Source organism: Anabaena sp. 90 (genome assembly GCF_000312705.1).
Lineage (GTDB): Bacteria > Cyanobacteriota > Cyanobacteriia > Cyanobacteriales > Nostocaceae > Dolichospermum > Dolichospermum lemmermannii.
Map to the genome: position 1 here is coordinate 922744 of NC_019427.1, position 55842 is coordinate 978585.

General features: G+C 38.7%; 61 protein-coding genes, 2 tRNA genes, 3 rRNA genes and 1 pseudogene (2 of these 67 cut by a window edge). 29 read left to right on the forward strand and 38 right to left on the reverse strand.

The window, feature by feature from the left end:
• Positions 1-278, reverse strand: partial view of a hypothetical protein gene (locus ANA_RS04160; RefSeq protein ID WP_041458236.1) — the 5' end (the start) only. It extends 499 nt beyond the left edge of the window; 278 of the gene's 777 nt are visible here — the first part of the coding sequence; it begins with the start codon at positions 276-278; the stop codon falls past the left edge of the window.
• A gap of 209 nt (positions 279-487) precedes the next feature.
• Here ANA_RS04160 and ANA_RS04165 point away from each other — a divergent pair, with 209 nt between their 5' ends.
• The 6 genes from ANA_RS04165 to ANA_RS04190 all read left to right on the forward strand — a co-directional run bounded on the left by ANA_RS04165 (position 488) and on the right by ANA_RS04190 (position 3770).
• Positions 488-712: a hypothetical protein gene (locus ANA_RS04165; protein ID WP_015078808.1), complete on the forward strand. Its 225-nt coding sequence runs from the start codon at positions 488-490 to the stop codon at positions 710-712.
• Positions 709-1044: a cytochrome c6 PetJ gene (petJ, locus tag ANA_RS04170; protein WP_015078809.1), complete on the forward strand. Its 336-nt coding sequence runs from the start codon at positions 709-711 to the stop codon at positions 1042-1044. Before ANA_RS04165 ends, petJ begins: the two co-directional genes overlap by 4 nt.
• 13 nt (positions 1045-1057) lie before the next feature.
• Complete coding sequence (locus ANA_RS04175) at positions 1058-2077, forward strand: aldo/keto reductase (RefSeq protein WP_015078810.1); 1020 nt, start codon at positions 1058-1060, stop codon at positions 2075-2077.
• Between the two features lie 312 nt (positions 2078-2389).
• Positions 2390-2983, forward strand: coding sequence for a Uma2 family endonuclease (locus ANA_RS04180; RefSeq protein WP_015078811.1), 594 nt, complete (start codon positions 2390-2392; stop codon positions 2981-2983).
• Between the two features lie 53 nt (positions 2984-3036).
• Positions 3037-3483: a VOC family protein gene (locus ANA_RS04185; protein WP_015078812.1), complete on the forward strand. Its 447-nt coding sequence runs from the start codon at positions 3037-3039 to the stop codon at positions 3481-3483.
• A gap of 8 nt (positions 3484-3491) precedes the next feature.
• Positions 3492-3770 (forward strand): hypothetical protein, encoded by a 279-nt coding sequence (locus tag ANA_RS04190; protein WP_015078813.1) that lies wholly within the window; start codon positions 3492-3494, stop codon positions 3768-3770.
• A gap of 73 nt (positions 3771-3843) precedes the next feature.
• Here ANA_RS04190 and ANA_RS04195 read toward each other — a convergent pair whose 3' ends face one another.
• Both ANA_RS04195 and ANA_RS04200 read right to left on the reverse strand, forming a co-directional pair.
• Positions 3844-5412 (reverse strand): metallophosphoesterase family protein, encoded by a 1569-nt coding sequence (locus ANA_RS04195; protein ID WP_015078814.1) that lies wholly within the window; start codon positions 5410-5412, stop codon positions 3844-3846.
• A 244-nt stretch (positions 5413-5656) separates the two neighbouring features.
• On the reverse strand, positions 5657-6151 hold the full coding sequence (locus ANA_RS04200) for a hypothetical protein (RefSeq protein WP_015078815.1): 495 nt from the start codon (positions 6149-6151) through the stop codon (positions 5657-5659).
• A gap of 166 nt (positions 6152-6317) precedes the next feature.
• Here ANA_RS04200 and ANA_RS04205 point away from each other — a divergent pair, with 166 nt between their 5' ends.
• The gene (locus ANA_RS04205; RefSeq protein WP_015078816.1) at positions 6318-8156 is read left to right on the forward strand and encodes a protein kinase domain-containing protein; all 1839 of its coding nucleotides are present in this window, start codon (positions 6318-6320) and stop codon (positions 8154-8156) included.
• Positions 8157-8318: 162 nt separating this feature from the next.
• Here the strand turns inward: ANA_RS04205 and ANA_RS04210 are convergent, their stop codons facing one another.
• Both ANA_RS04210 and ANA_RS04215 read right to left on the reverse strand, forming a co-directional pair.
• Positions 8319-8921, reverse strand: a complete 603-nt coding sequence (locus tag ANA_RS04210; protein ID WP_015078817.1) for a Uma2 family endonuclease — start codon at positions 8919-8921, stop codon at positions 8319-8321.
• Positions 8922-8954: 33 nt separating this feature from the next.
• A complete protein-coding gene (locus ANA_RS04215; protein ID WP_015078818.1) occupies positions 8955-9443 on the reverse strand; it encodes a hypothetical protein in 489 nt (162 codons plus the stop codon).
• A 90-nt stretch (positions 9444-9533) separates the two neighbouring features.
• On the opposite strand from ANA_RS04215, the gene ANA_RS23425 reads away from it, so the two are divergent.
• A complete protein-coding gene (locus ANA_RS23425) occupies positions 9534-11825 on the forward strand; it encodes a HEAT repeat domain-containing protein (RefSeq protein WP_015078819.1) in 2292 nt (763 codons plus the stop codon).
• Positions 11826-11920: 95 nt separating this feature from the next.
• Here the strand turns inward: ANA_RS23425 and ANA_RS04225 are convergent, their stop codons facing one another.
• The 4 genes from ANA_RS04225 to ANA_RS04240 are packed head-to-tail and all read right to left on the reverse strand — an operon-like array spanning position 11921 to position 13116.
• Positions 11921-12124, reverse strand: coding sequence for an element excision factor XisI family protein (locus tag ANA_RS04225; RefSeq protein WP_015078820.1), 204 nt, complete (start codon positions 12122-12124; stop codon positions 11921-11923).
• Between the two features lie 54 nt (positions 12125-12178).
• Positions 12179-12373 (reverse strand): hypothetical protein, encoded by a 195-nt coding sequence (locus ANA_RS04230; protein ID WP_015078821.1) that lies wholly within the window; start codon positions 12371-12373, stop codon positions 12179-12181.
• Positions 12360-12845 (reverse strand): type II toxin-antitoxin system VapC family toxin, encoded by a 486-nt coding sequence (locus tag ANA_RS04235; protein WP_041458240.1) that lies wholly within the window; start codon positions 12843-12845, stop codon positions 12360-12362. Before ANA_RS04235 ends, ANA_RS04230 begins: the two co-directional genes overlap by 14 nt.
• Positions 12846-12903: 58 nt before the next feature.
• On the reverse strand, positions 12904-13116 hold the full coding sequence (locus ANA_RS04240; RefSeq protein ID WP_015078823.1) for a hypothetical protein: 213 nt from the start codon (positions 13114-13116) through the stop codon (positions 12904-12906).
• Positions 13117-13212: 96 nt separating this feature from the next.
• On the opposite strand from ANA_RS04240, the gene ANA_RS04245 reads away from it, so the two are divergent.
• The 8 genes from ANA_RS04245 (at position 13213) to ANA_RS04270 (ending at position 16407) form a co-directional block, all read left to right on the forward strand.
• On the forward strand, positions 13213-14181 hold the full coding sequence (locus ANA_RS04245; protein WP_015078824.1) for a lipase family protein: 969 nt from the start codon (positions 13213-13215) through the stop codon (positions 14179-14181).
• 64 nt (positions 14182-14245) lie between these two features.
• Positions 14246-14437, forward strand: coding sequence for a type II toxin-antitoxin system HicA family toxin (locus tag ANA_RS04250; protein ID WP_041458241.1), 192 nt, complete (start codon positions 14246-14248; stop codon positions 14435-14437).
• Positions 14437-14649 carry a type II toxin-antitoxin system HicB family antitoxin gene (locus tag ANA_RS04255; protein ID WP_015078826.1) on the forward strand — a complete coding sequence of 71 codons (213 nt, stop codon included), beginning with the start codon at positions 14437-14439 and terminating at the stop codon, positions 14647-14649. Before ANA_RS04250 ends, ANA_RS04255 begins: the two co-directional genes overlap by 1 nt.
• Positions 14650-14713: 64 nt before the next feature.
• Positions 14714-14887: a hypothetical protein gene (locus ANA_RS26420; RefSeq protein ID WP_015078827.1), complete on the forward strand. Its 174-nt coding sequence runs from the start codon at positions 14714-14716 to the stop codon at positions 14885-14887.
• A 373-nt stretch (positions 14888-15260) separates the two neighbouring features.
• Positions 15261-15428 carry a hypothetical protein gene (locus tag ANA_RS26425; RefSeq protein ID WP_015078829.1) on the forward strand — a complete coding sequence of 56 codons (168 nt, stop codon included), beginning with the start codon at positions 15261-15263 and terminating at the stop codon, positions 15426-15428.
• A 98-nt stretch (positions 15429-15526) separates the two neighbouring features.
• Positions 15527-15874, forward strand: coding sequence for a type II toxin-antitoxin system RelE/ParE family toxin (locus ANA_RS04260; protein ID WP_015078830.1), 348 nt, complete (start codon positions 15527-15529; stop codon positions 15872-15874).
• Positions 15843-16166, forward strand: a complete 324-nt coding sequence (locus ANA_RS04265; protein ID WP_015078831.1) for a helix-turn-helix domain-containing transcriptional regulator — start codon at positions 15843-15845, stop codon at positions 16164-16166. The genes ANA_RS04260 and ANA_RS04265 overlap by 32 nt, the downstream gene beginning before the upstream one ends.
• A 37-nt stretch (positions 16167-16203) precedes the next feature.
• A complete protein-coding gene (locus ANA_RS04270) occupies positions 16204-16407 on the forward strand; it encodes a hypothetical protein (RefSeq protein ID WP_015078832.1) in 204 nt (67 codons plus the stop codon).
• Between the two features lie 119 nt (positions 16408-16526).
• Here ANA_RS04270 and ANA_RS04275 read toward each other — a convergent pair whose 3' ends face one another.
• From ANA_RS04275 to ndhL, 4 genes and pseudogenes are all read right to left on the reverse strand, one after another.
• Positions 16527-17195 carry a hypothetical protein gene (locus ANA_RS04275; RefSeq protein ID WP_015078833.1) on the reverse strand — a complete coding sequence of 223 codons (669 nt, stop codon included), beginning with the start codon at positions 17193-17195 and terminating at the stop codon, positions 16527-16529.
• 239 nt (positions 17196-17434) lie between these two features.
• Positions 17435-18238: a tryptophan synthase subunit alpha gene (gene trpA / locus ANA_RS04280; RefSeq protein ID WP_015078834.1), complete on the reverse strand. Its 804-nt coding sequence runs from the start codon at positions 18236-18238 to the stop codon at positions 17435-17437.
• Between the two features lie 64 nt (positions 18239-18302).
• Complete coding sequence (locus tag ANA_RS04285) at positions 18303-18614, reverse strand: DUF3007 family protein (RefSeq protein ID WP_015078835.1); 312 nt, start codon at positions 18612-18614, stop codon at positions 18303-18305.
• A gap of 26 nt (positions 18615-18640) precedes the next feature.
• Positions 18641-18851, reverse strand: a pseudogene (gene ndhL, locus ANA_RS24090) (NAD(P)H-quinone oxidoreductase subunit L).
• 317 nt (positions 18852-19168) lie between these two features.
• Here ndhL and ANA_RS04295 point away from each other — a divergent pair.
• A tRNA-Leu gene (locus tag ANA_RS04295) sits at positions 19169-19253 on the forward strand.
• A 217-nt stretch (positions 19254-19470) separates the two neighbouring features.
• On the opposite strand, the gene ANA_RS04300 is transcribed toward ANA_RS04295, so the two are convergent.
• Positions 19471-20238 carry a ChaB family protein gene (locus tag ANA_RS04300; protein ID WP_015078837.1) on the reverse strand — a complete coding sequence of 256 codons (768 nt, stop codon included), beginning with the start codon at positions 20236-20238 and terminating at the stop codon, positions 19471-19473.
• 277 nt (positions 20239-20515) lie between these two features.
• On the opposite strand from ANA_RS04300, the gene ANA_RS04305 reads away from it, so the two are divergent.
• The gene (locus ANA_RS04305) at positions 20516-21367 is read left to right on the forward strand and encodes a polysaccharide deacetylase family protein (protein WP_015078838.1); all 852 of its coding nucleotides are present in this window, start codon (positions 20516-20518) and stop codon (positions 21365-21367) included.
• Between the two features lie 6 nt (positions 21368-21373).
• On the opposite strand, the gene ANA_RS04310 is transcribed toward ANA_RS04305, so the two are convergent.
• The 3 genes from ANA_RS04310 to ANA_RS04320 all read right to left on the reverse strand — a co-directional run bounded on the left by ANA_RS04310 (position 21374) and on the right by ANA_RS04320 (position 22625).
• Positions 21374-21763 (reverse strand): alr0857 family protein, encoded by a 390-nt coding sequence (locus ANA_RS04310; RefSeq protein WP_015078839.1) that lies wholly within the window; start codon positions 21761-21763, stop codon positions 21374-21376.
• Between the two features lie 16 nt (positions 21764-21779).
• Entirely contained in the window at positions 21780-22298 is a 519-nt protein-coding gene (locus ANA_RS04315) for an HNH endonuclease (RefSeq protein ID WP_015078840.1), read from the reverse strand.
• A gap of 99 nt (positions 22299-22397) precedes the next feature.
• Entirely contained in the window at positions 22398-22625 is a 228-nt protein-coding gene (locus tag ANA_RS04320; RefSeq protein WP_041457674.1) for a hypothetical protein, read from the reverse strand.
• A 71-nt stretch (positions 22626-22696) separates the two neighbouring features.
• Between ANA_RS04320 and ANA_RS04325 the strand changes: the two genes are divergently transcribed.
• Complete coding sequence (locus ANA_RS04325; RefSeq protein WP_015078842.1) at positions 22697-23032, forward strand: ribbon-helix-helix domain-containing protein; 336 nt, start codon at positions 22697-22699, stop codon at positions 23030-23032.
• Positions 23033-23221: 189 nt separating this feature from the next.
• Here the strand turns inward: ANA_RS04325 and ANA_RS04330 are convergent, their stop codons facing one another.
• Positions 23222-24895 carry an ABC1 kinase family protein gene (locus tag ANA_RS04330; protein ID WP_015078843.1) on the reverse strand — a complete coding sequence of 558 codons (1674 nt, stop codon included), beginning with the start codon at positions 24893-24895 and terminating at the stop codon, positions 23222-23224.
• A gap of 377 nt (positions 24896-25272) precedes the next feature.
• A tRNA-Glu gene (locus tag ANA_RS04335) sits at positions 25273-25345 on the reverse strand.
• Between the two features lie 346 nt (positions 25346-25691).
• Between ANA_RS04335 and ANA_RS04340 the strand changes: the two genes are divergently transcribed.
• Positions 25692-27572, forward strand: a complete 1881-nt coding sequence (locus ANA_RS04340) for a cation:proton antiporter (protein ID WP_015078844.1) — start codon at positions 25692-25694, stop codon at positions 27570-27572.
• Positions 27573-27594: 22 nt separating this feature from the next.
• On the opposite strand, the gene ANA_RS04345 is transcribed toward ANA_RS04340, so the two are convergent.
• From ANA_RS04345 to ANA_RS04365, 5 genes are all read right to left on the reverse strand, one after another.
• The gene (locus ANA_RS04345) at positions 27595-28725 is read right to left on the reverse strand and encodes an aldo/keto reductase (protein WP_015078845.1); all 1131 of its coding nucleotides are present in this window, start codon (positions 28723-28725) and stop codon (positions 27595-27597) included.
• Between the two features lie 140 nt (positions 28726-28865).
• On the reverse strand, positions 28866-29513 hold the full coding sequence (locus tag ANA_RS04350) for a hypothetical protein (protein WP_015078846.1): 648 nt from the start codon (positions 29511-29513) through the stop codon (positions 28866-28868).
• Positions 29514-29682: 169 nt separating this feature from the next.
• Positions 29683-29800 (reverse strand): 5S ribosomal RNA (gene rrf / locus ANA_RS04355).
• A gap of 164 nt (positions 29801-29964) precedes the next feature.
• Positions 29965-32796: ribosomal RNA gene (locus tag ANA_RS04360) — 23S ribosomal RNA — on the reverse strand.
• 276 nt (positions 32797-33072) lie between these two features.
• Positions 33073-34561 (reverse strand): 16S ribosomal RNA (locus ANA_RS04365).
• Together the 16S, 23S and 5S rRNA genes form the textbook arrangement of a ribosomal RNA operon.
• A gap of 423 nt (positions 34562-34984) precedes the next feature.
• On the opposite strand from ANA_RS04365, the gene ANA_RS28095 reads away from it, so the two are divergent.
• Positions 34985-35119, forward strand: coding sequence for a hypothetical protein (locus ANA_RS28095; protein ID WP_256369476.1), 135 nt, complete (start codon positions 34985-34987; stop codon positions 35117-35119).
• An 85-nt stretch (positions 35120-35204) separates the two neighbouring features.
• On the opposite strand, the gene ANA_RS04370 is transcribed toward ANA_RS28095, so the two are convergent.
• A complete protein-coding gene (locus ANA_RS04370) occupies positions 35205-37013 on the reverse strand; it encodes a proline--tRNA ligase (RefSeq protein WP_015078847.1) in 1809 nt (602 codons plus the stop codon).
• 204 nt (positions 37014-37217) lie between these two features.
• Between ANA_RS04370 and ANA_RS04375 the strand changes: the two genes are divergently transcribed.
• From ANA_RS04375 to ANA_RS04385, 3 genes are all read left to right on the forward strand, one after another.
• Positions 37218-38600 carry a 1-acyl-sn-glycerol-3-phosphate acyltransferase gene (locus ANA_RS04375; protein WP_174782874.1) on the forward strand — a complete coding sequence of 461 codons (1383 nt, stop codon included), beginning with the start codon at positions 37218-37220 and terminating at the stop codon, positions 38598-38600.
• Between the two features lie 332 nt (positions 38601-38932).
• Positions 38933-39175 carry a hypothetical protein gene (locus tag ANA_RS04380; RefSeq protein WP_015078849.1) on the forward strand — a complete coding sequence of 81 codons (243 nt, stop codon included), beginning with the start codon at positions 38933-38935 and terminating at the stop codon, positions 39173-39175.
• On the forward strand, positions 39172-39618 hold the full coding sequence (locus tag ANA_RS04385; protein WP_015078850.1) for a type II toxin-antitoxin system VapC family toxin: 447 nt from the start codon (positions 39172-39174) through the stop codon (positions 39616-39618). Before ANA_RS04380 ends, ANA_RS04385 begins: the two co-directional genes overlap by 4 nt.
• A 170-nt stretch (positions 39619-39788) precedes the next feature.
• Here ANA_RS04385 and ANA_RS04390 read toward each other — a convergent pair whose 3' ends face one another.
• The 7 genes from ANA_RS04390 to cysE all read right to left on the reverse strand — a co-directional run bounded on the left by ANA_RS04390 (position 39789) and on the right by cysE (position 43997).
• Positions 39789-40334: a (2Fe-2S) ferredoxin domain-containing protein gene (locus tag ANA_RS04390; RefSeq protein WP_015078851.1), complete on the reverse strand. Its 546-nt coding sequence runs from the start codon at positions 40332-40334 to the stop codon at positions 39789-39791.
• A gap of 139 nt (positions 40335-40473) precedes the next feature.
• Positions 40474-40677: a putative nitrogen fixation protein NifT gene (nifT, locus tag ANA_RS04395; RefSeq protein WP_015078852.1), complete on the reverse strand. Its 204-nt coding sequence runs from the start codon at positions 40675-40677 to the stop codon at positions 40474-40476.
• Complete coding sequence (locus ANA_RS04400; RefSeq protein WP_015078853.1) at positions 40652-40939, reverse strand: nitrogen fixation protein NifZ; 288 nt, start codon at positions 40937-40939, stop codon at positions 40652-40654. Before ANA_RS04400 ends, nifT begins: the two co-directional genes overlap by 26 nt.
• The gene (gene nifV / locus ANA_RS04405) at positions 40929-42059 is read right to left on the reverse strand and encodes a homocitrate synthase (RefSeq protein WP_015078854.1); all 1131 of its coding nucleotides are present in this window, start codon (positions 42057-42059) and stop codon (positions 40929-40931) included. Before nifV ends, ANA_RS04400 begins: the two co-directional genes overlap by 11 nt.
• Positions 42060-42505: 446 nt before the next feature.
• On the reverse strand, positions 42506-42712 hold the full coding sequence (locus ANA_RS04410) for a DUF2949 domain-containing protein (protein WP_015078855.1): 207 nt from the start codon (positions 42710-42712) through the stop codon (positions 42506-42508).
• A gap of 270 nt (positions 42713-42982) precedes the next feature.
• Positions 42983-43237 carry an Asr1405/Asl0597 family protein gene (locus ANA_RS04415; RefSeq protein ID WP_041458242.1) on the reverse strand — a complete coding sequence of 85 codons (255 nt, stop codon included), beginning with the start codon at positions 43235-43237 and terminating at the stop codon, positions 42983-42985.
• A 28-nt stretch (positions 43238-43265) separates the two neighbouring features.
• Positions 43266-43997 (reverse strand): serine O-acetyltransferase, encoded by a 732-nt coding sequence (cysE, locus tag ANA_RS04420; protein ID WP_015078857.1) that lies wholly within the window; start codon positions 43995-43997, stop codon positions 43266-43268.
• Between the two features lie 632 nt (positions 43998-44629).
• Here cysE and ANA_RS04425 point away from each other — a divergent pair.
• Entirely contained in the window at positions 44630-44842 is a 213-nt protein-coding gene (locus ANA_RS04425) for a curli production assembly/transport component CsgG (protein WP_015078858.1), read from the forward strand.
• 109 nt (positions 44843-44951) lie between these two features.
• On the opposite strand, the gene ANA_RS04430 is transcribed toward ANA_RS04425, so the two are convergent.
• Positions 44952-45443: a DUF2141 domain-containing protein gene (locus ANA_RS04430; RefSeq protein ID WP_015078859.1), complete on the reverse strand. Its 492-nt coding sequence runs from the start codon at positions 45441-45443 to the stop codon at positions 44952-44954.
• Between the two features lie 205 nt (positions 45444-45648).
• Between ANA_RS04430 and ilvA the strand changes: the two genes are divergently transcribed.
• Positions 45649-47160 (forward strand): threonine ammonia-lyase, biosynthetic, encoded by a 1512-nt coding sequence (gene ilvA / locus ANA_RS04435; protein ID WP_015078860.1) that lies wholly within the window; start codon positions 45649-45651, stop codon positions 47158-47160.
• A gap of 164 nt (positions 47161-47324) precedes the next feature.
• On the opposite strand, the gene ANA_RS04440 is transcribed toward ilvA, so the two are convergent.
• Both ANA_RS04440 and ANA_RS04445 read right to left on the reverse strand, forming a co-directional pair.
• Positions 47325-47786 (reverse strand): pyridoxamine 5'-phosphate oxidase family protein, encoded by a 462-nt coding sequence (locus ANA_RS04440; RefSeq protein WP_015078861.1) that lies wholly within the window; start codon positions 47784-47786, stop codon positions 47325-47327.
• A gap of 207 nt (positions 47787-47993) precedes the next feature.
• A complete protein-coding gene (locus ANA_RS04445) occupies positions 47994-48896 on the reverse strand; it encodes an alpha/beta fold hydrolase (protein ID WP_015078862.1) in 903 nt (300 codons plus the stop codon).
• A 106-nt stretch (positions 48897-49002) separates the two neighbouring features.
• Between ANA_RS04445 and ANA_RS04450 the strand changes: the two genes are divergently transcribed.
• The gene (locus ANA_RS04450; protein WP_015078863.1) at positions 49003-49869 is read left to right on the forward strand and encodes a shikimate dehydrogenase; all 867 of its coding nucleotides are present in this window, start codon (positions 49003-49005) and stop codon (positions 49867-49869) included.
• A 143-nt stretch (positions 49870-50012) separates the two neighbouring features.
• Here the strand turns inward: ANA_RS04450 and ANA_RS04455 are convergent, their stop codons facing one another.
• A complete protein-coding gene (locus ANA_RS04455) occupies positions 50013-51887 on the reverse strand; it encodes a hypothetical protein (protein WP_015078864.1) in 1875 nt (624 codons plus the stop codon).
• Positions 51888-52343: 456 nt separating this feature from the next.
• Here ANA_RS04455 and ANA_RS04460 point away from each other — a divergent pair, with 456 nt between their 5' ends.
• The gene (locus ANA_RS04460) at positions 52344-53582 is read left to right on the forward strand and encodes an ATP-grasp domain-containing protein (RefSeq protein ID WP_015078865.1); all 1239 of its coding nucleotides are present in this window, start codon (positions 52344-52346) and stop codon (positions 53580-53582) included.
• Here ANA_RS04460 and ANA_RS26820 read toward each other — a convergent pair.
• Positions 53489-53695: a hypothetical protein gene (locus ANA_RS26820; protein ID WP_162471190.1), complete on the reverse strand. Its 207-nt coding sequence runs from the start codon at positions 53693-53695 to the stop codon at positions 53489-53491. The genes ANA_RS04460 and ANA_RS26820 overlap by 94 nt on opposite strands.
• Positions 53696-53726: 31 nt before the next feature.
• On the opposite strand from ANA_RS26820, the gene ANA_RS04465 reads away from it, so the two are divergent.
• On the forward strand, positions 53727-54629 hold the full coding sequence (locus ANA_RS04465; protein WP_015078866.1) for a succinate--CoA ligase subunit alpha: 903 nt from the start codon (positions 53727-53729) through the stop codon (positions 54627-54629).
• A 133-nt stretch (positions 54630-54762) separates the two neighbouring features.
• Here the strand turns inward: ANA_RS04465 and ANA_RS04470 are convergent, their stop codons facing one another.
• On the reverse strand, positions 54763-55842 hold the 3' portion of the coding sequence (locus tag ANA_RS04470; RefSeq protein WP_015078867.1) for an aromatic ring-hydroxylating oxygenase subunit alpha. 24 nt of this gene lie beyond the right edge of the window; 1080 of the gene's 1104 nt are visible here — the last part of the coding sequence; its start codon lies beyond the right edge, outside the window; its stop codon occupies positions 54763-54765.

Below are 55842 nucleotides of genomic sequence, written 5' to 3' on the forward strand. Positions count from 1 at the left end.
TCTGAGTGTTTTTTCAGACTTATAGCTTCCATAGCGCCTTCAATTGAAGCTACAACTCCTTCTCTAAATTCACTACCTTTTTCTTGCAAATTATCAACGACGGTAGAAACAGCATCATTAACTAAATTACGCAATTCATGAGAACCTTCTTGAAATTCAGAACCTACTTGAGAAACAGCAGATTTCACAATTTCCCGAATCCGTTCAGATTTTAATTGTCCTGTTTCTTGAGCTTGGCGTAAATCTAATTGAATTTGTTCTTTAACGTTTTTATTCATGGTCATATTAAATGCAAATCTCATACAACACTTACATTCAGTATGGTGAAATATTTTTACTATTAACACCCTCTAAAGATATAAAATCATATCTATCTCCAGGTAGTTTAAAGTACATTAATCACAATATCCCTGAATTTTTGATTTTTTTAGTTAAATGTTGCCAATTTATGAAATAATCAATATTGATCAATAACTAGATTCTAATTATGTGGCGGGTAAATATCACTTGTGATGGTGAAGCTTGGAAAGTGTACGGTGTTGAATTTAAGAAAATGGTAGTAAATTACCAAGCTGAATTGATTGGTTCTAAAAAAATGCCAGATGGAAAACGCATCATGTCTTATAAAATTGAAGATGTTAGCGAAGCAGAATCTTTTCAAGAAGAATGTACAAAATTTGTCGGCTTCATCTCTGATTTTGAAGCTTTATGAAAAAAGTAATAATATTGATATTATGCACATTTTGTTTGTGGACTATCAATTTTACCTTACCTGCTAATGCTTTAGATACAGGAAATGGTGCGGAAATTTTTAGTTTCCACTGTGCTGGTTGTCATATTCATGGAGAAAATATCATTAGACGCGGTAAAAACTTAAAAAAGAATGCACTTAAAAAATATGGTATGGATTCTTTAGAAGCGATTACAGCCATTGTCACTAATGGTAAGAATAATATGTCAGCTTATAAAAAAAGATTGACGACTGAGGAAATTCAACAAGTTGCAGCTTATGTTTTGGAACAAGCAGAAAAAGACTGGAAATAACAAGATAAAAAATATGATGTTACCTCAAGAAAGCTATTTACAATTTACCCCCGACTTGAAAATTTGCCGAATTTTAAATGGAATGTGGCAAGTTTCGGGAGGACATGGACGCATTAACCCCATAACTGCTATTGAGTCCATGTTTCAATATGTAGATGCTGGTTTTACAACCTGGGATTTAGCAGATCATTATGGACCAGCAGAAGATTTTATTGGTGAATTTCGTCGTCAATTAATTGCGACTCGTGGAGAAGAAGCTGTAAATAATATTCAAGCTTTTACAAAATGGGTTCCTCGTGCGGGGAAGATGACAAAAAAACTGGTCGAGGACAATATTGATATTTCTTTGAGAAGAATGGATGTTAAATCATTAGATTTAATGCAGTTCCATTGGTGGGAATATGGAGACTCTAATTATTTAGATGCTCTCAAATATATGGCAGAATTGCAAGATGAGGGTAAGATCAAACATTTAGCTTTAACTAATTTTGATACGGAACATTTGCAAATTATCACCGAAGCAGGAATCAGGATTGTTTCTAATCAAGTCCAGTTTTCCTTAGTTGACAGAAGACCACAAGTAAATATGGTTAAATTCTGTCAAGATCATAATATCAAAATATTTGCCTATGGTAGTGTTTGCGGTGGTTTATTATCAGAAAAATATTTGAGTAACCCAGAACCAAAAAGCTCAGAAATCAACACCACTAGCTTGAGAAAATACAAACAAATGATTGCTAATTGGGGTGGTTGGAGATTATTTCAAGAGTTACTATATACTCTGAAACAAATCGCTGATAAACATCAAGTTAGTATTGCTAATGTGGCTGTAAATTACATTTTAAATCAGCCAGCAGTCGGGGGTGTAATTGTCGGTGCTAGATTAGGAATTGTGGAACATTTGTCAGATAATGCTAAGGTGTTTGGTTTTAATTTAGATGCTGAGGATATAGGGAAAATAGATGCAGTTTCTCAACAGTCACGGGATTTGTATCAGTTAATTGGTGATTGTGGGGATGAATATAGGAGGTAGTTTTAGGGTGGGTTAATTACAGCTTAACCCACCATTTTTACAATGATTTTTATTGAAGTTTCGCGCAAAGACGCAAAGAAGCAAAGACGCAAAGGAAGAAATAGTTAAGGAAATGTAGGTTGGGTTGAGCGACAGCGAAACCCAACATTACCAAGGATTTCGTTGGGTTTCGTTTCGAGGCCTAACCGAGCAGTATTGGATCGGTATTGTACTATATCATTGGGGTCAATTTTAGCGATCGCCTAACCTAAATTTTTCTGAATTTTCATGAATTTTATCTGATAATAAAACTAGCCTCTTTAAGCAAAATCTATGGAAACCCTCACCTTAAACATACCTCCCGCAGTAAATTTAACAGATGAGCAGTTTTATCAACTTTGCATTGCTAACGAACCTTGGCAATTAGAACTTACCCAAACCGGAGAATTAATTATTATGCCCCCCACAGGTGGAGAAAGCGGAATTAGGAACTCAGATATAACTACAGATTTAAGTATTTGGAATCGTCAAACTAAATTAGGTAAAGTATTTGATTCTTCTACAGAGTTTAAATTACCTAGTGGTGCTTATCGCTGTCCTGATGCAGCTTGGGTAAAACTAGCACGTTGGGAGGCTTTAAGTAAAGAAGAAAAAAGACGGTTTCCCCCCCTTTGTCCTGATTTTGTGATTGAATTGCGCTCGGAAACTGATAGTTTAGAAAAATTACGCACTAAAATGCGAGAATATCAAAATAATGGGGCGCTTTTAGGTTGGTTAATTGATCCGCAAACACCCTCAGTAGAAATTTATTGTTACGGAAAAGATGTAGAAGTTTTAAACTTTGATTTTGACAACCCACCAAAACTTTCTGGTGAAGATATTTTACCTGGCTTTATACTCGATTTACAGATAATTTTAAATCCATAGACTTGTTCTTATCTCTGTGTTCTCTGTGTCTGAAGTGGTTCGTTATAAAAAATATGATTTCTCAAACAAGTATTCCCACTGGCTACCTTCGCAAAGTTCATCATATCGCCTTTAACGTCCAAAATATGGCAGCCTCTCGCCATTTTTACGGTCAGATTTTAGGCTTACACGAACTCACAGGAGAAGAAATACCCGCCACATTAATAGAACTTGTCAATGCTGGTAAAGTCGCTAATTTCATCACTCCCGACGGCACAATTATCGACTTATTTGGAGAACCAGAATTATTACCACCAAATCCAGATCCCAGTAAGTCCTTTACCAGAGCATATCATTTAGCCTTTGATATTGATCCAGAATTATTTGATCAAGCATTAGCAGTAATTACAGAAAATAATTTAGTTATTGCTTATGGACCCGTTACCCGTCCTACTGGTAGAGGAGTGTACTTTTATGACCCCGATGGGTTTATGATAGAAATTCGTTGTGATCCTGATTAAATCCAAAAATGGAAAAAATTTTAAAAGTCATTGCAGACGTAATTGCTAATCCACCAATTCCCCACGAACCCCAGAAACAATCTTTAAAAAATTGGGCAATGTATTGCTTACGGGATAGGGGTTTTATAGTTGTTTTTGCCCAAAATGCTGATTTTGCTGTGCAGTTTAAAAATGGCGACAAGTTCTATTTTAAAGTTACCAATCAAGCTGATAATTTAGCCAATGATATCAATTGGATAGTTTGGGATAATGTGAATAAAACCACCAATTTGATTCCTCAAGCCTAGAGTTTTCGTTAATAACCGCAGGAATGAATTAATCTGCGGTTTTTTACATAGGATATCACTACAAATACAAAGATTAAATTATCAAAGGTTTTAATTGACGTTCGCACCATTTACCCTCAACTAACTCTGTAACTAAAGGTGTGATCATAAACTTAGCCGGAAAACCCTCCAACACATCCACCCGCACACAAGAATAAGGTTTTTTACTCTCAAAACCGCTACCACTCCGTCCCACATACAACAGCGAATCTGCAACCTTGCGAATGGAAAGATCATTATTGCTGGTAAAGGTTTCCATTAATTCTCCTCCTTCTTGGCGTTGACGACGAGGACCGCGACCACTACCACCAGAAATAATATAATTAGTATGAGAGTCTGCGTGTCCTGTATTAACTGTCCGTAAATGTTCTAAACAATGGGCGTGTCCGCTAAATACTATATCTACTACCGGGTGTTCCTGCGTGAGATTACCTAAATTTTTCGCCACCTCATCGAAAACCTCCCGTAAACGATGACGGACAGCTAAAGTCTGTCCTTGATTCCATTTACTTCCTTCTGTAACATAAGGTGGATGGTGTAAAAATATTACCCGTCCCCTGACTGCGGAATTATGCCAAGATGCAATTAATCTATCTCTTAACCACGCCAATTGTTCAAAATCAACATTAGTATTGGTGTGAGATGCCAATTGCTTTTCAATATCAATTTTCACTTCATTTATTTGGTCTAATTTAGCACCAAGTTCCGCCAATAATTCCGCTTGATCAGGTTTTTCGGGATTCAGCTTGTCAAACTCCGTCAACATCCGTAATTCTTCTTGATCAATTTCCTGACGACGGGTTTCTAGTTCCCGACGAAAATTATCCCCAGCTTGGTTATGAGGTAAAGGATCTGGAGTATTGAAAGTATTAGAATCTAAGGCAAAAAAGTCAATCCCACCGTAACAAAAATTATAATAGCGATTAGGTAAACGCGTAAAACTTCCCGGTTGATAACGCAAACACCGACCCATACCAGTTTTAGCGGTGTAATGCTGTTTTAAATGCTGTTCTAACTCCGCTGGAGAAACTTCCGCCAAATAATCTAAAAATGCTCTAGCATAAGCATCACCTTGATTTGATCCATGCCAACCAATTTCAATATTTTTATAACGAAACATTCGCCGCAAAGGCAAAGTTGGACCAGTCAGCAACCGATACAATAAAGGCACATCATAGTAATCATGATTACCCAATACTGGTAAAATTGGCAACTGAAATACCATTTGATCATAAGTGATATCTTGGGGTTGATTACCGCCCACCAAAAATTCCCGATAAGGTTCAATAAAATTGGCTGGGTAATATTCACGAGAACCCACCATATAAATCACATCACCAGTGTGCAGCACAAACCGGCAATCATCACCATGATTTAACATCATTTTGGCAACTTCTCGTTGGGGATGGTGTCCAGAATGGGATTTAGTCCCAGTATCACCCATCACCATAAACGAAAACTCTGGACTGTCTGAGTTGCCATCATCTATCACTATACAGGTTTGGTCAATGCCCTGCTGTAGAATACTCGAATGCTGCCACCGCACCCGTTGTTTCATCTTTTGAATTTTGACCGCAATTGGTGGTTCAGAAATCAATCTCATAGGAAATATTAATCAGTATTTTGTCAGAAATGGCTATAGCTTGCGTGACGACGTAGGAGTCATACGCCACGCTACGCTATCAAGATGTCCAGGATTTAAGGTTAAATTAGTTAGGACTTATTTACGGTACAAGAATAACGAACCACAGAGGCACAGAGGTCACGGAGAAATGAGGGTTTGAGAGATATTTTGCGTGAGTCCTGTTAGTCCGCGTAGGCGGACTTTGTTTGTGTAGCTGCGATTTTTAATCGCCTAATATTGGTAAACTAGCGAAAACCTGTTCCACCAATATCTGAGTTTTATTTTCTAAATATTGCCAATCCACATCGCCATATTCATCAATTAAGCTAGTATCAATATCAACCGCTGTATTCTCTGGACTATAATTCAGAAAACATACTTGATAACACAAATCCCATAAATCTATATTGACTTGTTCCCCGTGACGTTGTAAAAGCAAGTTATATCCCGGATGGGGCATAGGCAAACTAGCCAGAGTTTTTCTAATTTCTTCTACTTGTATTGGTGTTGCGGTTTCCATTTCTTGCACCAACTGAGTTACCAAGGCTTTAGTTTCATCAGTAGTGTTAGCAGGCCAAGTCAACACATCCTGGTAAGTCCCTTTCCAGTCAGATATATCCAACTGCTTGCGAAGATTATCAATCACGCGAATAAAAGCAGGTTGCATCAAGATTTCAGCTTGTTGCCATGAGGTAGAATTAGTTATCTTAGGTGGCATAGCTAGTAAATATGGATACTGATAGTAAAATTAACAATTTGGTTCGATGAAAAAACTATACTTTTAATTTAAATCTTTTCTCAAGATACCTGATTTCAGAAAGAGAAATTTGGAGATATTTACTACTAGCGGGAAAATTTAAGCTGTAAAGCTGGGGAGGGAAATTATGATAGGCAAATTACTAGATCATCGCTACCAAGTCATTCGCGTCTTGGCGACAGGGGGATTTGGTCAAACCTATATTGCCCAAGATACCAGACGGCCAGGCAACCCCATCTGCGTGGTTAAACACCTGAAACCAGCTAATTCTGACCCTAACATCTTTGTTACTGCTAAACGCCTGTTTAATAGCGAAGCAGAAACTTTAGAGAAACTGAGCAACAATGACCAAATACCCAGGCTTTTAGCTTATTTTGACGAAAATCAAGAATTCTTTTTAGTCCAAGAATTTATTGACGGCCACACTCTGAGTGAAGAACTCATTCCCGGACAGCCTTGGAGTGAAGTCCAAGTTATGCAAATGCTGTTGGAAATTTTGAGTATTTTAGAGTTTGTTCACCAAGAAGGTGTGATTCACCGCGATATTAAGCCAGATAATATTATTCGCCGTGAGGCTGATTATAAATTAGTTTTAGTAGACTTTGGCGCAGTTAAACAACTACGCTCCCCTTTGGTTGTGGTGGGCGGACAACAAACGGCTACGGTAGCTATTGGCACGCCTGGCTATATGCCTACAGAACAGGGACAAGGTAAGCCTAGACCTAATAGCGATATTTACGCTTTGGGGATTATTGCTATTCAAGCATTAACGGGAGTCCCAGTTAGTCAATTACAAGAAGATCCAGATACAGGGGAAATTAACTGGCAGCATTTAATTCCTGTTAATCCTGAGTTAGTCGCAATTTTAACGAAGATGGTGCGTTATCATTTCAAAGAACGCTATCAAACAGCAACGGAAGCCTTACAAGCTTGTCGAGACTTGGTGAATATCACCCCAGAATTATCCCAACCGTCCCTATCTCCTCAAATTATTTATCAATCTCCACCACCCCTAGCTTCCAGATTTATACAGAAAACAATGGCGGTTTCTCCCGCTAATCGTGTTCCTTCTCAACCTGCCCCTCAACAACAATATATTCCTCAAGAATCTAATAAACCTGATCCTTTACCTTTATTAATTGGCATATTATTAGTAGGTGGTGTAGCGGCTTTATTTACAAATATATATCCCAATTTACAGAATTTAACTGGTAATTGGACAGGAGAAAAGACCAAATTAATAAATAATTGTCTGGCTGTAGTTGCGGCTAATTCTAATATTCGTTCTGAACCTAGTGCGATTAATTCTGATAATATTTTGAAGACCTTGGGTGCAGCTAGTAAATTTGAGGTGACTGGTAAGCGCACAAATCGCGGCTGGGTAGAAATTAAACTTTCATCTGGACGCTTGGCTTGGGCGCATTCTGATATTATTTCTAATAATGAAACATGGATTTCTTGCCGACGTGACAAAGGTTTAGCTATTCAAATTGTAGATGATAGTTCTTTAATTGCATCCCTTCCTGTTCCTCAAGTTTCACAAAAACCTGCTGTGGAAACTTCTGCACCCAAACCAACTCCGACCGCTACTGAAGATAAATCTAAAACGGTGGCAAAAGCTAGAGAAAAATTTGAATCAGGAGATTTACAAGGAGCAATTTCTTTGCTAAAATCAACTTCAGGAAATGCTATTTCTGGAATTAAAGACACAGTTGATACTGTTAATCAATGGCAGAATGATTGGGCAAAAGCTGAGGCTTTAGCGAAGGATATTAATAAGGCTATTGATAATGGTAAATGGGATGAAGTTTTAGCTTATCGAGATCATCCTGAAAAGCTACCGAATATTAAATATTGGCGTGATAAGTTAGAACCAATGTTTAAACAAGCTGCTGAAAATGCCGCTAAACAAGTATTACCCCAGGAAAAACCAACTCCCACAGCAACACCAAAAAGTGGGGTTTAAATATGCCGTTTTCCATAGTGGTCTTTATTATTATGTAGGTTGGGTTGAGGAACGAAACCCAACATTTTATTTTCATTTTTGTATTGGGGTTTGTTGGGTTATGGCTTCGCCACGCTCCGCGAACACTTTCTTCTACCCAACCTACAAATACAAGCTACAATTTTATGGCATGATGTCATCTAATTTAAGTTTTAAATCTGGAAATAGAGGAGAAATTATCCTATCTCCTAAACGATATTTTTCTTGTTGATAGACTCCATTAATTAATTGACAAATTGTTAATGTCGGTTGTTTAGGATTACCAATAAATTGGATTCCACCTAATGCCCGAAAGTCTACAATCCAATATTCTGGTATTTCTAAAAAAGCATATTCTTCTATTTTTCTGGCATAATCATCTTGCCAATTTGTACTGACAACTTCAGCAACTAATTTAATGGTATTACCATTACAAATTATTGGTTCTTTTTGCCAAAGTGGTTCTTGATTAAGTTTTGCTTTATCTAAGACAATTACATCTGGACGGAGTGCTGTAGCTGACCCAGCGAAGGGTTTAATTAAGCAATTTTTGGGAATCAACCAGTTTAATTTATTATGAATAATCTCTGTATAAATTCTCCCGGCAATATTTCCAGCAACTTCTTCATGGGGTCCTGTTGGTTCCATATCTCTGAGTTCTCCGTCAATTAGTTCATAGCGGGTATTGTCCCCATATTCAATTAAAAATTGCTCAAAGGTGAGTGGTTTTACTGGGGTATAGGTCATAATTTTAGATTGTCTTGTGATGTTGGGTTTATTCTAACTAACTTTTGACTCTTCTTCTTGTGATTCATCTCTAATATTAAAGTAGTGAAAAAGATTTGCAACAGTTAAATCTGATGCTAGTTGTAAATTAGATGTAACTAATGTTCTATATCCAGAATTTGCTGCTTGTTGACTCACATAATTTTCATATTCCCGGCGTAATTCAGGCGCAAACATAAATAATAATTGATCACGTAATGAATAAAAGTGAGATTTTTCGGCTATATTTTCATAGCTGATTTGTTCTGGTGGTATTTCTGGATTAGTTATAGTTTGGGGAGTTTCTGAATTATGAAAATCAGCACTATTTAAAAGTTTTAATTCTGCTGGAGGTAGAGATTTTACCCAATCTACATGATTTTGCCATGATTCGATGATTACTAAATCATGATTATGAATGCGGGTAAGTTCAGGAAAGAGAAAATCTAGTTCGTCGTGAGATTCACATTGATTAATCTCAAATTTGCCAGCAATTTTACTCAAATTCTATGTTACACTGTATAAATTCCCATGTAAAGCGGGTAGGCTACAAAAAAGCATCTAACTGAAAAATTACTACAGTGAGGCAAACTAATGAGCAAGAGAAAGTTGAAAAGATTATTAGCTGTAAGTGCAGTTTCTTTCTCTTGCTTATGGTTGTCTGTAGTACCGACGAATAAAGCATTGGCGCAAACCAGCAGAGAAGCAGAAATATCTACCTATATCCAACAGTTAAGGTTCAATGATGGAAATATTCGTTACTATGCTGCTGGTGAACTTAAAAAAATAGGAGCAGAAGCTATACCTGCACTGATTGTAGCTTTAAAAGACAACAATTCAACCCTTCGTATTGGTGCTGCTTATGCTTTAGGGAATATAGGAGCAGAAGCAAAAACGGCTGTTCCTGCTTTAATTGAAGCTTTAAAGGATAATGATAGCACGGTTCGCTCCGGTGCTGCTAAAGCTTTAGGGAATATAGGAGTGGAAGCGAAAACTGCTATCCCTGCTTTAATCACAGCTTTGAGAGACAATGATGCCTGGGTTCGCAGAGGTGCTGCTAAAGCATTGGGAAGCATAGGACCAGAAGCAAAAACTGCTGTTCCTACTTTGATAGGAGCTTTGAAGGATAATTATAGCACGGTTCGCTCCGGCGCTGCTGAAGCTTTGGGAAGGATGGGAGTAGAAGCGAAAACGGCTGTTCCTGCATTAATAGGAGCTTTGAAAGATAATGATAAAGACGTTCGCTCAACTGCTGCTGCTGCCTTGCTGGCGATAGGAGGGGAAGCCAAAGTTGTTGTTCCTACATTAATAGAAGCTTTGAAAGATAACGATGTCTGGATTCGCTTTCAAGCTGCTGATGCCTTGGGGAAGATAGGAGCAGAAGCGAAAACGGCTGTTCCTACATTAATAGAAGCTTTGAAAGACAACAATGCAGGATTTCGCATCAAAGTTCTTGATGCTCTAAGGAACATAAAAGGGGAAATTCAAGTTAATGTTGTTCCTGCTTTGATAGAAGCTTTGAAGAACAATGATAAATACGTTCGTATCTACGCTCTTGCTGCTCTGGGTGATATCAAAGGGGACGTTAAACCTATTGTTCCTGTCTTAATTAAAGCTTTGAAGGATAATGATAAAGACGTTCGTCGTGTTGCTGCTGATGTTCTGGGTACAATAAAAAAGGAAGCCAAAGTTGTTGTTCCTGCCTTAATTGAAGCATTGAAAGATAATGATAAAGACGTTCGCTCAACTGCTGCTGCGGCATTAGGGAAAATGAGAGGAGAAGGCAAAGCTGCCTTCCCCGCCTTAATAGAAGCGTTGAAAGATAATGATCCATCTGTTAGCTCCAACACTATTTATGCCCTAGTGAGTATCAAAAAGGAAGTTAATGCTGTTCCTGCCTTAATTGAAGCTTTGAATAACAAGAATAAAGAGGTTCGTCGTAATGCTGTTCATGTCCTGACGATTATTGGAATTGAAGGAGAATCCAAAGTCATTGTTCCCGCCTTGATAGAAGCGTTGAAAGATAATGATAAAGACGTTCGCTCAACTGCTGCTGCTGCATTAGGGCAAATGAGAGGGAAAGCGAAAGCGGCTGTTCCTAGCTTGATAGAAGCATTGCAGGACAACGATGCAGAAGTTCGCAAATGGGCTGCTATTGCCCTATCGGCAATAGGAGAGAAAGCAAAAGCGGCTGTTCCTATCTTAATAGAAGCATTAAAGGACAAATATGAAAATATTCGCTCCGACGCTGCTGGTGCTTTGGGAAGTATAGGAGAGGAAGCAAAAGCGGCCGTTCCTGCATTAATAGGAGCTTTGAAAGATAACCATGCCTGGGTTCGCTCCGACGCTGCTGAAGCCTTGGGAAAGATAGGAGCAGAAGCGAAAACGGCTGTTCCTGCATTAATAGGAGCTTTGAAAGATAATGATAGCAAGGTTCGCTTCAATGCTGCCGCTGCCCTGGTGAATATGGGAGGGGAAATAAAAGGGCTTATTCCTCCTTTGATAGAACCATTCAAGGATCAGGATAAATACACTGAATACGCTCGTAAAGAGGCTGCTGCTGCTCTGAAGGTAATAGGTGAAAACTATGAAAACAAATCTGCCACCATGCCTATTGCAGATTTAGATCAAGTCATATCAGATTTAGAAAAAGCTCTCCCAGCTTTAAAAGGTACTCAGGATAAAAAATTAAAATTAGATTCTCAAATAGCCTCTATAAATCGCTCTCTTAATAATCTGAAAAAAACCAGAGAATCACGCTTACTAGATAAAATATTAGCATGGCTGGCAAAAAATCCTTTAGCAACAGGAGGATTAATTTGCATTATCTTCTTCCCATTTCTCTGGGTTAAATTATCGCAAGTTCGGCGAAAACCAACTGCTTAATTATCAATTATAGGAGTTACGCATTGACAGGAAACTTTAAATATGTATAGTCCTAAAACCCATATTTCTCGTAGGGGTTTAGCATTGCTAAACCCCTACAATATCGTTCTTTTTAGGATCAATACCAATTTCCGTACTCCATAGGTTCTAATTTGTTGTTTCCAACCAATATTTAATACTTGATAATGATGACGTTGCGTATCAAAAAGCAATTGAATTTCTGTACCATTTGCAATATCATTGGTAGAATGATTGCTTAAAATATCTTGAATAATTTGCGAGTAATTTATTCTTTCCATAAAACATCTCCTGGGTTAAAGAATCAAAAATTAAAACCTATTGATCTCTTTTCCCTAGATAGTTTCTTGATGTTTCTTAATATTGGCTAGTATTTCATCCATTGTTACATTATCCAACCATTGATGACGTTCTTCTGTATAGTCTCCACTACCATTATCAAATTGACGAATAAATCTGATAGCGTCAACATATCCTAAAGCATCTACAAGAGCTTTAAATCCTTTTCTATATAGTTCAATTGGGGTCATTTTCTCCTCCTTGTACAATATTATTAGTAGCTTCTGCCAACCAGATCATTGGATTAGCAACTATTATATTTATATTATCCTTATAGCTTAATGATTTTGACAATAGACGACTATCAGTGGTCAAGAAAATATCAGCGTTATTTTCAGCACAAGCCAGATGAAAAGCATCAAAATTTTTAATATTAAAGGTTGTTAATTCTATCGCTCGTCGAGTAATTTCTTCTGTGACTAAAATCTTATCATGAGCTATTGTTAAGACTTTTTGTACTTGTTCTCTTCTGCTTATATCTGGAGTTCTGGCGATTTCTAATTCTAAAGCTGTGCTACTGACTAATTGCCATTTTCCAGATAGACAATGATTGATAATTTCTAAAATTGCTTCAGTTTCTAGCCTAATTCGCCATTGAGTTTGGTCGTCAAAAGGACGATTAAGACAACAAACATCTAAATATATTCTATATTGTTTATTCATATTTTTAGAACATTGTTTTACAAAAATTATCATTAATTATTAGTATCTATAACTAGCTTCATGAAATTAGCTCAAAAATTTCCTCATCTGTGTAAACTGTTTCATTCTTTTGCATCAAGTCAGAACGCAATGCGCGGAATTTGTGGGTAAAGATGTAGTCCTCAATAGCTTTACCGACTAAACTATCAGCAGATATACCTTCAGTTTGGGTAATTTCTAAAAGTGCTGCTTTAAGTTCTGGAGTAATGGCAATGGTTAGGGTATCTTGCATATTTTATCAGCGAGCTACATAGTTGATTATACAATAGATTGAGCTACCATATCTATTTTGCACAAATAAAATCAAACATTTACTTCTTTAACCAACATGAAAACATCCACCGACAGACAACGCACCCTAGAAATGGCTTGTATTTCTCAACTCGCTTACGTCGCCTATAAACAAGGAAATGATATAGTTAGCGATATCCTGAAAACAGGTTCTCCATCATTTTTCCCACCATATCAAACCATAGAATTTATCTCAGCACCACGTCCTTTAAGTGATACGGATGAATTAGTTTGTTGTGGTTTACTCCTATCCACAGAAAATGATATTGTCATTGCTATTAGAGGTACAGAAAGATTAGATGATTACTTCTTTAACTTACTAGCATTCCCCAATTCAGAAGCAATTCACTCCGGTTTTAATCTTTATGTTAAAAGTTTTTGGCAACAATTACAAGACTTTATCCAAAGACAAGAAAACGCCAATAAAAATATTTTCGTAACCGGACATAGTTTAGGCGGTGCTGCGGCTACATTAATTACTAAACGAATTAGTGAAACTGAATTAAAACCTATTGCACCTTATACATTAGAAACCTATACATTTGGCGCACCACCAGTTAGTACAATCGAATTAATTTTGGATACTCCCATCTATAGATTTAGAAATATCGGTGATTTCATTCCTGATTTACCGAAAATCATCACTGTTTTATTAAATAAAATCCCAGGAATCAAACAAGTAATTATTAATTGGAAACCAGAACTATTAAAAACACTGGCTGATTATTCTCATATAGGTAATGAATATTGTCTTAATAAAAAGTATGAAATCATTGAACAAACCGAAACTAACTTACCTAATCTTCAATTGATATTGCAAATTTCCAGTTTACTAGCTACACAATTAAAATCACCGTCTCAAGCAGATATTAATAAATTTCGCTTGTTAATAAATACCTTGATTCAAACCTCATTGGAAGAACATCGTGCCATTAAATATGTAGAAAGAATTAGTTTTGGTAAACTTCCACCTTATATTTCTAGTTTGCATGATGATGAAGATTAAAATAGAGATGATGAAAGATGAGAAAATCCATAACAGAAATTTCACCTGTACAATAGATGTTAATATGAAAGTAAGAATAGTGATTCAGCGACTAGAAGCTGATGGTTGGTATTTAGCAAGAACTAGAGGAAGTCATCGTCAGTTTCAACATCCTCATAAACTTGGTACAGTTACAGTTTCCGGTAAACCTAATATTGACGTACCCATTGGTACACTAAAAAGTATTTGGAGACAAGCTCAATTGGAGGACGAATAATGCGTTATACAGTAGTAATTGAAAAAGGAAATACCAGTTATGGTGCTTATGTTCCCGACTTACCCGGTTGTATAGCCGTGGCTGAAACATTAGCAGAAGTTCAACAAATGATTGTAGAATCCATAGAATTTCATATAGAAGGTTTAATAGAGTTAGGTTTACCAATTCCTCAACCTACAAGTATCGCTCAGGAAGTTGAAGTTTTAATTTAAGTAGTAATATAGATATGAATAAATACGGAAATTGGCAACCTGTCCCTAAGAATGGTGGTAAAAAATGGAAACAATGAAATTGCTGGCGCATATCGGTACAGATGGTATATTGCAAATTCAAACCCATACAGATTTTAAAGATAAATCTGTAGAAGTATTGGTAGTTGTCCAACCATTAGATAATACAGAAACTACCACAATTAAACATAGAAAAGCAATTGAATTTCTGTACCATTAGCTATATCATTGGTAGCTTCTGCTAACCAGATCATTGGATTAGCAACTATTATATTTATAACAGATAGCTTATCTGATTTGCTTCTTAACCCGCCTGTAACTGAAGTTACAGGCTAATAGCTAAAGGTTACTAAAGTAAACTCAAAAAGTTAAAAATTTTTTGGTTATTTAGTCATCTTTAGATGACTTTTGCTATGAGACTGGGAATTCATTCCCAGTTGGAATATCGGTTTTACGTTAAATTGACAGTAATGGGTATCTATAACTATAACTAGTGGTCTATCAAATTTCTATTTATGGATGAGGTTTACAGTTAATAGCCTCTCTATTTTCCCTCAATCTCACAATTTTTAGCTTGACAGACCACTAGCTTCATGAAATTATCTCAAGCAGATGTTAATAAATTTCGGTTGTTAATAAATACTTTAATTCAAACCTCATTAGAGGAACATCGCGCCATTAAATATGTAGAAAGAATTAATTTTGGTAAACTTCCAGCTTATATTTCTAATTTGCATGATGCAGAAAAAGATAATGTATGAATTGATGCAGTTAATTAGCAAATTACTTTACCTTCCACTCTCTACACAGAAAAAACAATTTCCAGTAAACTAATTTATGCAGTATTAACAAACCAAAAGTGGAAGCACAACCAAGAGAAGTACAAAACTATATCACACCAGATGGAAAAAACCTATTTGCAGAATGGCTTGATGATCTCAAAGATATGCAAGCTATAGTTAAAATAGAAAAAAGACTCGAACGAGTTAGGTTAGGTAATTTAGGAAACTACCGCACAGTTGGAGAAGGAGTCTGTGAACTAAAAATTGACTATGGACCAGGCTACCGGATCTATTTTGGACAAATTGGGTCAAAAATAGTAATAATTCTTTGTGGTGGAGATAAAAGTACCCAAGAACAAGATATATTAACAGCTAAACAATACTGGAGAGATTATGACAACAGAAGTAAAAATACCACTAACTAGCAGTTACCATGATTATCTCATTTCCTCTCTTCAAAATGAAGAACACGCTACAGCTTATCTAGCAGTTTTTTTAGAATTAGATGAAGAAGGACGTGAACCAGAATTACTTAGGGCTGGTTTAAAAGATATTATTGAGGCGAGAATATTGGCTAATAATCTCTCAGAAATAGCCAAAGAACGTTATGAAAAACTTGATCAATTATTATCAGAAAATGCCGGAAATGAAATTTACACCTTAATTGAATTTTTAGATGCTTTGGGTTATCGTATTGCTTTAGTACCTAAAGAATAAATCTGTTATAAAATAGTAAAAAACCATAATTAACATTATGAACACCTCACAACTGCGTCAAGAAATAAACTACAACTTAGAAAAGCTATCTCCAGATAATTTAAAAATAGTTGCCGAATTTTTAGCTTATCTAGCAGATAAAGAAAGCGAATTAGCTACCCAAGAACTACTTGATATTCCTGGTTTTATCGCATCTTTTGAAAGAGGTAAACAAGATATAGCTCAAGGTCGAAGATTTTAATGCAGTTTGTTTTACCCTCAGAAATACCAAAAAGTGGAGTTTAATACTTAACCCCACTAATTGCATTCTGATTTTTGGTTTTTTGCCGTCTCAATGTCCCAACTATTCAGCCCAACAACTTATTGCATTTCGTCGTATTCTGCCGTTTCTACCCTTCTAGATTCCATCCGCGAGGAAGGTAAAAACTCAGCCCGACGGACAGGATTTAAAGATGGTGCTTGTCCATTGTAGGGATGAATCACCTGGACGGTCCGAGTACCCCGCTGTTTTGGTGCAAACAAAGAAAGAACACCAGCCACCACAACACCCCCACCAATGGTCAATGTCGCACCACCCACAGCCCAAAGCATGGGTGAAGACCACCAATTATTTTGTTCAGGTTGTTGTAATGATGTCGCCATTTTTTGTTGATTAGCTTGTTGTGCTAATTGCCACTCCCGTTGAGTAAAGCTTTGAGCTTGTACCTGGAATTGTTGGTTTTGTAACTTGAGTTGTTCATTGTCAGCTTTCAACTTCTCTAGCTGCATATTCATTTTCAGCTTTTCCATTTCTAGACGCTGATCAGAATTAGGAGCAGTTGGGGGTTGAGTAGTTGTGGGTTGATTAAAATAGGCAGGTTGCCCGTAATTGGGAGGATACTGCATTACCTGGGGAGCCATAACTGTCCCTGGCATTTGGGGGCTAACACCAAAATTCGATGGGATTGGGGTATTTGTTCCTTTCAGCAAGACTAAAGCCGCTAACCCAGCCACCGCGACTCCGCCAATAAATGCCATACTTTCGCTCATTGCTGTTACCCCTCAAATACTACAGAACAGTAACTCAGTTGTGACTGACACACTCTCACACGCATAATTTTTTGCCTACTTTGATAGTATATTTAAGTTAAGGGTCAAGATAAACCAGTGTATTAGTTAGTTTTTTTGTCTATCCTAAGATATGCTGTTATTATTTAAGACGATCATAGTCAAATTGTCCACTAAAAAATAACAAAAAAATACACTGTTTGGCAATTTCTCCCTTGGGTTTAAGAGGGATTTTTGATAGCTATCTTGAGACTTTGGCAAAATTGAGCGATCGCATCTAATCCCTGCTCTGGTGTACCTTCTGCCAGTCGTTTCACAATGGCACTACCCACAATTGCTGCATCTGCGCCCCATGCTTTCACTTGTCGCGCCTGTTCAGGATCAGAAATCCCAAACCCGACACCGATGGGTTTATCTGTAACATTGCGAATTTGTTGGAGTAAATCACCAACTCGCGTTTGCATTTGGGTTCGTATTCCCGTGACACCAGTAACACTGACCAAATAAATAAATCCCTGGGAAGCGCGAGCGATCGCTTCTATTCTTTCAGGAGAACTCGTAGGAGCTACCAATAAGGTTAAATCTATTCCCATCTCCGCCGCTGGTTTAATGAGTCCTGCTGACTCTTCCAAAGGCAAATCAGGCACAACTAAACCTGCTACCCCAGCATCTTTAATTTGCCCCAAGAACTTATCAACACCTCGATATAAAATCGGATTGTAATAGGTAAATAAAATAATTGGCGATCGCAAACTCGGACTAATCCCCTTGAGCATCTCTAACACCTGCTCTAAAGTGGTCCCCCGTGCCAAAGCGCGAGTAGCCGCAGCCTGAATCACCGGACCATCAGCCAAAGGATCAGAATAGGGGACACCCAACTCAATAATATCAGCCCCAGAATTATCGAGAACCTGCAAAGCCTTAGCAGTAGTTTCTAAATCTGGATCACCAGCCGTAATAAAGGGAATCAACGCGCACTCTTGATTCCGTCTCAAATTTTCAAAGCAACGAGAAATAGCAGTCATTTCACCTAGTCAGTAGTTAGTGGTCAGTGGTCATTTGTCAACAAACCACTGAACAATAATAACCCTAAACCTGAGATTCTTTTTCCTCTTCAATCTTCGCTTGCAGTTTAGCTAATTCTTCCGGAGAAAGTTCATCCAGACGCTTTTGCAAAAAAGCCGTTTCATAAGCTTCCCGTTGTTGATGGTAGGTCATTTTATTCCCCATCGCGCGGAAAAGATAGGTGCATAACCAGCCAATTAAGCCAGCAATCAAGAAAACTTGACTCCAGATACCAGCATTCTGACTATCTAAACCTACTACTTGCAAACCCACATAAGCCAAGCCACCGGCGACAAAAACGCCGAAGCCAATACCAATCGCGTCAATACGTCGCATGAGAATTATGACCTACCAATCTTAATTTAAGCAATTTTTCGCGGACGGGGGTTCAAATTCACAAACGGGGAGAGAACTAGCAACCCCTGGAAAGAAAAAGAACACTAAAAAGTACATAAACACCCGTTCCACAGAACCACAGGTATACCATCTTAAACTCAAGTAGAAAAAGACAGCAATGGGGATTACCAGCAAATAAGCGCCAGCCAAACTCAGATACAGTAGTGCTACAACCATATTCCTTACCGCAATTTGAACTATATTTGGTGCATTCACTTCCCATGATATGCCCAATGGCTGGTTTGAGGAAATCGGTAATTCTGTTATTTTCCATCCCCCAAAAATAAATTGCCCAAAAATCGAAACTTGTGATATAGTGTTTTCCAGTCATCAAGCGTGAGCTAAATGGCTAACTTAAAATTTTGTTTCAGTGCTAAATGTCAAATATTAGCGTTAGCAAATAAAATTTTAAAATCTACTTGCCAAAAAAAAGCAATTAGTGGTATAACAGACAAGCGGGTGAATACTGCCTCAAAAACAGTAAATAACCTTACGGGAGCGTGGCGGAATGGTAGACGCTACGGACTTAAAATCCGTTGACCTTAAACGGTCGTGGGGGTTCGAGCCCCCCCGCTCCCATCTAAAAATTAATCGAAAATGCACCAAGTCTTTTGATTTGGTGCGTTTTTGTATTTAAAGATTTTAGGAACTTCTAATTAGAGACTTCCAATTAAAAAAATATCCCAAAATCTCTTGTGGTGCGGGCATCTTGCCCGCTAACAACACAAGGACGGGCAAGATGCCCATCCCACAAAATTGGATCATCTTTTTTGTGGAATTCTCTTAGAAGAACATCCTATCGCAAAACTTTAACTTTTGACCAAACGCCATTTTCATCTTCATCAAATCGCTTATGAACTTCATCCCAAGCCATTTGTTCAGATGTAAGCTTGTCCATATTATCATTCAGTGCAGTATTATAGCGTTCAATGAATATATTCTGAGCTTCTGGTGAAAGATGGGTGCGAACTTCAGGAGATAAATCATCTGAATTTTTGCATTTTCCAGGACAAGGATGAGGTAGTGTTTTGCCAATGATATTAATTTCTTCACCACCTGAACTTTCCAATAGTAATTGAAATTCGCCACTCCGATTGATCGGGACTTCGATCATTAATAAAAATTCACCAGCTTCTAAGCGGGTTTGATAAACCGTAGCTTTGTCTTCTGACATCCCCAAGGCAGTAAGAACTGATACCAAACCTGCCCCAGCACTACCAGCGAGCGCTCCACTTGCGGCCCCTAATAATATCGCTCCAATCGGACCTGCTGCCACAATTGGACCAACAAAGGGAATAAATAATACACCGACCCCAGTTAATAAACTAAGGAAAGAACCAAATAAAGAACCAAAAATCGCCCCAGTTCTTAATCCTCCCAAAATTACATCCCGCTTAGTAATAAAGCCAGCAATTCTGGTTTCTGATTGAAAATTTCTGCCCAAAACGGATATATAATCGCTGGAAACGCCTCTATCTAGTAACCGATGAATTACATCATCAATTTGTTTCTGTTCTTTAAATATAGATGAGATGGTACGCTCTGCTTGATATGTTTCTGACATTTGTCCACTCATTTTACTGTGATGATTGACTGTGCCTATAAATACTAATTGAATTAAATATTTTCTTAATCAATCTTTAGAGAGAATTGGCTGTAATATTCAATAGATAAATCTCATCCCAATAAAAAAATCCTAGAAGTTGCGAAACCCCGCTTTTGATGACTTTTGTAAATGCAGTTTCTAACTGCCGATTTAGTCAAATCCTTACCCAACTAAGTTTTTTATTAATTTTGGAAGATTTCAATTTCCCAACCTGGAGAATATATCACAGAACTTTATGCCCAAAAATTATAATTCCTTTCCCACAAATAACCACAATAAAAGACTAAAAGTAATTGCTATTGCCGCAATAGCATTGTCTTTTACAGCTTGTACTAACATCCCAAATCCACGCCAATTAAAAACCAATAGCGAACCCTTAAAAGTTGCCATTCCGACTAATCAAATTAATCCCAAATCACAACTACTAACTAAAGTTGAAAACCTAGATTTTACTGTCCCAGCTAAATATCAAGCAAAAACTATCTATAAAGTTGAACCCAGCAATAAAGAGAAAGTAATTGCTTTAACTATTGATGATGGTCCCTGGCCAAAAACCACCGCAGAAATGTTAGATATCCTCAAACGAAATCATGTAAAAGCTACATTCTTTTGGGTAGGAAGTGCCTTACAAGAAAATCCCGAAATTGCTAAACGAGTTGTAGCTGAAGGCCATGCTATTGGTAATCATACTTGGCATCATTGGTATCGAAAGATGGATGAAGCCACAGCTAAAAGTGAAATTGAAAAAACAAATGACCTTATTTATAAAACAACAGGTGTCAAAACATCATTTTTCCGTCCCCCTGGAGGCTATTTAAACAACGGATTAGCTGCTTATGCTAAAAGTCAGAAAAACTCCGTTGTTATGTGGTCAGTGACTTCAGCAGACACCGATCCGCGGGCAAAATATCAAGTATTTGTGAAAAATGTGATCAGAGATGCTAAACCCGGTTCTATTGTGTTAATGCACGATGGTGGCGGAAATCGGGAAAGAACAGTCAAAGCCTTGCCGGCAATCGTCAGCGGACTCAAACAGCAAGGCTACCGATTTGTTACAGTTCCTGAACTTTTAGAAATGCAGCCATGATCATCCTTACTCAGTGACGACAGAAGCACAAATTTGAGACTCTTGCCAAAGTTTATACAAAAAAAACTCCGTGCTATAGCTCATAGTGGTGACAAATACACCGACAGCATCATGATTACCATCAGATAACCAAGAACCATCGAGGGTAACTTCTAAGTATTCAGGATCACAGTTAGATAAGCCCATAATTTCACTATCATGGCGATTTACTTCGGCTTTTAGTCTTTCTACTCCTGGCAAATCAAGAGGTAGCATAAAGGAAGCTGTGGTGGGTTCAATCCGCAAAGTTTGACTGACACGCAGTGCCAAAATCACTCTTTGGGCTACCCATTCCTCAAGAGATTGAGTGAGACACTCTAAATAAAAACAGTTTTCGGTGTAAGTTAATTTCAGCATTCCTTTTGCTCTCCTGTTATTCCAGGTTTGCTTGCATATCATTCCAAAACTTCTCAGCAAATATCACCGTTGGGTGAATAGGTGCTTTCGGTAATTTCCGCAAAGGCATTCCAGCTTCAGTGGGTGTTTTATTGCCTTTGCGAGAGTTACATTTTTCGCAGGCTATGACTACGTTATCCCAAGTATGTCGGCCACCTTTAGATCGGGGGATAACATGATCTAGGGTGAGATGTTTGTTAGTACCGCAATATTGACAACTGCTATGATCTCGTCGTAAAACCTCCCGACGATTGACTGGCGGAATTTTCCACATTCGTTCCGTAGCAGCAATTGTTAAGCGGATGTGCTTGGGTACAGACAGCACAAATCGAGATGAGTGAATTAACCAACCGTCTTCTGTCGAAAATTCTAATGGTTCGGCTTTATTGCTGACTAGCAACACTATCGCCCGCTTGATATTTATCCGACACAGTGGTAAGTAATTCTGGGAAAACACGACTACAGATTGCTCTAATACTTGGATTGCGCTTGTCACAGCCTAACTCCTTATAAAAAAACCCCCGCTTCTGTCTTAGACGCTGCGGGGGTTAACAATTGACCTGATGGTTTTGTCTTATTTTGGTACAGCATTTCTTTACCTGTACCTCCCGCGTTTGATCTCTATTTGTGGTTTTGTATTCAGCAAATTCATGCTGGGATATTTAAAATCATAATTGCCTTTTGTTCTTTGCCCTTGATGTTGGCTATCCTTGCCCATAAATAAATTCTCCACGTCCGCAGCAGCAAATTCCCAACTGCCGAGGCGTTTGGTTGCTTGTGAAGAGGTAGAGATGGGATAAATGGATTTCACAGAAAATTTCACCTATTGAACATTCCTTTAAACATACTACACTTGTATTACTATCCTGTCTATACCTATAAGGAGAAAAAATCATGCAGACCATTACACGCACCCCAACAACTGATATGGAAGTTACTAGTATTCGTCTAGAACGGAAACTCAAGGAGAAACTTAAAGATATCGCTGGTAATCAGGGATATCAGTCTCTAATTCGAGATATTCTCTGGAATTATATCCAGCAAAAATCAGGTGAGTGGAAACCGCGTTTTTCTAAATCTGATATTCGTGCTAGTATTGCTGCTGTAGCCCAACAAGATGAGCGTTGTGTCCTCACAGGTAAATTAATTGCATCACAACAGTCAATGTTATTGGGACTGACGAGGAATGGTGATATGGTTCCTCTGAGTCTTGAGAGTTTGGTTGATTAGTCGGTAATTTTAGTTAATTTTACCCAGACGCTACCTTAGTAACTGGGTAAAATACTAATTTTTAGATTTATTTAAGACAATTTCCTGGATTAATTCAGGTTTCCCGTGTTAATTCGGATGCAAAGCCTGAGATTTCCGGGTTAATTATAGAGGAATTACGGAAGACGTTAGACCTGAATCCTTACTTAGCTACTTTTTGCCCATTTTTTCTATTTTCTCTATCACTGCTAATTTCATTAACGATTTAACTAATAAATATAGACAAAAAGCACATACACAAAAAATTGCGATCGCCCAATTATGATACTTAGAGATGATTAAGATTAACCCCGTCAATAGACTAAATCCTGTTAAACAAGCATAAATTAAGGTTTTGATGGCTAGATAAATTTGTCCTAAGATGCGATCGCTTTCAACATTTTTAACTCTTAATTGTAACTCTCCTCTTTCAATTCTTTCCTCTAATTTCTTAACTAAAACTTCGGTTTTATTCGGTTTTGTCAGTTGATATTGAATAAAATCCCTAGCTTGATGGCTTAATTGAGCGATTGTACTTCCTTTACTTTTTGTGACTGCCAGACTTTTGATAAATGCCTGGGATAATACTGTAGGATTATATTGAGGCTCTAAAGTCCTGGCAATACCATCTAATGTAGTTATAGCTTTTAAAATAAATGTCATTTGAGCAGGTAAGCGAAATGGTTGCTGTTCAAACATTTCATAAAGTTCAATTTTTACCTCACCCAATGCTTTAACATCTAAAGGTTTATCGGTGAATTTATCTAATAAAAATGTGACTAATCTTTTTACTGGAGTCATATCTGGGACAGGTTCAAGTAATCCCATACTCATTAAAGTATTTACCACTTCATTGCTATCCTTTTTTAAAATAGCAAAAAAGGTTTTAATCATTTGATCTTTATCCAAAATTCCGATTTCTGCCATCATGCCAAAATCATAGAAGATAATACTACCATCTGGATTGACTGCCATATTCCCTGGATGGGGATCAACTTGGAAAAAACCATCTTGTAATAGTTGCTTTAAATAACAACAAATCCCCGTTTCATTTACCTGATGAATATTAATTCCGCAGGCTTCCAAAGCCGCTTTATCATTAATTTTAATTCCCGGTTTATATTCTAAAGTTAATATCTTCGTTGTTGTATATTGCCAATAGACTTTAGGGACAATAACTCGCGGATATCCATGAAAATTATCTCTGAATTTATCAGAATTTTTACCCTCTTGAATATAATCAATTTCTTGAAACAGCAAATCAAAAAATTCATTATAAATTGATTGTAAATTATACTTTCTTACCCCAGCCAAATATTTATTGCAAAACTTAATTAACTGTAATAATATTTTAAAATCTAAATTAAATAAAGCCTCTAAACCCGGACGTTGAACTTTAACAACCACCTCTTCGTTAGAGTATAATGTAGCCTTATGAACTTGACCTAAACTAGCAGCAGCCAAAGGATTAAAATCAAATTCTTTATAGATAAATTGTAGAGGTTTACCTAATTCTAATTCAATCATCTTAATTGCCTCTTGACTACTAAAAGCCGGAACTTGATCCTGTAAAGTTCCCAAAGCTTCTATATATTCTAGAGGCAATAAATCGGCACGAGTTGACAAAGTTTGACCAATTTTAATAAAAGTAGCACCTAAATCAATTAAAGTATTCACAAACCAAGTAGCGCGGTTTTTCTTATGTTCTAAAGAATCTTGAGGAAAAATACTATCCCACCACAGAAATAACATAAATTTAGCCGCAGCCCTGAAAATGTCTATTTTTCGGGCTAAGGTAGAATATTTAGTTTTTTGCCAACGAAACTTTTTAGACTTTGCCATCATAAATATAAACAAAATTTGATGTTTCCATGATTAATTGTTTATAATATAGCGGTAATTGTTGGCTATTTCTTTCCTAGCTCCTGAATAATTACACTGCATAGTATAAATTATTAAACACCGTCTCAATGAAGACTTGTAAACTAATCGTGTAGCAATTAGCCTGTGGTATATACAAGCAATTAATACAATAGTCCATACTAAACACGGTTGGGAAATGGACTTTTGCCAGATTACAAAAAACCTGGATTTCTAAGGGTTTAGCACTGCTAAACCCCTACCTAATAACAAAATTAAATCTTGTAAATATTCCGACACAGGAATCATAAAAACATCAAAGGGATAGAAAAAGAAAAATTCTTTCTCTATCCCTTTTATAATACCCCCAAGGGAATTCGAATCCCTGTTACCTCCGTGAAAGGGAGGTGTCCTAGGCCTCTAGACGATGGGGGCTTGTTTCTCTTCACTTTTAACAATATAGCGAGTTTTTTTGAGAATGTCAAGAGGTTTTGGAAAGATTTTTTTAGAGGAGGTGAAAAAGCCACAAAGTAAGGAGCAGGGGGAATATTTCTGGACTATTAACCCTGTCCTTTTGCCAAGAAAAATAAATTCTTGAGAAATTTCTAGTAGTCTGTCAAATTTATTTTGACGGGTTTTTGGTAGTGCGGGCATCTTGCCCGCGTCGCTTATATCTCAAGGCTTTAGCCCCTGAGCTTTACGCTTACCGGATATTTCTGTAAAGTTAATATTTATGATTCTTTAGAGAGGATTTTGAAATCAATGGCTCAAAATCTACAATATGGAAGCACCTTTTGAAATCACCCTCCAGATGGTGATCACTGTTTTTGCAGGCATTAGCGCCCAGGTAATGGCTGCATATTTCAAATTACCTAGCATCGTGTTACTACTCCTCTTAGGCATCCTTTTAGGTAAAGACGGGCTGGGAATATTACAACCGCATTTACTAGGCACAGGATTGGAAGTGATTGTTTCCCTAGCAACAGCAATCATTTTGTTTGAAGGTGGACTCAAATTAGATCGGCAGGAGTTGGGCAAAGTTTCCCTCAGTCTCCAGTTACTCGTCACCCTGGGAACCCTGATCACCCTACTAGGGGGAAGTCTTGCCGCCCACTGGCTAGGCGAATTTCCGTGGAATATAGCAGTTCTTTATGCGTCCATTGTTGTTGTCACCGGACCGACCGTAATTGGTCCATTAATTCAACAAATTAACGTAGATAGACAAGTAGCAACGCTATTAGAAGGAGAAGGAGTTTTAATAGATCCAGTGGGAGCTATCCTGGCTTACGTTGTCCTGGATACGATTTTAAACGGTGATACAGACCCCATTAATGCCATTATTGGTCTAATTTTACGTTTCGCTGTGGGTGCGGGCATTGGTGGCGTTGGTGGATATTTAATGAGTTGGATGTTTAAACGCGCCAATTTCATTTCCTTTGAACTGAAAAATCTGGTTGTACTGGCAGTTTTATGGGTGTTGTTTGCCCTAGCGCAAATGATTCGCTCCGAATCGGGAATTATGACCACAGTAGTAGCAGGTGCGGTGTTTGCTAACTCTTCAGTTCCCGAAGAGCGTTTATTGCGAAGCTTTAAAAATCAACTGACAATTCTCAGCGTTTCTGTATTATTCATCCTCCTAGCGGCTGATTTATCTATTGCCAGTGTCTTCGCTTTAGGTTGGGGGAGTTTATTCACCGTTTTGGTGTTAATGTTTGTTGTTCGCCCCATTAACATTATTTTGTGTACTTGGAATAGTGATCTAAATTGGCGACAGAAACTATTTTTAAGTTGGGTTGCACCCAGAGGCATAGTTTCCGCCTCTGTAGCGTCTTTATTTGCGATTTTACTGACGCAGAGGGGCGTTAATGGTGGTGATTCGATTAAAGCTTTAGTCTTTTTGACAATTATCATGACGGTTTTTTGCCAAGGTTTAACCGCTGGCTGGTTGGTTAAATGGTTACGAATTACCTCTAAAGATGCAACTGGGGCGGTAATTGTGGGTTGTAATCCCTTGGGTCTATTAATTGCCCGCTTTTTTCAAGAACGGGGAGAAAGTGTAGTGATGATTGATACTGACCCGGAACGGTTAGCCCAAGCTGAAGCCCAAAATCTCCGAGTGATTGCTAGTAGTGCTTTAGATGGGGAAATACTGGAAGAAGCTGGTATTGGTTCGATGGGGACTTTTTTAGCCATTACCAGTAATGGTGAAGTGAATTTTGTTTTAGCTCAACGGGCTGCTGAGGAATTTAATCCTCCCCGTGTTTTAGCTATATTCCCCCGACATCCTCAAGGATCTCCTTCGGAGAATAGTAAAGTTGATCAAGCTTTTGTTTCTGATTTACCAGTAAAAACTTGGAATGAATATTTGATGAATGGACAGGTGAAATTGGGAACAACTACATTAAATGCGGCAGAATTTGACTCTCAACAAGAACATATACAAGAAAAAATTCGAGATGGGATTTTAGTACCACTGTTGTTAGAAAGACAAGAACGTTTACAGGTAATGTCGGCTACTCAAGAATGGGAAATAGGCGATCGCATTATCTATCTATTATATGATTCCCGTCCTAATCTTTTAAAACTTCTTTCTGGTGCTAGTCAGTCTACACCGCTAACTATGGAAACATTAGCAGAAGTTGAAGAAGTAAAAGTTAAATAACTTTAGATTTTAGATTTTGGATTTATCCCCATAATCTTCTTCCTGCTTTCCCCTGCAATCTTTCATGGGTATCTTTTAGCAAAGTGGGAATATCTAAATTTTCTGGACATTTGGGCAAACAATCACCACATTCTGTACAACGGTTAGCTTTCATCCCTGGAAACCAATGACCAGCATTTTCAAACATTCCATAACGGTATTCTCCATAATCTTTCATATCATAAGCTAGGGCTAAATTTCGTAATCTTAAAACTTCGGGAATATGAATATTTTCGGGACAAGGTAAACAAGCATAACATTGACTACATTTATCAGTTAGTAAAACATGATTTTGCTGATGTTCTAATTTTTCAAAAATAGCAATTTCGGCTTTTGTTAATTCGTTATTATGATCAAAAAGTTCTGGAGATATTACTAACTCTTCCGGTTTTGCTGGTCCTATACTCAAAGTATTAATGCGGTTATCACTTAGCAGAAAACGATAATTTAAATCTAATGGTGTGAATGGATAACAGATTTCTTTTAATGTTTGGGGTGGAGTATATAATTTTCCGCCTTTATCAGCAGGAGAAATAATAAAAACGCCCATATCTTTCTCTGTCGCTAACTGAATCGCGGGGGCATTATGTTGGAAAAAATAGTAATAATGGAGATTAACAAATTCAAATAAATCTGTATTTATAGCTGCTAAAATTATATCTAATGATCCGTGAGTAGAAAAACCAATATGTCGCACTCTTCCATCATTTAGAGCTTCCTCTACTGCTTGCATACAACCGTTTTTAGATTGTACCCATTCTAAATGTTGCCAAGTATTTAATCCATGAATTCCTAAACAATCCAGATAATCTAAATTCAAGCGATTTAAAGATTCATCAATATACCGACGCATAGTGTCAGCATCTGGTGTTGGGAGAATTTTAGTAGTAATATAAATTTGATTACGGGGTACTGATAAACCAGCTTTTATAGCTTTACCCAAATATGCTTCACTATCACCATAACCTCTAGCTGTTTCTAAATGATTAATTCCTAAAGATAAAGCTTTTTCAATGGTCTGTTGGACATTTTCACTATCAGTTAAATAGCGCATTGTTCCCAAGGAAAAAACAGAAAGATGTAAATTAGTTTTACCAAAACGACGATATTGCATAGCAGGTAACTAGGACTTATCTAATTGATTGAAGATATATCAATAAAAAGTAGTGTAGGGTGGGCAATGCCCGCAAAAACCAGCATACTGTCAGAAGTTGGATATTTTGTTGTTCATAATTTTTTTGTCTGAATATTGAGTTAGAAGGGATTATTATCCATAAAACTTTTTATTTTTGCATTAAGTCTTTTTTCAGCTTCACGCTTCATGATCACTGCTTCATTTTTAGCATTTTGAATTAGTTTATCATTTTCTTCTTTAATAGGTTTCTCATTGTCCATCAGAAGTTTTGCATAAAAAAGTCCAAACAAAAAAATCAGAAATGCAAAAAATGGAACCTGAAAAACAGTAATTATTAATATTAAGCCAATAGCAAGACAACCGCACCCCCATTTTGCATCATTATTTTCTTTTCTCTTTTTTCCTTGTTCTGTTGCATCAGCAATAAGTTGATCAGCTTTTCCTTCTATCTCTGGTATTGATTTTAAATAACTACTCAGTTCAGAAATGAATTTATTCAGGTATACACGGTCACGGTATAGGGCTAAATTTAGTTTTGCACCTGTGCAATCTTTAATAATTTGCAGAAGCCTAAATAAATCTTCAGCTTTCCAAGATGTTCCACAATCTAGACAAGCATTGACATTTCTATCTTCACCTGTAACAGCCCCAACTGCCGCACCTACAACACCAAATAAAGCATATCCGACTATGGCATTTCCCCAATTTACATCAGTTTCCTGTTTAAGTTGGATGTGACCAGAACCACAATTAGGACAATTAGCCATAACAGAACCCCTTTGATACTGCTTACTTACAGTAGTATTACATTTGTCTAATCATAATGCAATTGTTAAATTAACTTTTTGACACACCTGGAGATAAACGCTAAAAAATTAAACCCAAAAACAAAACCCCCTCTAAAAGAATAGAAGGGGCATTGTTGTTAAATAATAAACCTGGCATCGAGCTATTTTCACGGAGGGCTACCCCTCAACTATCGTCGCCGCAGCAGCGTTTCACCTCTGAGTTCGGGAAGGGATCAGTGTGGTTCCACCGCGCCATAGACACCAGGAAACAATTAAAAATTAAAAATTCAGAATTAAAAATTAATTACCGATTTTTAACTTAGGGTATTCACAACCCTGAAGACTGCAAAAAGAACGAGAATCAGCAGTGATAATTAACCACCAAAAACCTTCATTTTTAATTTTTAATTATCAATTTTTAATTGAATTAGAGGTCAAGCCCTCGGTCTATTAGTACTCCTCAGCTTCATACATTACTGCACTTCCACTTAGAGCCTATTAACGGGTGTTCTGCCCGTGACCTTACCTACAAATTGTAGTGAGAGTACTCATCTTGAGGTGGGCTTCCCACTTAGATGCTTTCAGCGGTTATCCTCTCCGCACTTGGCTACCCAGCGTTTACTGTTGGTACAATAACTGGTACACCAGCGGTGCGTTCCTCCCGGTCCTCTCGTACTAAGGAGGACTCCTCTCAATACTCTTGCGCCTGCACCGGATATGGACCGAACTGTCTCACGACGTTCTGAACCCAGCTCACGTACCGCTTTAATGGGCGAACAGCCCAACCCTTGGGACGTACTTCCGCCCCAGGTTGCGATGAGCCGACATCGAGGTGCCAAACCTCCCCGTCGATGTGGACTCTTGGGGGAGATCAGCCTGTTATCCCTAGAGTAACTTTTATCCGTTGAGCGACGGCCATTCCACTCTGCGCCGTCGGATCACTAAAGCCTACTTTCGTACCTGCTCGACTTGTCAGTCTTGCAGTCAAGCTCCCTTTTGCTTTTACACTCGTCGCACGGTTTCCAAGCGTGCTGAGGGAACCTTTGCGCGCCTCCGTTACTTTTTAGGAGGCGACCGCCCCAGTCAAACTGCCCACCTGAAACTGTTCCCCAACCGGCTTACGGTCGTGGGTTAGAATTCTAGCTTCGCCAGAGTGGTATCTCACCGTTAGCTCCCTATTCCCCAAAAGGAATAGTTCACCGCTTCCCACCTATCCTGCGCAAGCGAAGCCCGAACACAATTCCAGGCTACAGTAAAGCTTCATAGGGTCTTTCTGTCCAGGTGCAGGCAGTCCGTATCTTCACAGACATTCCTATTTCGCCGAGTCTCTCTCTGAGACACCATCCAGATCGTTACGCCTTTCGTGCGGGTCGGAACTTACCCGACAAGGAATTTCGCTACCTTAGGACCGTTATAGTTACGGCCGCCGTTCACCGGGGCTTCAGTCGCCAGCTTTACTTTCGCTGACCAGCTTCCTTAACCTTCCGGCACTGGGCAGGCGTCAGCCCCCATACGTCCTCTTACGAGTTGGCGGAGACCTGTGTTTTTGGTAAACAGTCGCCTGGATCTCTTCACTGCGACCCACGTCTGAGGTGGGCACCCCTTCTCCCGAAGTTACGGGGCCATTTTGCCGAGTTCCTTAGAGAGAGTTATCTCGCGCCCCTTGGTATTCTCAACCTCCCTACCTGTGTCGGTTTCGGGTACGGGTGTTCTATCTTCATCACATAGCGAGCTTTTCTTGGCACTATCCTTCACCACTCGGAGTTCGTAAACTCCTCCCAAACCAATCAGGGTATGGCTATCTTTGATGCGTCCCTCTCTATGCTCCCACAGAACAGTAAGTGACTATTGACACTTTGTCCATCGACTACGCCCTTCGGCCTCGCCTTAGGTCCCGACTAACCCAGAGTGGACGAACCTGGCTCTGGAACCCTTAGGGTTTCGGGGTGTATGATTCTCACATACATTTGCGCTACTCAAGCCGACATTCTCACTTCCGTTTCGTCCACAGCTGCTCGCCGCTACTGCTTCAACCTACGACGGAACGCTCCCCTACCGATTAATAATTTAATATCAATCCCACAGCTTCGGTACATCGCTTAGCCCCGTTCATTTTCGGCGCAAGATCGCTTGACTAGTGAGCTATTACGCACTCTTTCAAGGGTGGCTGCTTCTAGGCAAACCTCCTAGTTGTCTAGGCAATCTCACCTCCTTTATCACTTAGCGATGATTTGGGGACCTTAGCTGGTGGTCTGGGCTGTTTCCCTCTTGACAATGAAGCTTATCCCCCACTGTCTCACTGGCAATGTCTTCTTCTGGGTATTCTGAGTTTGTCTCGATTTGGTACCGGTCTCCCAGCCCGCACCGAAACAGTGCTTTACCCCCCAAATTTAACCATTACCGCTGCGCCTCAACACATTTCGGGGAGAACCAGCTAGCTCCTGGTTCGATTGGTATTTCACCCCTAACCACACCTCATCCGCTGATTTTTCAACATCAGTCGGTTCGGACCTCCACTTGGTGTTACCCAAGCTTCATCCTGGACATGGTTAGATCACCAGGGTTCGGGTCTATAAACACTGATTTATCGCCCTGTTCAGACTCGGTTTCCCTTTGGCTCCAGCATTCTCGCTTTAACCTACCAGTGCCTATAAGTCGCCGGCTCATTCTTCAACAGGCACGCGGTCATCCGTTAAATCGGACTCCCACTGCTTGTAAGCTTATGGTTTCATGTTCTATTTCACTCCCCTTCCGGGGTTCTTTTCACCTTTCCCTCGCGGTACTTGTTCACTATCGGTCACACAGTAGTATTTAGCCTTACGAGGTGGTCCTCGCTGATTCACATGGAATTCCTCGTGCTCCATGCTACTCGGGATTCAGCTACTATCCTTTGACTTTCAACTACGGGACTTTCACCCCCTCTGGTACAGTATTTAGCTGTTTCGTTTAGTCTCTAGATTCGATCTCGCTGTCCCACGACCCCAGAAGATAAATCCTCTGGTTTAGGCTCTTCCCCTTTCGCTCACCACTACTGAGGGAATCTCTAGTTTGATTTCTCTTCCTCCAGCTACTAAGATGTTTCAGTTCGCTGGGTTGGCTCTTTCCTGTCTATATATTCAACAGGTAGTACATAGGGTTGCCCCATTCGGACATTTCCGGCTCAAAGTTTGCTTCCAACTCCCCGGAACATTTCGTCGGTAACCACGTCCTTCATCGCCTCTGTGTGCCTAGGTATCCACCATTAGCCCTTATTAACTTGACCACATTTCTTTTTGTCTGCTTTGATGAAACATTCTCATGTTTCACGTCTGCGCTGCTAATTCTCGTTCTCTTATGCAGTTTTCAAGGTTCTGGCTGGAATTTAACCCAGCAGTCTAACTATTATTGTTAGGTGCTGACTTTGATTTGTGTTTTTAAACTAAGGCAAATAATACTTTGAAAGATTTATCCCAATCTCGACCGACCTAGGTTAGACCAATTTAGGCTCTATTAGCAATTTTCATTGCTGTCGAAATTCTAAATGGATTAGGTCTCCCTAAAAGGAGGTGATCCAGCCACACCTTCCGGTACGGCTACCTTGTTACGACTTCACCCCAGTCATCAGTCCTACCTTAGGCATCCCCCTCCAAAAGGTTGGGGTAACGACTTCGGGCGTGACCAACTTCCATGGTGTGACGGGCGGTGTGTACAAGGCCCGGGAACGAATTCACTGCAGTATGCTGACCTGCAATTACTAGCGATTCCTCCTTCACGAAGGCGAGTTGCAGCCTTCGATCTGAACTGAGCTCCGGTTTATGAGATTCGCATCACATCGCTGTGTAGCTGCCCTTTGTCCGGAGCATTGTAGTACGTGTGTAGCCCAAGACGTAAGGGGCATGCTGACTTGACGTCATCCCCACCTTCCTCCGGTTTGTCACCGGCAGTCTCTCTAGAGTGCCCAACTTAATGCTGGCAACTAAAAACGAGGGTTGCGCTCGTTGCGGGACTTAACCCAACATCTCACGACACGAGCTGACGACAGCCATGCACCACCTGTGTTCACGCTCCCTAAGGCACTCCCAATTTTCGCCGGGATTCGTGACATGTCAAGCCTTGGTAAGGTTCTTCGCGTTGCATCGAATTAAACCACATACTCCACCGCTTGTGCGGGCCCCCGTCAATTCCTTTGAGTTTCACAGTTGCCTGCGTACTCCCCAGGCGGGATACTTAACGCGTTAGCTACGGTACAGCTCGGGTCGATACGAGCTACACCTAGTATCCATCGTTTACGGCTAGGACTACTGGGGTATCTAATCCCATTCGCTCCCCTAGCTTTCGTCCCTCAGTGTCAGTTTTGGCCTAGCAGAGCGCCTTCGCCACCGGTGTTCTTCCTGATATCTACGCATTTCACCGCTACACCAGGAATTCCCTCTGCCCCGACCATACTCTAGCTTTGTAGTTTCCACTGCTTTGATTTGGTTGAGCCAAACTCTTTAACAGCAGACATACAATGCCACCTGCGGACCCTTTACGCCCAATCATTCCGGATAACGCTTGCATCCTCCGTATTACCGCGGCTGCTGGCACGGAGTTAGCCGATGCTTATTCCTCAGGTACCGTCATTTTTTTCTTCCCTGAGAAAAGAGGTTTACAACCCAAGAGCCTTCCTCCCTCACGCGGTATTGCTCCGTCAGGCTTTCGCCCATTGCGGAAAATTCCCCACTGCTGCCTCCCGTAGGAGTCTGGGCCGTGTCTCAGTCCCAGTGTGGCTGATCATCCTCTCAGACCAGCTACTGATCGTCGCCTTGGTAGGCTCTTACCCCACCAACTAGCTAATCAGACGCAAGCTCTTCTTCAGGCAGCAAGCCTTTCACCTCTCGGCACATTCGGTATTAGCCACCGTTTCCAGTGGTTGTCCCCAACCTGAAGGTAGATTCTTACGCGTTACTCACCCGTCCGCCACTAAATCCCTAAAGATTCCGTTCGACTTGCATGTGTTAAGCATACCGCCAGCGTTCATCCTGAGCCAGGATCAAACTCTCCATTTTGTTTCTTTCGAGTTTGTCGGCTCCGAAATTAGTTAAAATCTCGAATCCTCTTTCAATTATCTTGACGACGAGGATTGGTTTAATCTATTCTTTCAAAGTATTATTTTTTCTCGGTTCAGTTGCCGTGAGTTGTTTTCTTTCTCCGGCACTCAACTAATATAGCAATCCTTTCTTTTCCTGTCAAGGGGGTTGGGAAAATATTTTTTTTAGGCAATACCTTAGCCAATTTACGAGGGTGAAACAATGATAGTAGTCTGTCAATCCAAAAATGACGGGTAAAGGCAAGCAGGGGGAGAAGAGGGGCAGGGGGAGTAGGGGAGGGAAAAACAGAAGTTTTTTCCGATCATTTATTGCGTATTTACAGGTATATCTAATACTACCCTAAATCTATTAAGTAGGTTGGCGTTAAAAATTATTGTCGTTATGGCAAGGAAACAGGAAAGAGGCACTCATGCAAGAGTGAAGAAGTTTTGGGCGATTTTACTTTTCTTGACACATTTTGGTTTTTCTCAGCCTACTTACTTAAAAATTGCCGGTTTGAGTGAAAATGATCTATGATGATGGCGGGCAAGACTTGTACTGAGCTTGTCGATAGCGCAGCGTGGCGTTAGCCATAGTATGCCCACCCCACAAGAGTTGAATTTTAACGTTCTATTGCCTCATTAATCCATTGTTGCAATGTATTGATGACTTCCTCAATGACAATTTCTTGAGATTCACGATTTGCGCGTTTTACGACTTCAACTTTACCATTTGTAATCGCTCTTCCCGTCACTATTCTAAAGGGAATCCCGATTAAGTCTGCATCTTTGAATTTAACTCCTGCACGTTCATCTCTGTCATCTAATAACGTTTCTACCCCTGCTTTGTTCAGTTCTGTGTAAAGTTTTTCGGCGACGGCGATCTGTTGGGCATCTTTAATGTTAGGAATTGTGATAATGGCGTGATATGGTGCGATCGCTACTGGCCAAATTATGCCATCTTTATCATAGGATTGTTCAACGGCTGATTGTGCTAACCGAGACACACCCACACCATAACAACCCATAACTAAAGGCTTTTCTTCTCCTTGTTCGTTGGTATAGGTTGCACCCATGGCTTGGGAGTATTTTATCCCTAGTTGGAAGATGTGACCGGCTTCGATGCCTCTAGCTGTTTGTAGGGTTTGGCTTGAGTCGTGAAGTGAGCGATCACCTAATTTTGCCTTACGAATATCTACGGTTAGAGCAGGTAATTTAAATTGCTCATTCCAATTTGCGCCAACTACGTGAAAACCGCTTTCATTTGCACCAGTAACAAAATTCTTTAACTCCACCGCAGTTTGATCTACCAACCGCACAAATTGAGAATTTACCTGTTTACTTCCCGCAATATAATCATCAGCAATGTCTGGTGCGATATAACCTAAAGGTAAAGATTTAGCTTGCCACGTTTCTTGGGCTTCGGCATTGGGTACAGTTAAAGTCAGAATGGTTTTAGCACCAAATTGAGGAGCTAATTTAGTTAATTCATTTTGTAATTTAACTTCATTGATTTCCTGATCTCCGCGAATATTTATCAACACCAAAACAGTTAAACCGTTATCATAGACAAGTTGATATAAAACGTTTTTGACAATTTGGGTAGGAGAACACTTGAGGAAATTACAAAGTTTTTCAATTGTATCAATTCCCGGAGTTTCCCGTTTTTCGTAAGTTGTAAAAGGTGAAGTTTCCGCTTCCGCTGCTAAAGAAACTGCTTTTTCTACGTTAGCCGCATATTTACCATCTTCAGTATAGAGAACCTCATCTTCTCCCGCATCTGCTAAGACCATAAATTCTGTCGAACCAGAACCACCAATAGCCCCAGAATCAGCTTCCACAGCCCGAAAAGCTAAACCAGAACGCCGCAACATATTACTATAAGCAGTATACATTTCCCGGTAAGTTTTCTGCAAACTTTCCTCATCAGCATGAAAAGAATAACCATCCTTCATAATAAATTCTCGTCCGCGCATTAAACCAAACCGGGGACGAATTTCATCACGAAATTTAGTTTGGATTTGATATAAATGTACAGGTAATTGACGATATGAACGAATCATATCACGGGCAACAGTAGTAATTACCTCCTCATGAGTTGGTCCTAATCCTAATTGTTGTTCTCTTCTATCAACCAAAGAAAACATAATTCCTTCAGCCTTAGTATAAGTATCCCATCTTCCCGACTCTTGCCATAATTCCGCAGGTTGTAACTGCGGTAATAAACATTCTTGTGCGCCAGTAGCATTCATTTCTTCGCGCACAATTTGAGAAACCTTTTGCAAAACTCGCCACATTAGGGGAAGATAAGCATAAACCCCACTACCAATGCGACGGATATATCCGGCACGGAGTAATAATTTATGACTAGGGATTTCCGCATCAGCAGGATCATCCCGTAGTGTAACAAATAACATTTGTGATAATCGCATTCTTTTTACCTTTACTTGCTAATTTTTCAAATCAGTTACATCTAAAATATTTTCATCTAGTCAAAAAAGTTTTGTAGTCAGGACTTACAACCTAAACCACAAAATGAATTCATCTATTTCTTTGCGTCTTTGCTCCTTTGCGTCTTTGCGCGAAACAATACTCTTTCCATCTAACTTGAGGAGATAACTACCTTGTCTGAAGCAATGTATCAAGCACAACCACCCTTAGAATTTATTCCGCCAGCTTTTAACCCCTTGTTGTTAAATTTGGTACATCTAGTGCTACCTAACTGGATTCGGTGGAAAACACCGATTAGCAACATTGAAGCAGACAACGTTGAAACTTTGGCGGATTGCTATCAACGGTTTCAGGATGGTAAAATCCGGTTTATGTTGGCGTTTCGTCATCCTCAAACAGTAGACCCTCTTTGTTTAACTTATTTATTGTCCCAAATCTTGCCTAAAGTAGCACGAGTTGGGGGTACACGGCTACAATATCCACTTCATGCCCATTTTATCTATGATCGGGGAATTCCTCTTTGGGCTGGTTCTCACGTGGGTTGGGTAATTTCTCACTTGGGGGGAACTCCGATTCAACGCGGTAAAGCCGATTGGACTGGGTTGCGTTCCGCACGGGATTTGTATGCTAATGGTCAGTTTCCGATGGCTGCTGCGCCAGAAGGTGCTACAAATGGTTTATCGGAGATTATTAGTCCTTTAGAACCGGGTATCGCACAGATGGGTTTTTGGTGTGCGGAAGATTTACAAAAAGCGGGAAGAGATGAGGAAGTTTTAATTGTACCAATTGGCATTAAATATAGTTATGTTAATCAGCCTTGGGATAATATAGCAAATTTGTTAACTGAATTAGAAGCGGCTAGTGGTTTATTGGTAAATCAAGAGAAAACTGAGGCTTCTTTTGCTGCGCTTTATCCCCGATTATTAGGGTTAGCTGAACATTTATTATCGGTAATGGAGCAATTTTATACTAAATTTTATCATCAAACATTGCCAGATGAAAAGATTACTAATGAGGAAATTACAGATAGAAATGAGGCTTTAGCTTATCGGTTACAAGCTGTAATGAATATCGCTTTATTTATTGCTGAACAATATTTTGATTTACCATCTAGAGGAAATTGGAATGATAGATGTAGACGGGTAGAACAAGCAGGTTGGAATTATATATTTAGGGAAGATTTTAAGGATATTAAATTATTATCATCTATTGATAAAAGTTTGGGAGATAGAATTGCTGAGGAAGCATATTTTCGGATGTGGCACATGAGGTTAGTTGAGAGTTTTGTAGCTGTTTCTGGGATTTATATCCGCGAAAAACCAACGGTGGAAAGATTTGCAGAAATGACTTTACTTTTATGGGATATGGTGAATAAAATTAAGGGGAATATTCCTTTAAATCGTCCACAATTGGGTAAGCAGCAGGTGAAGATAACTGTGGGTACACCAATTTCTGTTTCTGAACGTTATCCGGTTTATAAAGGTAGTCGGGTTGCTGCTAGACAATCTGTGGCTGAGTTGACGAGTGATTTGCAGCAGGTTTTGGAGGGTTTGGTGGAGAAGGGATGATTTTTTGGTAATTTGGCTAGTTGTTTACATAATTTTAATCTTGTCAGAATCAGGATATCCAGGATTTGAGGATTTTCAGGATGTAATTTTTTGCTTATTTATTAGTTGTTGATAATTAGGATAGAGAAATTATACTTCATGAAGCATCATCACCCGCCTGGGAATTTATTCCCAGTCTTATAGCGAAAGTCCGTTAAAATGGACTAAAAGAATTTTGCAATAAACATCCTGTAAATCCTTTAATCCTGGATATCCTGATTCTTACAGTTTAGGGTTTATAATTGATATACAGTGTAATATTGCCTATAACCTAGTAAATGACATAAATAATTATGAATATACAACTTGTTGACTCCCTTGTAGAAATTGTTTCCAAATTAACTCCCGACGAAAAACAACTTTTCCAAGAAAGGCTGATTTATCAGGATTTCAACAAACAAACTAAAAAGCCTTTAACCTCTGAAGAAAGATTAAAACTTTGGCAAGAGTGGATAGAAAAAGCTCCTCAAAGTTCTGTTAATCTTCCTGATGAAGCACTACGTCGAGAAAACATTTATGATGATAGAGGAAGATGAGTAATTACTTATTAGATACCAATATTCTGTTACGTTCAAGAGATATAACATCTCCAGATTTTCATTTAGTTGATAAAACAATTAAATATTTAATATCTAATAATCATCAATGTTTTATTACCTCTCAGGTAATCATTGAATTTTGGGTTGTTGCTACTCGTCCTGTTAATGTTAATGGATTAGGATGGACTGGAAAACAAACAACTCAAGCAGTACAAATGCTAATAAATCAATTTGATTTACTAGAAGAGATACCAGATGTATTTTCTATTTGGTTGAACTTGGTGACAACATATAATATTTCTGGTAAACGCACTCACGATATACACATATTAGCCGTGATGCTTGCTCATAATATCAGCCATATTTTAACTTTAAACCCCAAAGATTTTATAGCTGTTCCAGAAATTACGATTATTCATCCTCAAAGTATTAATAGCTAAGAATATTGTGAATAAAATTATCCTGTAAATCCTTTAATCCTGGGTATCCTGATTCTGTGCCTTCAATAATAGTAGAGGCAGAGCCTCTGTTATAGCATTCCCAGTCAGAGACTGGGAACGAGATAATGCGATGTACTTTTGGCAACGATTTTATCAGATATATTGACAAGTTAACTCAAATGATTCTCTAGCAAGGACGCTATGGCTTCTGGATGAGCTTTTTTGTATTGTTTTTTACCTAACATTAAAACACAATTGGGGGCGCTGCTACAGCGTTTTTGACAATCGGTATGTTCAATAGTTACTTTATCAGATAAACCGCGATCGCCCAAAGTTTTTTCTAAGTCTGATAATAACCCCTTTCCACCCCGTTTCAGACAACCAGATTTTTGACATACCATAATCTTGGCTTTAGGTTGAGGAAGAGGAAGCGGATTTTTGATCAGACAAAAACCCACTGCTTGAATTTGATAAGCTTCGAGTTTTAATTTCCTGTTACGGGGGTTTAATTTACTAATAGCATCTATATGAATTTGCTCACCAGGGACTAAAGATAAACCTATAGAACAACGTAAATTTTTAGGAATTTTAATTTTGATATTTCCCCCAGGAATTGCTAACTGTAAATGTTTACATTTCTCGGTTTTTTTACCTGCAAAACCTAAAAACTGTCCTTCAATATTCAATTCCGATAAAGCCAAATATTTTTCACCCATTTGCGATAACCCAATTTTTTCAAGAGAAAATTTAATAACTTAGGAGTCAGGAGTCAGGAGTCAGTAGTCAGAAGCAAGAAGAAAGAAGGAAGAGGGAAAAGAGATTTTACCTTTTACCTTCTTGGTATTGATGGGAATTTTAAGAAAGACGTTTAGCTTCCACTGTTACTGGTAAACGACTTTTATCGGGAAATTCACTAAATTCTAATTCCCAACCATTAGTTAAAGTGAGAATTTTACCTGCTGCACCATCTGTTTCTTTAACTACTTCTTCTTCTAAGTCTTTTTTAGGGACGTAGACAACTAAAGTACCAGCATCATTCATTCGGAGCATTACTTTCATGTGTTTCCTCAGCAGATTCTAGTTCTCTTTTTCGACAACCGATGATGTACCCTGTTTCCAAAAAATGTACAGCATAGATATAATAAGCTTGCAAAAATGTACCAATGCTGGAGACATAACCAACATCACCAATTTTGGCTAAAACTTCCCCAATTTCTCTACCTGGAAAAGTTCCATCGTTTTTGATTAGTTTCTTAACTCGAACTTTTTGACCAATTTCAAAAATGGGTTGCGAGTCCAGTTCTATTTCATCACGTTGCATGGGAATACCTTTTTTCGCTGACTAAATTTAATAATTCTTCTGTAGTGAGACTGCGTTTTCTGAGGATTGATTGCTGACGGACTACATCTAAAACAGCTTGGGTTTCTTGAGAATCGAGAAAGATGCCATGCTGTTCTAATAGATTAGATAATGAATGCCGACCAGAATGTTTACCTATGACTAAACGCCGTTCCCAACCTACATCTTCAGGAGCATAAGGTTCATAAGTAACTGGGTTTTGTAATACACCATGAGCATGAATACCAGACTCATGAGCAAAGGTATTTTCACCCACAATTGCTTTCCAAGGTTGAACATTAGCGCCGGAAGCTTTAGCGACTAATTGAGATAGTTTTAACAAGTGTTGAGTCTGAATTCCCAAATCAACACCGTAAATACATTTTAGAGCCATAATTACTTCTTCCAAAGCTGCATTTCCGGCTCTTTCTCCTAGTCCATTAACGGTAGTATTTACAGATACAGCACCAGCTTTGATTCCGGCTAAAGCGTTAGCAGTTGCTAGTCCAAAATCATTATGAGTGTGAATCTCAACAGGAATTGATAGAGTTGATACTAAATGCTTAACTTTAAGGTGAGTTCGGAAGGGATCAAGTACCCCAACTGTATCACAAAACCGAAACCGAGATGCTCCCCATTCTTGTGATAACATGGCAACATCTTGGAGAAAGTTTTCGTCGGCTCTAGAAGAATCTTCGCCACCAACTGATACCCAAAGACCTTGATCTAATGCGAAGCTAATACAGTCTTTTAGTTTTTGTAAACTTACTCGCCATTGCCCATGAAATTTAGCGGCAATTTGCACTCCAGACACAGGAATAGCAATATGTACTCGTTCGAGTCCACAGGCTATAGAAGCTTTAATATCTGAGATAACAGCCCGATTCCAACCTAATAATTTAGCTTGTAAATCTAAGTTACGAATGGCAACAATGGCGCGAATTTCTTCTTCTCCCATTGCCGGAATTCCTACTTCTAATTCATGGACACCAATGGCATCGAGAAATTGTGCGATCGCTACTTTTTCTTCTAAGTTAAAAGCAACACCTGCTGCCTGTTCCCCATCACGTAATGTCGTATCATTAATCATGATTTGATACATTTTCAAGGTCCCTCTAGCGGAGTTTTTTGTAATATCCTTGTTCGCTACAATTTTTCATGGTGGTAGATGGGCAATAAATTCTTAATTGAGCGAATAAATCATGATTCATGATTTACGATCCTTAATTATTAATCAAATATTGCTGTTGCATCTGTATGACAAGAAACAAAAAATAAGTATAATTTATCCAATGTTTTTCGTGGTATTATTTGTGAATTTTGTTAGTAGCCAATAACCCATACAAATATTAGTAAATCCTGTAAAAAATAACATACTTATGCCAGCAATTAAGCTAGTAATCATAATTTTCACCTCATAGTTTCACTATTACACTGCGGCGGAAATAAGATAACCATTAAAAACCATTAAAAAGCTTGTATGATCCGCTTTTTTAATTATTAATTTTTAATTTTTAATTCCGCCTTGCGGTACTGGTAATTTTTCATCTACCTTAATTCATGGTGTTCTGCCAGCCAATCAAAAATCCTGTCTAGTTGTTGTAAATCCACTAAACCATATTGCCAAAGCAGCATCGGTAAGGGTCCATGATTGAACTCAGGATGTCGCGTTGCTACCGCAATATCAGCCTGGGAAAGTGCTAGTTCTTTTTGAAGAAATTGCAGTAACTTTCTATCAATACTATTAATCACCATAATTGGACATTGACAATTGAAATCAACATAAGGTACAAGTTATTCCCATCAGCAATTACTAATTTTTTTTAGTTTTAGCAAACTGGGTGAACCTTAGCTTATGTGAATTATCTTGAATATGCAAGATAGTTTGTGAGTGAATAATGACTTGAGATAAATCAGACTTGCATCAAGAATTAATCTTTGATATGCTTTTGATTAGACATTCTCAAAATCATCAATGGTAATTGGTAATACCAATCAAAAAAACATGATTGTTTCCAGCAATCTTTACTCAACACCGTTACACAAACAATTCTCTAACCACTTCACCAATTGATGACGAGAAGCAAAAAATTGCATTAATGTACTGCGAACAAGAATCGCTTCTTGGAGGTTATTAACTTGCACGCGCAAAGACCCATCCGGGGGACAGGAACAGGAAATCATCAACTCTTGCAAACGGTGATAAATACACCATCTATCACCTAAAGGAATCTGCAAAACTTGTTCACCGACAGTTAAAAACTTACAATTGTGTGACATTAGTAATTCAAGATTTATGAAATTGACGTTATTGATCATCTTGGTGATGATTGGTGAGAGTTTGGACTTGTTGTTCTAATTGCTCAATCCGCAAGAGTAAAGAACGAATCATACCTGCTTCTATATCGGGTAATTTGCCATGTTCTAAGGGAGAAATGCGATTATGAGACTTAGGAGCAATAATCCGTCCAGGAATGCCGACTACAGTGGCATCTGGAGGCACATCACCCAAGACAATTGACCCTGCACCGATGCGGACGCGATCGCTAATTTGAATATTTCCTAATACTTTCGCACCCGCACCAACTATCACATTATTACCCAAAGTTGGATGACGTTTACCGCTTTCTTTGCCAGTTCCTCCCAATGTTACACCCTGATAAATGAGTGTATAGTCTCCGACAATAGCAGTTTCACCAATCACAACACCCATGCCATGATCAATAAATACACCCTTACCAATTTTTGCCCCTGGGTGAATTTCAATACCTGTGAAAAACCGTCCCCAATGAGAAATCAACCGGGGAATAAAACTCACCTTGTGGATATGTAACCAATGTGCAAGACGATGTAAACAAAGAGCATGAAATCCCGGATAACAAAATATAACCTCTAACCAATTACGTGCTGCTGGATCACGCTCAAAAATAATCCGAAAATCACTGATTAATGGTGCTAAAAAAAGTCGAGAACTTCCATCTTTTCGGAGCTTTTTATTTACAGTCTCGGTTTTACTGATCCTGTTTAATGACTGGTGCATTTGTACTGTTAGGTGAAAATAGCTGGGACTGTTTTCATGCTTATATCAGATGACTCCCCAGCAGCAAAAATTAGCAATGCAGATTAGATTTATTAAATTTATTACCCTTGTACTCAATAGGTTTAAACCCCTATGTAACACAAATTTACATTTTTTATTGGGGTAGGGGTACTAGCTTTTGATTACAAGGGTACTTGTATTTTCGGCTTAGGGATGCAGCTTTTTTGTACTCAAAATAAATCTCTTAACCTGTCAGCCTTTACAGCTATTTAGGCAAGATATTTTTCCATATCTTCAATTGTACTCATTTGCTGATAACCGTTGTCTTGATGACAGTAAATATAGATTTTATGTATTGCTGACTACTACTATTATTCTATAGTTCTGGTAGTTGAAGAGTGGATTTCTTCATTTTGTTTTAGGATTTGTTTGCTGGATACAGCGGTTTCCGCTCTTATGAGGTACAAAGTTGAATCATGAAACTCTTGTAGTGCGGGCATCTTGCCCGCTAGATATGTACCTCATAACACCGGGAAGTGCTGTATGGGGATACAAAAATTAAAACAGCGAAAGTTTGAATATAACCTTGAACCCATAGTCCGAAACCCATATTTTGTTAGCACTTTGACAAAATGGCGAAGGTATGTTTTTCTGGTATCAATATTGGTGGTGATAATCAAAAAACAACCAAAGCCCCTGTCGGTAAAGCACTTCGCGCAGGATTGGTCGAAATCACCAATTATCTAAGCTGTGTAATGGTTGATAAAGGTAGCTGTGTAGCTGAGTTTGAAAAGAAAGAACAGCGTCGTCGTGAGAATACTCAAAAAGTTTTAGAATTGGAATAAATGGCGTAACTATTCATTTTTTTCTAGGGAAAAAGGATTAAGAAGGAATATAAATTTGATGCAGCGTAACCCACTGTTAATTAATAATTGTAGGTTACGCTGTCTCTAGCTAAGAACCAAAGAAATATTTCATCTTAATCTTAATATCAGTATTAGTTTTAGATACAGTAACAGCCGAATCATTAAACTTAGGAGGTCCGGTTAAAACCTCTGGATTTTGAGAAAATCCAAAACCTTCTGTGGGCATACCAAAAGAATTAGTATCAAGATTACCATTGCCATTGGCATCATGAATTAATGCAACAGCATAATTACCTGGTTTTAAATCCTTAAAAATCAGTTTTTGAGGCATTTCTGTAATTTTAGTACACTCGGATTGCCAAGCCTTTTTACTATCACCAGGAAATCCTTTACTTTGATCAAAAAGAGTAGCACAAATTTGTCCAGATTTGTTTTTCAATCCTTCTACTTCAATCGTCAGACTACTAGTCAAATCTGCTTTAGCACTAGCTAAAAAGAGAAAATTTCCCAAAATAGGGAGTAGTAATATTAATCCCCGGCTTGACGCTTGACCTAACGCGATATTTAACTGTTGCTTCATTAATTTACCCTCTATTAAATAGAACTATTATCTTACCCAGGAATGTTGTCAATTGGGATTTTTATCAGCGACTAACAGCCACAAAAATCTCTATTATAGCGAGTTTACCTGCTAATAGAGGGACAAAATCATTTTCCAAAACCATCCTCTCCAACTAACCAACAAGCGGTAGAATTAACAACCAACCCCAATTGCACCCCTTGATATGTATTGCGACTACCTGGTACAAATCCTCACCGCCCGCGTCTATGATGTAGCCCAAGAAACACCACTAGAATATGCCCCGAACCTCTCCGCGAGGCTGAATAATCAACTCCTCCTGAAACGGGAAGATATGCAATCAGTCTTCTCCTTCAAACTGCGGGGCGCATATAACAAAATGGTCAATCTCACCCCAGACTTACTTGAACAGGGTGTCATAGCGGCTTCTGCGGGAAATCATGCCCAAGGTGTAGCCTTAGCTGCCAGTCGCTTGGGAACAAAAGCCATCATCGTTATGCCCGTGATTACGCCCCAGGTAAAAATAAATGCAGTCAAAGCGCGGGGAGGAGAAGTTGTCTTATATGGCAATAACTATGATGATGCTTACGCCTACGCCCGACAACTGGAAGCAGAAAAAGGGTTAACCTTTATACATCCCTTTGATGATCCGGAAGTGATTGCTGGCCAGGGAACAATCGGTATGGAAATCCTGCGCCAATATCAGCAACCCATTCATGCCATATTTGTGGCTATTGGTGGTGGTGGCTTGATTTCTGGTATTGCAGCTTATGTTAAACGGTTGCGTCCCGATATTAAAATTATTGGTGTTGAACCTGTAGACGCTAACGCAATGTATCAATCATTGCAAGCTGGCGAAAGAGTGCGATTGTCTCAGGTGGGTTTATTTGCTGACGGTGTAGCGGTGCGGGAAGTAGGAGAAGAAACCTTCCGCCTCTGTCAGCAATATGTAGACGAAATTATTTTAGTGGATACAGATGCCACCTGTGCGGCAATTAAAGACGTGTTTGAGGATACTCGTTCTATTTTAGAACCTGCGGGGGCATTAGCGATCGCTGGCGCAAAACTCTACGCAGAACGTGAACAAATTCAAAATAAAACCCTCGTTGCCGTTGCTTGTGGTGCTAACATGAATTTTGATCGTTTACGTTTTGTGGCAGAACGGGCAGAATTTGGAGAACGTCGAGAAGCCATCTTTGCAGTGAGAATTCCCGAAGCAAGAGGTAGTTTAAGAAAGTTTTGTGAATGTATTGGTAAGCGCAATCTCACAGAATTTAACTATCGCATTGCTGACCAAAAAGAAGCGCATATTTTTGTAGGTGTGCAAATAGAAAATCGTGCCGACGCTGCTAAAATGGTCGAAAATTTTGAATCTCACGGTTTAAAAACCATAGATTTAACAGATGATGAATTAACAAAACTGCATTTGCGTCACATGGTAGGAGGACATTCTCCCCTTGCAGAAAACGAACTACTTTATCGCTTTGAATTTCCCGAACGTCCAGGGGCTTTAATGCAATTTGTAACTTCTATGTCTCCTGATTGGAATATTAGCTTATTTCATTATCGCAATAATGGCGCAGACTATGGAAGAATTGTGGTAGGAATGCAAGTTCCCCCCCATGAAACAACAGAATGGCAATCATTCTTAGATAATCTTGGTTATCATTATTGCAATGAAAGCGATAATCCGGCATATAAGTTATTTTTAGGATGATTTCAGCTATTTTTAAGTAAATAAACCACATCTTATTTTTGTTTCGCGCAAAGGCGCAAAGGAGCAAAGGCGCAAAGGAAGAAATTAATTAATTTAAGCTGTGGTTTAAGTATGTGAAAATTGCTGTAATTTTGGTTTTATTGGGATTATGGCAATTTACATAATTAACGGTGTGATAGTTCCAAAAAACTAATCGTTTGCGGACTAGAACTAGATGAACTCTCCCAATAATCTACTTGATTAACTTTGACTTTCAGTAATGCAAGATTTGGTTCATTTATTCCTTTTGGAAACCAAGTTTGTAATTTGTGTTGCCATTTTCCTTGCAGTTGATTACGATCTCTTGTTAATTGGGCTGTTCCTAATATGGAAACATATCGTTGTTGATTAGGTGCGGAAAAACTAATATTCACCTGTTGATGATGTTCGATTTCTACTACTTTATGGGAATTGACTAATGTAAAAAACCAGAGTGTAGCATCATTGTCAATTTCATTACAAATTGACATAGGACGACTATGTAAAGTGGCATCATCATCAACTGTGGTTAACATCCCACATTCAAAACCTGCAAGCAGGTTACGCAATTCTTGAACTTGTGGTTTTGTGTCTACAGATTGTGTCATTATATCTATAATTTTAGTGTTATGGACATGAGTTACATTTTTAGTGTTAAAGGTTTTCGATTTATATACATGAGTCTAAAGAAGTAATTATCAAAATCTGCTATTACCAATTTATAACTAAATAAATATACCTTAAAGAAGATGTCAATTAGATAAAATTATAATTAAAATACTTTGGGCTGGGCATATTGCCCGCCCATTTTATTTTTAACTCAAATTAATTACCCAATCCCGTAAATGTGAGTTCACTTGTTCAGGAATTTCATCATGGGGACAATGACCAGCTGTGAGAAAATATTCTGTTAATTGGGGATAATATTCATGGAATTTTTGGGAACGTTCTCGCGCTTTCATCCAAGGATCTGCTTCTCCCCATAATAACAATAATGGACAAGTTAATTGTTTAAGTAAAATGTCAACTTTTGCCCCTTGAGGACTACTAAAAACAGAAACAAATACATCTAACGCCCCTTGATCAAAAGCTGGACGCTGAATTTCTGCTACTAATTGATCTGTAATTGCACTTTGATCAAGATAAACTTTTGCTAAGGTTCGGCGAATTACCCACTTTTGGCGCGTATATTGAAATAATAAAGACTGGGCTAAACGTTGTTTAAAAAACCATTTAACAGTTTTACCTAAAACTTTTTGTAGAGGATTGATAGCAGGTTGAATTTGATTTTCTGGTGGGGAAAATGGACCAGCACTATTAAGTAATACCACACCAGCAGCACTGTCAGGACGTTGGGAAGCAACGCATAAACAAGCGTAACCACCTAAAGAATTACCTGCTAAAATTGTCTTTTGACCGATGACTTCACTGATAAAATCATGGAGTTGGTCGCGCCACAAGTCACCGCTATACTGTAAATTAGGTTTGGCGGAACGCCCAAATCCTAACAGGTCAATGGCAAATACTTGGAAATCTGCACTTAATTCTGTGATATTCTTGCGCCAATGGTCTGTGGAAGCACCAAAACCATGTACTAATAGCAAGGGTGGACGCTGAAGGTGTGGTTCTCCTGCTTGTACATAGTACACATTGTGTCCGCGCCATTGCCAGTATTGACCAGGAATCGGATTTGTGGAGGAAGCGATACTTGTTTGCATATTACAAAGAAATATTAAGTTACTGTGAATAATTGTAAATCAAATTATTAACCAACGGACAACGGACAACGGACAACTGACTACTAACAACTGACAACTAATAAAAATGATTACTGGAAAAACGCAACTTTTGGGAGTTATTGGACATCCTGTGTCACATTCCCTTTCACCATTGATGCACAATGCGGCTTTGGCTAAACTGGGATTAGATTATGTGTATTTGCCTTTTCCCGTTGCACCGGAAAATTTAGAGAGAGCGATCGCAGGTTTTGCTAGTATTGGTGTTGTAGGATTTAGCATCACAATTCCCCATAAACAAGCAATATTGCCGTTATTATCCGAAATTTCCCCGATTGCTCAAGCTATCGGTGCAGTGAATACCGTCACTCGTCAAGGTGATAACTGGGTGGGGACAAACACAGATGTGGCAGGATTTATTGCCCCTTTACAAACAACATATCATCAAGATTGGAGTCAGAAAAAAGCGGTAATTTTAGGGAATGGTGGGGCAGCGAGGGCTGTGGTAGCGGGTTGTATTCAACTGGGTTTGGCAGAAATTCACGTGGTAGGGCGGAATTTACAAAAATTACAAGCATTTACTCAAAGTTGGCAAAATTCACCCTTTGCAGATAAATTTCAGGTGCATGAATGGCAAGAATTACCGAACCTACTCCACCAAGCTAACCTACTGGTAAATACAACCCCGATGGGAATGTATCCCCATGTTGATGAATCGCCATTGAGTAGTCAAGAAATGGGTTATTTGCCTGGTGATGCCATTGTCTATGATTTAATTTATATCCCTAAACCCACCAAATTTTTGCACCTAGCCGAAAAACAAGGAGCAATTATGATTGATGGTTTAGAAATGCTTGTCCAACAAGGTGCAGCAGCCTTAAAAATCTGGTTACAACAGGAAACAGTCCCCGTCAACGAAATGCGTCAAGCATTGCAAAATCACCTGGGGATATGAGGAGTCAGTTGTCAGTAGGGGCGAAGCATTTGGAAGATAAATTATCGATCATTGCCAAAAATAGTTCTCCAAATGCTTCGTCCGTACAGTTGTCAGTTGTCAGGAAGAAAATTTCTCCCCTGCTCCCCAGTCCCCTACTGTGGTTACCGCATATCCCTTTCCTGTCCTTGGGCATTATAGATAAATACAGGAAGTTGAGCATTTTGACCAATGACAGCAAGAGCATATTTCAAGCTTTGGAAATGACTTTGTATTTCTCGATTATTAGCTTGTAATAATCGGTCATATTTAGGAGTTAAGCGGACACTAATTTTCTGATTCTTGATAGTAAAAGTACAAATCTTAATGGTATTGGTACAAGTCCTATTGAGTTCAGCGCGAGTTTGAGTTAAATCACCATAGAGTTGGAATTGTTCTTGTGCCTGTTTTAGAGATGCTGTATAGGGTTCAATCAGGGCTGTAGCTTGATTGAAATAGAAACTATCTTGACTCACTTGTTTAGCAGCTTCTAAAGCCTGTTCCCAGGATTTGACTGCTCCTTGCCATTGATTTTGATTACTATAGGCTTGAGCTTGATTAGCGGCTTTTATAGCTTGTTGATAGGATGTGGCTGCTAATTGTTCTTTTTTGGCGCGATCGCGGGCTACAATAATTTTTGGTTGGTATTCTGCTAATAGCTTGCGGGCATTCTCAGTTTCCAAACTATCTATAGGGATAATCTTTAAGGTATTAATTGCTGTCTGGAAATCAGATTCTACCTTTTGCCATTCGGGTGCAGATTTAGCAGTGGCTTGGCGTTTAGTAGCGTTTTCTCCTAAAGTTTTGGCATTGGCAATTCTTTGTACCCATGTTTCCTCTTTAAGCAACTGATCATTAACAGTTTTTAAAGTATTTTGATAATTTGATAAATTAGCTGTTACCAATCCATAGAGTTCATGACTTGGGTTAATTATCTCTAATGAGGTAATTGCCTCTCTCCACAACTTTTGTCTATTGCGTAACTCATCTAAACTCTGAGGAGGAGTTTGAGTTTTTTTCTGGGCTGAAGATCCTATTTGTAAGGCTTTTAGCACCTGGTTGATTTTTGTTGACTGTTCAGAAAAACTATTAACCAATACCTGAGAGTCTTGATAACGGGGAGACCACTCAGGAATTTCTTGCAAATCTGCAACTACTTTATCTAGTTTTTGTTGCATTGTTAATAAGTCTTTTTGTGATTTTGTCCGTTTGATCTGCTGCTGATACTCACTTTTAAATTGCTGTGCTGTTTGTAATTCCTTACATTCAGAAATTACACAACCACGATGGAGAACGAAAGCACCACTACTGGCAAGGAGGGCGATAACTACAGCCGTACCAATCATTATTTGTACGGGGGGAAGTGATAGTGATAATTGTCTGTTTCTGGGTTTGTCTGCGATATTCGCAAAAGGAGCAAACTTTTCTTCAATGTCTTCAATTTTCTCAACTTCGTTTTCATCCAGAGATAAATGTGAATCTAGTAGTAAATAATCTGAGAAAGATTCTTCGGAACTGGGAAGAAATGAATCAATAATGGGTTCGTCTTCGGTGTCTGTAATTGGAGATGATGGTGTTTGAAGATCAGCAGAAATAAAGAGACTGTCTCTCTCATTTTCTATGTTCACTGTTTCTCTTTCTCTGTCTACTGTAGGACTTGGAAATTCATCCTCAGTTTCTTGTTCTGAATCTATACTGGGAATTTGAAAATCTAGGAAATATTGAGCATAGGGACGCCTTTCTCCAGCAATTCTCAAGAAAAATTGTACCCGTTGAGTTTGGTAGTTGAATTGCCATTGCAGTGCTTGTTCTAACACCTCAAAAACTTGCTGTGTGTCAACTAACACATCGGCAGGATGTTGAGTTAAAATCATCAATTCATCATTTCTGATGGCGCATTTGACCTGGAAATCCTGACTATCAAGCAGTTGAGCCACTAATTTTTCCTGCAAGATATCGCTTAAAACTTGTAGATATTGTTGTTGAACTGTTGCTTCCATAAAGCGTTACTGCCACTCTTTCTATATAGTTTTGATTATCAAGGGGACTGGGAATTTAGGAGTAGAGACTAGTAGTTCGTCAAATTTATTTTGACGGGTTTTTGGTAGTGCGGGCATACTATGGCTAACGCCACGCTGCGCTATCGACAAGCTCAGTACAAGTCTTGCCCGCGTGAGCGAGACTACAGTCCATCATTTTTATCTTGACAGACCACTAGTTTTACATCCAATAGAATCAGTTTCTAGCAGAAGGTTAAATTTGTCACGAAGAATACAGTCAAGGGTGATAATTTAGACTTCTATTTTTTTATACAGCTAGATTATAAATTAGACAATCCAATGACAAAATAAATTTTCAGTGAAGCAAAACCAAATTCTATAATTTTCGGTATTGGGCAAAATATCAGATAGCATCTAAGAAAGTGCGTTAGACTTGTCAATACAAGGTGTGTCTCAATGGATTTATTGGAGTATCAAGTTAAAGAATGGTTTGGTAAAATCGGGATTCCGGTCTTACCATCTCAAAGAATAGACCATCCCACAGATTTAAAACGGTTAAAAATTCGTTATCCGATTGTTCTAAAATCTCAGGTACAAGCAGGGGAAAGGGAAAAAGCTGGTGGAGTTAGGATTGTAGAAACTACGATTGATGCGATCGCTGCTGCACAGAATATATTTAATTTACCAATTTGGGGACAATTGCCGGAGGTTTTACTGGCAGAATCGAAGTATGATGCCCAGGAGGAATTTTATCTAGCTGTAGTTTTAGATACTGCGCTGTGTCGTCCCGTTTTATTGGGTTGCACAGAAGCCAATATTGACTGGGAGACAGCAGGGGAAAAAATTCAGCACGTGGTGGTAGAACAGGAATTTTCGCCATTTTATGCCAGACGACTGGCTTTGAAAATGGGTTTGCAGGGTGAGTTGATGCAAACTGTGAGCGATATTGTCGAGAAGTTGTACCAGTTATTTGTGCAAAAGGATTTGGATTTGGTGGAGATTCATCCTCTGGGTGTGAACTCTGCTGGTCAAGTGATGGCGCTCAATGGCAAGGTTAGGGTGAATAAACAAGCTATTAATCGTCATCCTGAAATAGCTGAAATGGCTACGAAACTGGTTGGTCTTCTTCATGGTAATAAAAAAGGGAGCGGCTTGTTGAGTAGCTGGGATGGGATAGAAATGCCAGGTAAGATTTGTATATTAGGTAATGGGAAAGGTTCTGTGTTAACAACTTTGGATGAGGTTGTTAATGCTCATGGTAAACCTGGTAAATGTGTCAATTTGCGCCATTCTTTTATGAGTGATACTAAACTGAAAACTTTTGGCGATCGCCTGATTAGCAGTTTAACAAGTTTGGCCAGTGATGTGAATGGTCAAGTTATTTTAGTCAACTTTTTGGGGACTATTCCTCAAGTTGACCAACTCCCCGAAATTATTACCAAATTCCTCCATTTGGACAGAATTGAAATTACATCTCAAATGTCATCTTCCAATGGAAATAAAAATCAGCAACCATTAAATTTACCCTATTTAGTCCTCCGTTTGGCAGGTTCTGAATTTAATCATGTTAGAGAAAATTTAGTTCCACTACAAACCTCTAATCAATCGCTGATAGTTGTAGAAAATTTAGATGAAGCAGTTAAGGAAGCAGTTCGTTTAGCTAAGTTATCTGTGCAGAAAAAAGGGAATAGGTAAAAAGCAAGATTTTTACCAATTACAACGAACAACTGTACGGGCGAAGCATTTGGAGAACTATTTTTGGCAATGACCGATAATTTATCTTCCAAATGCTTCGCCCCTACTAACAACTAACAACTGACAACTGACAACTGATAAACTATGAATTTAACAACAGAAAGTAAAGTTTTAATTCAGGGATTTTGTGAATTTATCTCAGCAACTCATATTGCTCAAATGCAGGCTTATGGCACAAATTTAGTAGCTGGTGTTAATCCTGGGTATGGTGGAAAACAAATATATAATCTACCAGTGTTTGATTTGGTAGAGGAGGTTGTGGCCAAATTTGGACAGATTGACACCACAATCATTTGTGTTCAACCTTATCAGGTTTTGGATGCAGCATTAGAAGCGATCGCCTCTAACATCCCCCAAATCATCATTACCACCGCTGGTGTCCCAGCTTTGGATATGGTACAACTCCTTCGCAAAACAGAAGCTGGTGAGACTTTAATTATTGGCCCCAATAGTCCAGGAATTATCGTTCCTGGGAAAATTCTCCTGGGGACTCACGAACGCGAATTTTATATCCCTGGTTCTGTGGGAATTGTTAGCCGTAGCAGTACACTTACCTATGAAGTCGCTTGGGAATTAACAAAGGCGGGTTTGGGGCAATCAATTGGTGTTAGTATTGGTAGTGATGCGATTGTTGGTTCTTCATTCCTGCAATGGTTGCAAATTCTTGATGAAGATGAGACCACAGAAGCAATTGTTTTAATCGGACAACCTGGTGGAGAAAGCGAAGAAGCAGCAGCACAATATATTACAGAAGCAATTGATAAACCTGTAATTGCCTATATTGCTGGTAGACACGCACCAACGACACAAAGTTGGCAAGAAACAGGGACTTTAGCCAGTGTAATTGGACGTTCTGCGAATTTTGGTACAGCAGAAAGTAAATTGGCTGCTTTTAAATCTGCAAAAATTCCTGTCGCTGATAGTCCCTCTCAAATCCCTAAATTGCTGAAAAATATTCTCATTCCCCAAAGTGTAACCACTAAATAACAGCTAAACACAAAATTAGTATGTATTTATACGATTTTAAAAATTTTTAGTCGTTATACTCATTTCTAGGTTCTACCTGGGAATTGATGAAGTGGCCAGTCCACTTCATTTTTATTGTCAAAATCTAGATTTTTCAGTCATTAACTAATTCATCTCGCCATTTTTCACGTTTTTCTCTCTCTTCACGCACTTCTTCTTCCCGTTCCCGTGACCGCACTAATAGCCAACTTTCCCATGTCAGGGGTTTTTGTCGTTCTAAATGGTTAATAAATTGCATAATTGATAAATCTGCTTTGAGGGGAGTTTTTAAATCAAACTGCATGGTTTCTAAAATTTTATCATTAGTTTTGAGTAAGCGATCGCTAATTTTTTCCCCTATCTTTAATATCAATTTATTAATTAACTTTCCTAAAATACCTTGACGTTTTTTGCACATAAATAGGGTTTGACCTGCTGTTTTTCCCCCTGGTAATAACCGAGTTGTAAATATTATATGTAGCTGGGTAGAGTCATTAGTAAAGGAAACTATACTTGTTGTCCCATACCAATAGCAAACACTGTAATTAAAAGAATTATTAAAAAACCGCCGGTAGAGATTTAGCCAAAATGACTTTCCATTAATATTTGTAATCGTGCTAAAAATAATCGCATTTTGATTGAGTTCTTGTTTCTCCAAAACCATTTTTAATGGTAATTTATTAACTAAATTAATTTGTTGAGTATCAATACCCTGAAGAAGTAACACATTGGGATGACAATCAATACTAAATTGCGAACCGAGAGAAAAATCAAAATCTTGGTTTTCCCAATCTAAAACAAAAGGTAAAGGTTGCTGGGGAGTTTCCCCTGTCCAAACCCAAATCATTCCATATTGTTCTGCTGCTGGCCAAGTTTTAGCTTTAAGAGATACAGGTTCATCTACATTAGGAATACCAACACAAATACCTTCTGCATCAAATTTCCACCGATGTAAAACACAGCGTAATTCATTACCTTCAATTTTACCTTCAGCTAAACTCGTACCCATGTGAGGACAGTAAGCATCTAAAATAACTGCACGTCTATCTTTACCACGATATACGACTAAATCCTTCCCAAAAATTGTCACAGCTTTAATTTCACCTATCTGCAAAGATTGAGAAGGTAATACCCAATACCAACCTTCAACAAAACTCATTGATTGGTTGAAAATTTTAGGTTTACGAACCGAGTT

What these genes read in the sequence shown, in the direction of transcription:
- ANA_RS04165 (WP_015078808.1), top strand. Translation starts at nt 488, where the DNA reads ATGTGGCGGGTAAATATCACTTGTGATGGTGAAGCTTGGAAAGTGTAC.
- petJ (WP_015078809.1), top strand. Translation starts at nt 709, where the DNA reads ATGAAAAAAGTAATAATATTGATATTATGCACATTTTGTTTGTGGACT.
- ANA_RS04175 (WP_015078810.1), top strand. Translation starts at nt 1,058, where the DNA reads ATGATGTTACCTCAAGAAAGCTATTTACAATTTACCCCCGACTTGAAA.
- ANA_RS04180 (WP_015078811.1), top strand. Translation starts at nt 2,390, where the DNA reads ATGGAAACCCTCACCTTAAACATACCTCCCGCAGTAAATTTAACAGAT.
- ANA_RS04185 (WP_015078812.1), top strand. Translation starts at nt 3,037, where the DNA reads ATGATTTCTCAAACAAGTATTCCCACTGGCTACCTTCGCAAAGTTCAT.
- ANA_RS04190 (WP_015078813.1), top strand. Translation starts at nt 3,492, where the DNA reads ATGGAAAAAATTTTAAAAGTCATTGCAGACGTAATTGCTAATCCACCA.
- ANA_RS04195 (WP_015078814.1), bottom strand. Translation starts at nt 5,412, where the DNA reads ATGAGATTGATTTCTGAACCACCAATTGCGGTCAAAATTCAAAAGATG.
- ANA_RS04200 (WP_015078815.1), bottom strand. Translation starts at nt 6,151, where the DNA reads ATGCCACCTAAGATAACTAATTCTACCTCATGGCAACAAGCTGAAATC.
- ANA_RS04205 (WP_015078816.1), top strand. Translation starts at nt 6,318, where the DNA reads ATGATAGGCAAATTACTAGATCATCGCTACCAAGTCATTCGCGTCTTG.
- ANA_RS04210 (WP_015078817.1), bottom strand. Translation starts at nt 8,921, where the DNA reads ATGACCTATACCCCAGTAAAACCACTCACCTTTGAGCAATTTTTAATT.
- ANA_RS23425 (WP_015078819.1), top strand. Translation starts at nt 9,534, where the DNA reads ATGAGCAAGAGAAAGTTGAAAAGATTATTAGCTGTAAGTGCAGTTTCT.
- ANA_RS04225 (WP_015078820.1), bottom strand. Translation starts at nt 12,124, where the DNA reads ATGGAAAGAATAAATTACTCGCAAATTATTCAAGATATTTTAAGCAAT.
- ANA_RS04230 (WP_015078821.1), bottom strand. Translation starts at nt 12,373, where the DNA reads ATGACCCCAATTGAACTATATAGAAAAGGATTTAAAGCTCTTGTAGAT.
- ANA_RS04235 (WP_041458240.1), bottom strand. Translation starts at nt 12,845, where the DNA reads ATGAATAAACAATATAGAATATATTTAGATGTTTGTTGTCTTAATCGT.
- ANA_RS04240 (WP_015078823.1), bottom strand. Translation starts at nt 13,116, where the DNA reads ATGCAAGATACCCTAACCATTGCCATTACTCCAGAACTTAAAGCAGCA.
- ANA_RS04245 (WP_015078824.1), top strand. Translation starts at nt 13,213, where the DNA reads ATGAAAACATCCACCGACAGACAACGCACCCTAGAAATGGCTTGTATT.
- ANA_RS04250 (WP_041458241.1), top strand. Translation starts at nt 14,246, where the DNA reads ATGAAAGTAAGAATAGTGATTCAGCGACTAGAAGCTGATGGTTGGTAT.
- ANA_RS04255 (WP_015078826.1), top strand. Translation starts at nt 14,437, where the DNA reads ATGCGTTATACAGTAGTAATTGAAAAAGGAAATACCAGTTATGGTGCT.
- ANA_RS26420 (WP_015078827.1), top strand. Translation starts at nt 14,714, where the DNA reads ATGGAAACAATGAAATTGCTGGCGCATATCGGTACAGATGGTATATTG.
- ANA_RS26425 (WP_015078829.1), top strand. Translation starts at nt 15,261, where the DNA reads ATGAAATTATCTCAAGCAGATGTTAATAAATTTCGGTTGTTAATAAAT.
- ANA_RS04265 (WP_015078831.1), top strand. Translation starts at nt 15,843, where the DNA reads ATGACAACAGAAGTAAAAATACCACTAACTAGCAGTTACCATGATTAT.
- ANA_RS04270 (WP_015078832.1), top strand. Translation starts at nt 16,204, where the DNA reads ATGAACACCTCACAACTGCGTCAAGAAATAAACTACAACTTAGAAAAG.
- ANA_RS04275 (WP_015078833.1), bottom strand. Translation starts at nt 17,195, where the DNA reads ATGAGCGAAAGTATGGCATTTATTGGCGGAGTCGCGGTGGCTGGGTTA.
- trpA (WP_015078834.1), bottom strand. Translation starts at nt 18,238, where the DNA reads ATGACTGCTATTTCTCGTTGCTTTGAAAATTTGAGACGGAATCAAGAG.
- ANA_RS04285 (WP_015078835.1), bottom strand. Translation starts at nt 18,614, where the DNA reads ATGCGACGTATTGACGCGATTGGTATTGGCTTCGGCGTTTTTGTCGCC.
- ANA_RS04300 (WP_015078837.1), bottom strand. Translation starts at nt 20,238, where the DNA reads ATGTCAGAAACATATCAAGCAGAGCGTACCATCTCATCTATATTTAAA.
- ANA_RS04305 (WP_015078838.1), top strand. Translation starts at nt 20,516, where the DNA reads ATGCCCAAAAATTATAATTCCTTTCCCACAAATAACCACAATAAAAGA.
- ANA_RS04310 (WP_015078839.1), bottom strand. Translation starts at nt 21,763, where the DNA reads ATGCTGAAATTAACTTACACCGAAAACTGTTTTTATTTAGAGTGTCTC.
- ANA_RS04325 (WP_015078842.1), top strand. Translation starts at nt 22,697, where the DNA reads ATGCAGACCATTACACGCACCCCAACAACTGATATGGAAGTTACTAGT.
- ANA_RS04330 (WP_015078843.1), bottom strand. Translation starts at nt 24,895, where the DNA reads ATGATGGCAAAGTCTAAAAAGTTTCGTTGGCAAAAAACTAAATATTCT.
- ANA_RS04340 (WP_015078844.1), top strand. Translation starts at nt 25,692, where the DNA reads ATGGAAGCACCTTTTGAAATCACCCTCCAGATGGTGATCACTGTTTTT.
- ANA_RS04345 (WP_015078845.1), bottom strand. Translation starts at nt 28,725, where the DNA reads ATGCAATATCGTCGTTTTGGTAAAACTAATTTACATCTTTCTGTTTTT.
- ANA_RS04350 (WP_015078846.1), bottom strand. Translation starts at nt 29,513, where the DNA reads ATGGCTAATTGTCCTAATTGTGGTTCTGGTCACATCCAACTTAAACAG.
- ANA_RS28095 (WP_256369476.1), top strand. Translation starts at nt 34,985, where the DNA reads ATGGCAAGGAAACAGGAAAGAGGCACTCATGCAAGAGTGAAGAAGTTT.
- ANA_RS04370 (WP_015078847.1), bottom strand. Translation starts at nt 37,013, where the DNA reads ATGCGATTATCACAAATGTTATTTGTTACACTACGGGATGATCCTGCT.
- ANA_RS04375 (WP_174782874.1), top strand. Translation starts at nt 37,218, where the DNA reads ATGTATCAAGCACAACCACCCTTAGAATTTATTCCGCCAGCTTTTAAC.
- ANA_RS04380 (WP_015078849.1), top strand. Translation starts at nt 38,933, where the DNA reads ATGAATATACAACTTGTTGACTCCCTTGTAGAAATTGTTTCCAAATTA.
- ANA_RS04385 (WP_015078850.1), top strand. Translation starts at nt 39,172, where the DNA reads ATGAGTAATTACTTATTAGATACCAATATTCTGTTACGTTCAAGAGAT.
- ANA_RS04390 (WP_015078851.1), bottom strand. Translation starts at nt 40,334, where the DNA reads ATGGGTGAAAAATATTTGGCTTTATCGGAATTGAATATTGAAGGACAG.
- nifT (WP_015078852.1), bottom strand. Translation starts at nt 40,677, where the DNA reads ATGAAAGTAATGCTCCGAATGAATGATGCTGGTACTTTAGTTGTCTAC.
- ANA_RS04400 (WP_015078853.1), bottom strand. Translation starts at nt 40,939, where the DNA reads ATGCAACGTGATGAAATAGAACTGGACTCGCAACCCATTTTTGAAATT.
- nifV (WP_015078854.1), bottom strand. Translation starts at nt 42,059, where the DNA reads ATGTATCAAATCATGATTAATGATACGACATTACGTGATGGGGAACAG.
- ANA_RS04410 (WP_015078855.1), bottom strand. Translation starts at nt 42,712, where the DNA reads ATGGTGATTAATAGTATTGATAGAAAGTTACTGCAATTTCTTCAAAAA.
- ANA_RS04415 (WP_041458242.1), bottom strand. Translation starts at nt 43,237, where the DNA reads ATGTCACACAATTGTAAGTTTTTAACTGTCGGTGAACAAGTTTTGCAG.
- cysE (WP_015078857.1), bottom strand. Translation starts at nt 43,997, where the DNA reads ATGCACCAGTCATTAAACAGGATCAGTAAAACCGAGACTGTAAATAAA.
- ANA_RS04425 (WP_015078858.1), top strand. Translation starts at nt 44,630, where the DNA reads ATGGCGAAGGTATGTTTTTCTGGTATCAATATTGGTGGTGATAATCAA.
- ANA_RS04430 (WP_015078859.1), bottom strand. Translation starts at nt 45,443, where the DNA reads ATGAAGCAACAGTTAAATATCGCGTTAGGTCAAGCGTCAAGCCGGGGA.
- ilvA (WP_015078860.1), top strand. Translation starts at nt 45,649, where the DNA reads ATGTATTGCGACTACCTGGTACAAATCCTCACCGCCCGCGTCTATGAT.
- ANA_RS04440 (WP_015078861.1), bottom strand. Translation starts at nt 47,786, where the DNA reads ATGACACAATCTGTAGACACAAAACCACAAGTTCAAGAATTGCGTAAC.
- ANA_RS04445 (WP_015078862.1), bottom strand. Translation starts at nt 48,896, where the DNA reads ATGCAAACAAGTATCGCTTCCTCCACAAATCCGATTCCTGGTCAATAC.
- ANA_RS04450 (WP_015078863.1), top strand. Translation starts at nt 49,003, where the DNA reads ATGATTACTGGAAAAACGCAACTTTTGGGAGTTATTGGACATCCTGTG.
- ANA_RS04455 (WP_015078864.1), bottom strand. Translation starts at nt 51,887, where the DNA reads ATGGAAGCAACAGTTCAACAACAATATCTACAAGTTTTAAGCGATATC.
- ANA_RS04460 (WP_015078865.1), top strand. Translation starts at nt 52,344, where the DNA reads ATGGATTTATTGGAGTATCAAGTTAAAGAATGGTTTGGTAAAATCGGG.
- ANA_RS04465 (WP_015078866.1), top strand. Translation starts at nt 53,727, where the DNA reads ATGAATTTAACAACAGAAAGTAAAGTTTTAATTCAGGGATTTTGTGAA.